Source organism: Okibacterium fritillariae, assembly GCF_052783725.1.
This window is the reverse complement of record NZ_CP199917.1, coordinates 730,897-787,657: the sequence shown is the minus strand read 5'-3', so window position 1 is coordinate 787,657 and position 56,761 is coordinate 730,897. Positions and strand designations below refer to the sequence as shown.

Here is a 56,761-nt window from a genome sequence, read left to right as displayed (position 1 = left end):
CAAGACCTACTCGCAACCCAAACGCACCGTCACGGCGCTGAACGGCGTCGACCTCACCATCCCCGACGGCCAGCTCGTCGCCATCCAAGGCCCGACGGGCGGCGGCAAGTCGACCCTGCTGCAGATGCTCGGGGCGCTCGACCGGCCCACCTCCGGCTCGATCGCGCTGCGGGGCGACGACCTGTCGACGCTCGGCGAGGCCAAACTCGCCACCATCCGCGCATCCGAGATCGGCTTCGTCTTCCAGGGGTTCAACCTCATCCCCACCCTCACGGCGCTTGAGAACGTCGAGATGGCGCTCGTGCCGGCGGGGGTCTCGGCACAGGAGCGTGTGCACCGGGCCACCCAGGCGCTCGAATCGGTGGGCCTCGGCGAGCGCGCCACGCACCTGCCCAACGAGCTCTCGGGCGGCCAGCAGCAGCGCGTGGCGATCGCCCGCGCGCTGGTCAAGAACCCGAAGGTCCTTCTCGCCGACGAGCCGACGGGCAACCTCGACGAGCAGACGCGCGACGAGATCATGGACCTGCTGGAGGGGCTCTGGCGCGACCAGAACCTCACGGTCGTCATCGTCACGCACGACTCGGCGGTGGCCAAACGCGCCGAGCGGCGACTGCGCATCGCGAACGGCACGATCAGCGAGCTGGCCTGAAAACGAGGAAAATACCCGATCGGATGCTGAGAACCCCTACGATGTTGGATGCCCACCGTGGGCGCTCTGCCACCTCCCTGAAAGGGACACCATGACAAACGCTCCCCAGTACCAGCCCGCCCCCGGCCAGCAGGCCACGCCCGCCGACTACCCCGGCAAGACGTTGGGCCTCGTCGGCTTCATCCTCAGCATCGTCGTGCCGGTCGTCGGCCTCATCCTGAGCCTCGTCGCCCGCTCGCAGTCGAAGAGCGCCGGCTTCGAGAACAAGTGGGCCAAGATCGGCATCATCGTCGGCATCATCCTGACGATCCTCGGCATCATCGCCTTCATCATCAACATGGCGGTTCTGCTGCCCATGCTGCAGCAGTACTAAACCGCGACAGCACCACCAGCACGACATAACGAACAGGGCGGTACTCCGGCGACGAGGTGCCGCCCTTCGTCATGCGCCCGGCGGCCGACCCGCGAGCGGTGGGTAGTCCTGCCCCTGGCGGCCCGGTAGCCATCCGTGTTTAGAGTGGGTTGGACGAGCCGACCCCGGCCCCCTTCACCGCCCCAGGAGGCGCCGTGCATTCTCCGCTTCCCGCGCCGCAAACACCGCCGGCGCCCGAGCGCCCATCCGTTGTTCGCGCCACTCCGACACCGTCCATCCCCGCCGCGCCCGCGGCATCCCGTCGCCTGCCCTTTCCCGGCTGGCCGCTGTGGCTCATCTTCGGGCTCGGCATCTTCCCGAGCCTTCTCGCGCTGCTCGTGCTCGGCCTCGCCAAGGACGCGTCCATCGACGTAGCCGCCCGGCAGGCACCCCTCGTCGACCGCACCATCGTCGTCACCGGCACGCTCGACTCGATCGACACCACCTCGGGCATGCCGAACGTGACGGGCTACTACACACTCGAGGTGCCGGCCGAGGCTGAGGGCGGAACGCCCATCGAGCTCACGGCGCGCGGCGGCACGAACTGGGGTTTCCCGCCGTCGAAAGACTTTCCCGAGCAGATGTCGTTCCTGGTCGAGCGGGGCGCCGACCCGACGGTCGTGGACAGCGGCCGCCTCGGCAGCCTCGAGCCAGTCACCGCGGCGAGCGAGCGCGGAGACCGAATGGATGTCGTCATCGCCGTCGCCGCGTGGGTGATCTCCATCATCCTCTTCTGGGTGTGCGCACTCGGCCTGCCCATCCTCGCGGTCGTGCAAACGGTGCGCCGCCGTCGCGCCCGCGCCGAACGAGCCGTCGCCGCGGGCGGGCACCGCTGGACGCAGCCCTACCCCAAGCGCGGCTGACGCCGACGTCCGGGGCCGTTCGGCGGCCGCGCGTACGAGGTTGCCCGCGACCGGCGACCTCGTGGCACCGTCCTCCGCATGGGTACTCCTCCCCGTGGCCCGCCCGACGCCCCTCCGCTAGGTTCGACACATGACGACCAGCACCACGCCCGCCGCCGACTCTCCCACCGCCGCGACCGCCGCTCGCCGACCGCGTCGCCGCCTGCGCATCGAGCTGTCGCCCCTGCGCTGGACCCAGGTCGGATTGGCGGCCCTCGCGGTGCTGTCGGTGCTCGTGGGCGTCGGCTACATCTTGCCGGCCGTGCCGAACAAGGGGCCAACCTACGAACTACCGGAGTCGTTCACGGCCAAGACCGACGACGGCCGAACCATCACGTTCACGGCCGAGGGCGGCATACGCTTCGGCCTCCTGCGCCAGGACACGTCCCAGGGCTACCGCGCCGACATCCTCGACGTGAAGACGCCGCAACCGTCCTCGACCGAGTTCCCGTTCTCGGACGATTCTTTCGGTCGTAATGATCGCAACGCGATCATGCTCTCGTTCACCCGGATTGCCCAGCGCAGCAGCCAGAAGGGCCCGAACCAGACCCTCACGGAGACTTTCGGTGACGTCGATACGATCTATGTCGCCTCCGAGAGCCTCTTCCCCGGCCGCACCGAGCGCGAGATCAGCGAGCTGCCCAACGCCGCGATGACACTGACGAGCGACCTCGACACGATTCAGAACATCCGATATGCCTATGGCCCCGACGGGAACTCCGACGACGCCAGCGAGTGGTGGGTCACGTTCAACTACGACGCCCTGCAGAAGGCGGGAAAGACCAACCTGCTCTACCCGCTCGAGTGGTACACCAACCCGCTCTTCCCCGAGCTGCGCCGCATCGCGCCCTGGGTGGCCGGTTACGCGGTCCTCGCGGCGCTGCTCGCGCCGATCCCCTTCGGCATCGCCCGCCGCCTGCGCGAGCGCCGCGACGACAAGGATGCGCCCGCGCGTTAACAATCGGTGACTCCCGGCCCGCCTCGCGCGAGACGGCCGCGCTTCTGCCTAAGATCGCCGAGGGCAGATCACCGGAGGTACGCGTGTCGGCATACGACATCGACGAATACGACGACGTGCGACACGAGCACATCGACGCCGACGCGATCCGGCGACGGCGCGAACCGGATGGCCGGGGCGGATGGATCACGCTCGGCATCGTGCTCATCGCCCTGTTCGTCACCATCCGCGTGGTCGCACAGGCGGCCAACATCGAGATCGGCGAGCCGCTCCGTGACTTCTTCACGCTGTCGATCAGCGTGGTCGTCGAGTCGCTGCCGTTCGTGTTCCTCGGCATCCTGCTGTCGATCTTCGTGCAGATCTGGTTGCCCGAGAACTTCCTGCTGAAGCGGCTGCCCCGCAACCCGTTCTTCCGGCGCATGGTGTTGTCGCTGCTCGGCGTGCTCTTTCCCGTCTGCGAATGCGGCAACATGCCGCTCGCGCGCGGCCTCATGTTGAAGGGCCTGTCGACGGCCGACGCCATCACGTTCCTGCTCGCGGCGCCCATTCTCAACCCGATCACGATCGTCACGACCTATCAGGCGTTCGGGTGGAACGACGGCATCCTCATCTCGCGCATCATCGGCGGCTTCGTGATCGCCAACCTGGTGGGCATGCTGATCAGCCGGCACCCGAAGCCCGATTCGCTCATCACGCCGGGGTTCCAGGCCGCGTGCGCCAACCAGGGTCACGGGCACGATCAGGGCCGCCGCACCACCCGCAGCGTGCGCGCCTTCGCCGAGGAAAGCTCGGCCATGCTGCCGGCGCTGTTCATCGGTTCGGCCATCGCGGGCGCCATCCAGGTGGGCATTCCTCGAGACCTCCTCGTGGCGCTCGGCTCGAACCCCATGCTCTCGGTCATCGCCCTCGTGCTGCTGGCCTTCGTGATCTCCATCTGCGCCAACGTCGACGCTTTCTTCATCCTGTCGTTCGGCGCCTCCTTCATGCCCGGCGGAATCGTCGCGTTCCTCGTGTTCGGCCCCATGATCGACATCAAGATGCTCACCCTCATGCGCACGACCTATACGACGCGCGCGCTCGTCCTCATCACGGCCCTCGTCGCGGCGGGCGCCATCATCCTCGGCCTGGCGGTGAACCTCCTTGCATGACAACTTCCTCCGACGCTGGGTCGGACCGGTGCTCGCCCTCATCGGAATCGTCGCCATGCTGTGGCTCGGGCTGACGGGCAAACTCGAGCTCTACATCCATCCGCGCTATGTCGTGTTCACCGTCGTCATGGCGGTCATCGGGCTGGTCTTCACACTCGCGTCGTTCGTCATGGCGCCGCAGTGGCGTGACAAGCACACCCACGACGAGGATGCTGCACCCGGCACCCTTGGCCAGAATCCCGCGTCCCCCACACTCACGACGTCGGCCCCGGATGGCTCAGCACACGCGGCGTCGTCGGGAGCGCCCGGCACAGCGTCGAGACGCTCCCGTCGTGCTGACCGCGGAGCTCGAGCCGGCGCCGCCCGAAGCGGACGCGCCCGTCGCGTCGCCAAGGCCACGGCCCTGCAGCTGAGCGCCGCCGCCATCATCGTGGCTGCGATCTTCGCCATGCTGGTGCTGCCCCCGGCCCCCCTCTCCCTCTCGGCCGCCGAGCAGCGCAGCGTCAACAGCTCGGTCGGCAGCGCACCCGTCGCCCCCATCAGCGACGAGCAGCTGGCCAGCATCGACACCTCCACCTTCACGGTGAAAGAGTGGACGACCTATCTCAACATGGGCGTCAGCGCCGAGTTCCTGGCCGAGAACCCCGTCGATGTCACGGGATTCGTGAGCGCCGACACCAACGACCCCGACAACGTGTTCTTCGTGACGCGTTTCTCGATCACCTGCTGCGCCGTGGACGCGAGTCCCTTGGGCCTCGCGGTCTACCACCCGAACTGGCAGAACGAGCTCACCGAGGGTAAATGGGTGCGCGTGCGCGGCGGCATCGTGCCCAACCCGAGCGCGTTCAGCACCGAGACCTATTCGGTCGTGCCGACCGATGTCGAGCCCGCCGACGACGCGACGGAACCGTATGTCTTCTAGGACGCCGGCCGAGCGCTACCGACGCCTCGTCATCGCCACCTTCAGCGTGCTCGCCCTGCTGCTCGGCGGCCTGACCCTCGCCAACTTCGGCCTCGCCCCCGCCCTCGAGCAGGCGCGCTTCGACGCCACGACGCTCACGCAGTCGCGCGGCCAGACGGTCGAGTTCCAGGCCAACCAACCGCTCGCGGAGGCGGGAAAGATCACGGTGAAACCCGAGACCGCCTTCACCACCTCGCTCGACGACCGCACCCTCGTCGTCACCTTCCCCGAGCCGCTCCTCTCCGATACCGACTACACGATCACGGCAACGGATGTCGGGGGCTCGCAGACGTTCGGTCGCGCCCGGTTCGAGACCTCCTTCAGCACGCCGGGCTCCGAGATCCTCACGCTCATCGACGGCGCAAGCGCCCTCGGCGACGGCACTGGCACCGGTACCGGCCGCGACACCATCCGGCGCACGCTCCTGACCGACGCCTCGCACGAGGACATCCTCGAGGCTGACAGCATCGACGAGTTCGTCAGCACGGGGCAACTCGTCATCGCCGCCGTGACGAGCGACTCGGGCATCCGCTCGCTCATCGTGCACCGCCTGCGCGACGGTTACGAGGAGCGCGTGCGCCTGCCGGCCGGGTCGAGCGCCGTGCAGCTTCGGTCCTCGCCCACCACCAACCTGTTCGGTTTCGTGCAACGCACGCCGGGCGCGAGCGACACCCTCACCCTCTACGACACCACCGATCTGACGCAGCCTCAGTATGTCTTGGGCGCGACCGAGGGCATCCCCGAAAGCATGCTCGAGTGGCGTTTCGTGCCCAACACGTCGCAGCTCATCGTGCAATCGGACAAGCAGGCGCTCAGCCTGATCGACCCGGCCGGCGCCCAGCCGCCCCTGCCACTCGGTTTGCACGCCGACATCCGCGCGTTCATCCCCGGCACGCTGTCGTTCGCGGTCTCCGACCCCACGGGCGGCTCGATCGTGAACCTGCAGACGGGTGAGACCACGCCCCTCGAGGCCATCGCCAACCCGGATGCCGCGGGCGAACCCGACCGTCTCGCCGTCGTCTCGGTGCCCGAGGGTGGCGGCCCGGCCAGCCTCGTCGAGTCGCGCGTCGTGCGCGACCCCGCCACCTTCGCCGACCTGCGCTACGCCGTCTACAGCCTCACTCCCGACGGCGCGCGCATGCTCTACGACCGCCCCGCGTCGAGCGGCGAGGTGCGCTCCCTGTGCCTCTCCGACAACGGGCAGTACCTGGCCATCGACGTGCGCCCCAACATCGGGGATGCCGACACCGCCGCCTCCGAGGCCGCCACCGCCCCCGGTGCCCAAACCCTCATCACCGACCTGCGCACACAGAAGGACGTCGGCGTCGTCGAGGGCGCCTCCGCCGACTGGTGCCTCTGAGGTTCTGTATCGTGAAGACGTTGCGCGGGCGACACGACGACGAGCGGATGCGGAGATGAGCATGACGGTGGCGCAAGATCTGACACGCCGACAGGCCATCGCCGAGTATCAGATCCTCGACCAGCCACCCGAGCCCGATCTGCTGGGGCTTGTGCAGCTCGCCGCCACCGTGTGCGGCGTGCCGACCGCCGTCATCAACATCATCGACGATCGCTCGCAGCACCAGATCGCGGCGATCGGCATCCAGGCCTCGACCTGTTCCCGCGAGGACTCGATGTGCGCGGCCGTGTTGCAGAACCCGGGCCTCGTGGTCGTGCCCGACGCGAGAGACGACGATCGTTTCGCGAACAATCCTTTCGTCACGGGCGTCATCGGCAACACGCGCTTCTATGCATCCAGCCCGCTCATCACCCCGCAGGGCGTGCCCATCGGCACCATCTGCATCTTCGATGAGCAGACGGGCGATCTCACCCCCGAGCGCCGCGACTCGCTCAACCTCATCGCGCACCAGGTGATCGACGTGCTCGAGCTGCGCCGCATCGCCACCGAGTTGAACCGGTCGAACGAACAGCTCGAACGGTTCGCCGCTCAGGTGAGCCACGACCTGAAGAACCCGCTCATGGCCGTCTCGGGGTTCATCGAGCTCGCCGCCGACAGCCCCGAGATGGCCGATGCCCCGCAGGCCACCGAGTCTCTCGCGCGCGCCGAATCGGCGGCCACCCGCATGGGCACTATGATCGGCGACCTGCTCGACTACGCCCGCGCGGGCGGCGCTCGCCCCCGCCAGGACGATGTCGACGTGCAGCACATCGTGCGGGCTGTTGTCGACGACCTGTCCCCGGCCATCGCCGCGGCGGGTGCGCGCATCGAGGTGGATGCGGCGATCCGGCTCACGGGCGACGCGACGCTCTTGCGCGCCCTCGTGCAGAACCTCGTGGCCAACGCCATCAAGTTCACCAGCGCCTCGGGGATCCAGCCTCACATCGTGGTCGCTGCCGAAACACTTGTCGGCGGCTGGCGACTGTCGGTCGACGACAATGGCCCGGGTGTCGCCCCGGAGGATCGCGAACGCGTCTTCGGCCTCATGGATCGCGGCGCCTCGGACGACGTGCCCGGCCTCGGCATCGGCCTCTCGACGTGTCAGCGCATCGTGGAGGCACACGGCGGCTCGATCGGCATCGGCGAGTCGGCCCTCGGCGGCGCGAGCGTCTGGGTCGTGCTGCCGCGGCCCGGCATCGCCTCGCGCCCGACCGACGCCATCACCCCCGAAACCACACCGCCACCCTCAGTCTGAGCCGATCCGGCTGTACTACGGTGGCGGGGTGGATGCCGCAGCCAAACTCGTCGACCTCGCCCGCACCCTGGGCGCCTCCGAGCCCGATCCGCGGCGTTTCTTGGCCGAACTCGGCCGCCGCGGAGCCGGCGTCAGGCGCGGCCCGCTCTGGTTCCTCGACGCGGGTCGCGGTGGCCGCAACACCATCTCGGGCACGGGCGTGAAGCCCGAGTTCGACGACGGCACCCGCGGGCAGATCCGGCACTTCACGGGCACGGCGGCCACGGTGGCGCGCATCGGTGCCCGCGCCACACGCTGGGCCACGCTGCACATCTTGCGCGACGGCCCCGACACCGCCGACGGTCGCCTCAGTGAGGCGGCCATCGCGTTCGCCGAGGTACTGCTCTCCGGCGAACTGGCGACGCGCGACGCGGGCGAGTGGATCGCGCGCAACATCGCCGCCTGACCGGCTTTTCGGGCATGGGAATATCCCGGGCACTCGTCTGCTTATGGATAGTTGACCAAAGTCCACTAGATGGTTATAGTTGACCTTTATCAACGACATGGCGCAGCGTCGGGCCAGCAACCACACACGTTTCCTCTGGAGCATCCACTCATGACCACCGCATCAACCGAGGCGCCGCCCGCCCCGAAGATGACGCACCGCCAGGTGCTCGAAGCCCTCTCGGGCCTCCTGCTCGGCATGTTCGTCGCCATCCTCGCCGGCACCGTCGTCTCGACCTCGCTTCCCCGCATCGTCTCCGACCTCAACGGCGACCAGACCGCCTACACCTGGGTCGTCACCGGCACCCTGCTCGCGACCACGGTCTCGACGCCCATCTGGGGCAAGCTCGCCGACCTCTTCAACCGCAAGCTGCTCATCCAGCTCTCGCTCGTCATCTTCGTGATCGGCTCGGCCCTCGCCGGCTTCTCGCAAGACACCAACACGCTCATCATCTTCCGCGTGCTGCAGGGTCTCGGCGCCGGTGGCCTCACCGCCCTCAGCCAGATCATCATGGCCGACATCATCAGCCCGCGTGAACGCGGCCGCTACATGGGTCTCTTCGGCGGCGTCATGGCCGTCGGCACCGTCGGTGGCCCGCTCATCGGTGGTCTGCTGACCGACGGCTTCGGCTGGCGCTGGAACTTCTTCGTGGCCCTGCCCGTCGCGATCGTCGCCATCATCCTTCTGCAGAAGACGCTGCACCTGCCCAAGGTCGTCAAGCGCGTCGTCTCGATCGACTACCTCGGTGCCATCCTCATCGCCGGCGGCGTCTCGCTGCTGCTGATCTGGGTCTCGATGGCCGGAAACCAGTTCGACTGGTGGAGCACCACCACGGCCTGGATGGTCGGAGGCGCCGTCGTCGCCCTCGTGCTCGCCGTCATCGTCGAGCTGCGCGCCAAGGAGCCCATCCTGCCGATGAGCCTCTTCAAGAACCGCACCTTCACCCTCGCCGTCATCGCCTCGATCTCGGTCGGTGTGGCCATGTTCGGCACCTCGGTCTACCTCGCGCAGTACATGCAGCTCGCTCGCGGCGCCTCGCCCACCGAGTCGGGTCTTCTCACGCTACCCATGATCGCCGGCCTGCTGCTCTCGTCGACCATCATCGGAAACATCATCAGCCGCACGGGCGTGTGGAAGCCGTACATGATCGGCGGCTCGATCGCCCTCGCCATCGGCCTAGGCCTCATGGGCACCATCCACTACGACACCAACTACGTGCTCGTCTCGGTGTACATGCTGATCCTCGGCGCCGGCGTCGGTGCCGTCATGCAGAACCTGGTGCTCGTCGTGCAGAACGCCGTGCAGCCCAACGAATTGGGTGCCTCGAGCGCCGGCGTCGCCTTCTTCCGCAGCCTCGGCGGCACGGTCGGCGTCTCGGTGATGGGTGCCATCCTGGCCACCCGCGTCTCCGACTCGCTCGCGGCCAGCACGGCGCAGCTGCAGACCGCCCTGTCGAAGCTCGGTGCCGAGGGCGCCAAGATCGGCGAGGCGCTCGCCTCCGGAACCATCCCCAAGGTGTCGACGCTGCCCGATTCGGTGCGCCCCATCATCGAGTCGGCCTACGGCGACGGCGTGGCTCACGTCTTCCTGCTGGCCGCCCCGCTGGCCCTCGTCACGATCCTCGCGATCGTCTTCCTGCCGAACCTCAGCCTCGGCACGAAGACGGCCCTCGAGCGTCGCGAAGAGACCCGCCTGCAGGAGTCGGAGGAGCGCGTGTTCGAGACGGCCATCGCCTCGATCGACGGCGCACCCACCGGTTCGATCGGCGTGGTCCGCGACGGCGAGAAGCGGGATGCCTCGGCCACCGCATCCGACGACAGCGCGCGTCGCTCGGGCGAATAGCACCATGAACCAGGCACCCGACGCCCCGCACGACCCCGCCGTCGACCAGTCCATCGCCCGGGTGGAGGAGCAGTTCGGATTGCTCATCAACCGGGTGAAGGCGTCGATGCGGGACCGTGCGGAGCGGGTCTACCCCGGCCTGCAGCCGGTCGGGTACAAGGTTCTCTCCACGGTGGTCCGGGCGGGGCGCCTGCAATCGGGCGCCCTCTCCGAGATGCTCATGACCGATAAGAGCATCATCAGCCGCACGGTCAAATACCTCGAACAGGTCGGGCTCATCACGCGTGAGCCCGACCCGCTCGACGGGCGCTCGAGCTACGTCGTGCCCACGGCCATAGCGGTCGAACGCATGGACGCCGTGCGCCTCGACGACCAGGAAATGCTGTACGACCGCCTGCGCGGCTGGGATTCCGGCGACGTCGAGCGGCTCGCCACCCTGCTGCACATGCTCAACGAGTCGGTGCCGCTCGGCGGTTCCGCGGCCTCCCGCGAGCTGGCGCGCGAGGTGGATTCGGCACCGGAGTCGGAAGCGGTCGGCAGCCGGTAGCCGGTAGCCGGTAGCCGCCGACCACTCGTCGACAGCCACTCGTCGACAGTCGCTCGCCGGCAGACGCTCGTCGCCAGCCACTCGTCGACAGCCACTCGTCGGCAGCGCTCGTCGTCAGCCGGTATCGGCTAGCCGCGCTTCAGCGGCAGCGCGGCCTGACGGCTCAGCCAGCGCACGAGCGTCTCGAGCGGGCCCGATCGCCCCAGAAGCGTCAGCACCAGTCCGATCGCGAGCGCCCCGGCCACGTGCATCAGCCACAGCTGCGGGCTCGACACCAGCCAGAGGTACTCCTCGCCGGCCGAGAACCGGTCGCCGGGAATCGACGAGTCCATCACGGTCTTCGCCACAATGTGGGCGCAGTACACGGTGAGCGGAGCGGCCCCCGCGGCGGCCACGGGAGCCAGCAGCTTCGCGCCGGCGCCCCGCACGACGAGCCCGATCATCAGGCACACCGCAATGGCGATGAGCGACGTGCCGGTCGTGAGCGCCAGGTCGAGCGTGGCCCCGGAGTGCACGAGCGACGACGCGAGCCACCACGGGCTGTCGAGCGGAACCAAACCGAAGCCCGACCCCTCCGCCATGCTCTGCGCCTCGATCCGCCCCATGACGCCGGGCGTGTACATGTCACCCCGGGCGATGGCGTCGAGGCCCCCGAGCGGCCCGAGCGCGAGCTGCGAGAGCCCCCACCCGGCCACGGCAAGCACGGCACCCGCGATGAGCGTGCGCAGAGCAACCCTCATGAGCGGTCGGATGTCGCGGGCCACCGCATCACGCGGGCCCGACGCATCCATGGCCCGGGTGATCAATCGGCCGACGCCCATGCCCACGAGCACGTACACGATCCAGGTGAGCACGGGGTAGACGCCCGTGACGAAGAGGTCGCGCACGAGATCGGGGTCGGTAACACTCTGCCACGACGGATTCTCGAAGGTCGACTCGACCCCCCACGCGGTGCGCAGGCCGAACGAGACGACGGGCCAGACCAGGGCCCACACGGCCGCGATGCCGAAGAGCGCCCGCACGGGCAGGCGCAGGAACGGAATGGCGAGCCAGAACGTGACGCCGTAGTAGACGAGGATGATCGCGATGCCGCTGTCGAGCAGGCCGAGTGTGAGCCCGATGAGCGCGATCACGAAGCCGCGCATGAGGAGCGCTCGACTCGCGGCGCCGAAGCCGGTGCCCGCACGCGCCCGCACACTCGCGACGTTGGAGGGGTCGGCGAACAGTGCGCTCGCGCGTCCGCCGGCGGAATCGCGGGTCGGAACCTCACCCGTCAGATAGCGGCGGGTCGACAGGGCGATCCCGATGCCCGCGAGCACGGCGAACAGCGCCGCCGCCCGCCCCTGCACGAAGATGTGGATGAGGGTGGCATCGCCGTCGGGAAACTCGGTGTTCCACACGTGAGCGGCCATCATCCCGGCGAGTGCCAGAAAACGCGCTAGGTCGATACCGATCAACCGTCCGCCGCGCAGCCGCCGGTCGAGCCGCTGCGAGCGCGTCAGGCGCGGCCTGGTGCGAGCGCGGGGTGGAGCCCCCGCATCCACATCGGTCACGCGTCTCGCCAGCTGTGCTGCGGGTCGAAGCCCAGCACACGGCGGGCCTTGTCGATCGAGAGCAGGGTGTCGTTCGCGCCGAGCTCGTCGAGGTCGCGCGCCAGCGGCACGCCGGGGAACACCTCGGCGACGAGCTCGGTATTGGGCCGCGACATCACGGTGTCGGCGGCCGCGATGATGAACCGGTCGAACCCGGTCGTCTGCCACGCCAGGGCCTTTTCGATCGCCTGCGCTCCGTCGCGCGCGTCGATGTAGCCCCACAGGTTCCACTTGCGCAGGGTCGCATCGGTGTCGAACGAGGGGAACTCGGCATAGTCCTCGGGCGCCATCACGTTCGAGAAGCGCAGACCCACGATCTTGAGGTCGCCATGCCAGCGGGTCAGCTCGATGGCCATCTGCTCTTCGAGGTGCTTGACGAGCGAGTAGGTGCTCTCGGGCCGCGCCGCATATTCCTCGTCGACGGGGATGTAGGGCGGCGGGGTGTCGAACGGCAACCCCAACACGGTTTCACTCGACGCATACACGACATTGCGGATGCCGGCACGGATCGCCCCGTGGAACACGTTGTACGTGGACAGCATGTTGTTGTGGAACGTGGCCACATCGCTCGCCAGCCCGGGCGCGGGTATGGCCGCGAGATGCACTACGGCGTCGAAGCCGCCGATTTTGTCATCGATGCCCCCGAGCGCATCCACCACCTGGCCGTAATCGCGCAGGTCGACCCGCGTGAACAGCGGCCCACGCTCCCCCGCCTGGTCGAGGTTGACGACCTCGTTGCCGCTCTCGACGAGGGCCGCGACGACCGCGCGACCCAACTTTCCCGACCCACCGGTCACCGCAATACGCATGGCATCTATTCTGACCCGTGATCGGCCGAGCGCCTAGGTCCACCCGCGAGTCGAGCCAGCCAGGAGATAAGACTCTCGAGGGGCCCTCGACGCTGCAAAGCCCACAGCAAGAGCCCGACGAACAGCGCACCGGCGATGTGCAATAACCATATGGGTAGGCTGGACACCATCCATCGTTCACCCACGTCGGCTACTCCGTCCGCAAAGATCGCGTTCACCGTCAGGCTCTGGACGACGACGTGCAGGCTATAGATCGTCAGAGGGGCGGCACCCGCCGCCAGCACCGGTGCCAGCATGGCGACACCGCGGTGCCGCAGCCTGGTTCCGATGAGCAACCCGATACCGATGACGACCAGCGCCGACCCACCCGTGTGAAACAGATCGAGCGTCGCACCGGAGTGGGCAACCGAGGATGCAAGGAGCCACGGACTCTCGAGCGGCACGACGCCATACGCGGACGCGCTCATGATCACGGCCATCTGCTCCCGGGTCTCACTCGAGGGCAGTTCGCCCTGAGCTGAGATCACGGCGTCGATTCCGCCGAGCGGCCCCATTGCGAGCGCCGAGAGCGCCCAGGCGACGACGGCCATACCGGCCCCGGCGATCGAGAGTCGTCCGGCGAGCGCTCGAATGTCCGGCGAACCGCGCGACGAATCTGCGTCTCTGGTATCGAGCACCAACCGCCCCACGGCCATCCCCGCGACCACGTAGACGAACCACGTCGCCACCGGATACACCCCAGTCAGCAGCACGTCGACTGCCACCATCGGGTCGGTCAAGCCGATCCAGGACGGATTCCCGCCGTAGGGCCCGATGAGCGACCACGTCGAGCGCGCCCAGAACGACAAGAGAGGCGACACGATGGCCCCGAGGACCGCAATGACCGCCAGCGTTACAGAACCGAGGCGCAACAGCGGAATCATCACGCAAAACAACACGCCATAGGACACAAGGATGATTGCGACCTGCGTGGAAAGGAGGCCGAGAGTCAATCCGACAACAGCTACCGCCGCACCCCGAACGAAAAGGGCCCGCGCGGCAGCTGCATGGCCGCGGTGGCCGCATCGCGCGCTTTCGCCACGCCCTCGACCAAGGTATCGCTTCGACGAAAGGACTATTCCTACGCCCGCGAGTACCGCGAAAAGCGCGGCCGCCCGCCCCTGCACGAGTCCCAGAATCAGGGTGCTCGACCCGTCGGCGGGATCGAGCATCCACACGTGTGCGGCCATCATGCCTATGAGCGCGACGAAACGCGCAAGGTCGAGACCGGCGATGCGGTTGGGTGCGCGGGACAGCGTCACCGGGACCGTCGGCGCGGTCTCGACCGGCGATGGGGTGGGGGCATCCGGCTCTGTGCTCATGCATCCATCGTGGGCGAGCCCGGCCAGTGATCCTGCTAATCCGCTGGACCGTAAAGCGGAGTAGAAGCGAAGTTGGTGAGGTTCATGCGGATCCGCTCGCAAGCCAAGGCGGGATCGTGCGGAAGACACCTACCGGCGCGTTCCCGCAGCTCGAACGCCGACAGGCTGAACAGATCGATGAGGATTTGCTTCACACCGCGTGTCGAAGCGCGCCTGTCTCCGGCCAACTCGCCCCGCGATTCGATGGACCGCGCGCGCCCGGTCGTCTCATCGCCCACGACGAGGGACAATAGATAAGTGAATCCCCTGCTCGCTGGCCGCATCGTCGTCGATGGTGACGACCGCATCGCCTGGCTGCGGGCACGCTCGCGCGGAATCACGGCAACGGATGTCGCAAAACTCAGCACCCCGGCATCCATCCAGTCGGCCGCGACGGCCAAGCTCATGGGCACGGGCTTCGGCGGCAACCGCTACACCGACCACGGCAAGGCGCGCGAACCCGAGATCGCCCGGTGGGTGGCCGCCACGCACGGCATCCAGCCCTCGTCGGCGCTCTTCCACAGTGAATACGAGCGCCGCCACCTGGCCACGCCCGATGGTCTGGCGAGCACCGAAGACGGGCGCGTCATCCTCAGCGAGATCAAGACGACGAACAAGTCGTGGCGCAGCATCCCGCGCCACTACCTGCGCCAGGTCTGGTGGCAGCAATACGTGCTGGGCGCCGAACGCACGCTCGTGGTGTGGGAACAACACAACGATTTCGTGCCCCTCGACGACGAGCCGCTCTGCCGCTGGGTCGACCGCGACGAACGCGAGATCAACACGCTCGTCACCATGGCGAACGCGCTCATCGACGAGCTGCACCGCCGCACGACACGCCCCGCCTGACACCCCGCCTGACACCTCTCGGTGGTCTCCGATGCAGTCTTAGCAGCGCGGTGACGCCCCCGAAACATGCGTGACTCATTGCCCCGTGAGACTGACACCAGCACGGCACACGACCCGAACGGTGCCTCGACCATCCGCAACGACAGAGGGGGTACGATGCGCCAGGCAATGCATGAGTCGTGGCTGACTCACACCGCACCACTACCGATCGAAGAGGTTCCCGAGCGCATGACGGCCGCCGTCATCGACGCCGTCGGGGGCACCGAACAGCTGCACCTCGCCGAGGTCGACACACCCCGCCAGGTGAACTCCGAGTTCATCGTGCGCGTCGTCGCCGCGGGCGTCAATCCGCTCGACGTGAAGACGAGGGCCGGCCGCGGCGTGGCGGCGGGCATCGAGTCCTATCCGGCCGTGCTGGGCATGGACTTCTCGGGTGTCGTCGTGCGATCGCCCTACGAGGCGCATCCGCTGCATCCGGGCACCGAGGTCTATGGCATGGTGTCGTTTCCCCGCTACTCGGGCAGTTATGCGCAGTATGTCTCGGTTCCGAGCCTGTCGCTGGCCCGCAAACCCGTGGCGCTCTCGCATGTCGAGGCCGCCGGCATCCCTGTTGCGGCCCTCACGGCCTGGGGCATGGTGGTCGAGGTCGCCAAGGCGCACGAGGGCCAGCGCATCCTCATCCATGCCGGCTCGGGCGGGGTCGGCCACTTCGCGGTGCAGTTCGCCGCCTATTTCGGCGCTCACGTGATCGCCACGGGTTCGGCCCGCAACGAGGGATGGCTGCACGAACTCGGCGCCAAGGAATTCGTCGACTACGAATCCCAGCGTTTCGAAGACGTGCTCACCGAGGTGGATGTCGTGATCGACCTCGTCGGCAATGTGCACGACGACACGGGCTCACGTTCACTGAAGGTCTTGCGGCACGGCGGACTCATCGTCAACGCCCCGACGGGCAGCTGGCCCACGTTCCTCGACGAGGTCGCCGAGGCGGGGGTGCGCGGCACCACCTACAAGGTCGCGCCCGATGGCAACACCCTGTCCACGGTGTCTCGTCTGCTCGAGTCGGGCGACGTGCGCGTGTTCGTCGACCAGGTCTTCGACCTCTCTCAGGCCTCCGAGGCGCACGCCGCGCTCGAGACGGGTCACACACGCGGCAAGATCGTCCTCCACGTCGCCGACAGCTAGGGGCCGGCGCGACAACCGGCGCCCTCAGGCGGTCACGCCGTCATGCGGTCACGCCGCGAGGCCGGCGCTCACTTCGCGGGTCGCCGTCAGGCTGTCCCCGTGTTGAGCAGTCGATCCCCGAGCTCGCTGCGCAGGTACAACACGCTGTGCCCGTAGCGCGTCGAGGTGACGAGCCCTACGGCCCGCAGTGCCCGCAGGTGCTGGTTCACGGCCGACGTGCTCACGCCGAAGCGCAGGCCGAGTTCGGTCGACGACGCCGGCTCGGCCAGGGCGGTGAGCAGCGCGGCCCGCACCCGTCCGAGCACATTGGTCACGGCATCCGCATCGCCCGTCGGCTGGGCCTCCCACATGGCGCCCTGGCCGCGTGCCGGATACATGACCATGGGCGGCTCGTCGTCCTCGACGGGTGACGACCCGCGCCGCGTGAACATGGTGGGCACGAGCGTGATGCCGAGCCCCGCGGTGGGCAACGTGCGATCGCCGGGCGACATCACGTCGATCGAGAGCACCCCGTCGGCGTAGCTCATCGAATCGCCCAGGTTGTTGAGCATGGCGGCTAGACCGTTCTGCGCGATCTGCCGCCCCCGAAACACGATGTCGGCCTCGAGGATGGTGCGCATGCGCCCCCAGTAGGGCTGAAAACAGCTCTGCCAATAGTGTTCGAGGCCGCGCAGCATCCGCTCGATCGCCCGGTGAGGGTCGCCGGCGAACACGCGCGGAACCGTGCCGTGGACGGCTTCGAGTTGCCGCCGGAACACGGCCGGGTCGATCGCCGCGAGACGGGCGAACTCGTCCTCGATGCGCGTGAGTGGCGAGGCGGGCCGCGGGTTCAGAAAGTCGGGCGTCCACTGCCTCTCGTCGATCAACGCGCTCAGCACCTCGGTGTCGACGTGCTGCCGGGCCTCCTGCGTGTTCCGCAGCCACGGCAGCTGCAGCGGGTAACGGGATGGCTCGTTCAAGGCCCTGAGCGACAGCCCGAGTTCGCAGAGCGGCGAGATGCCGAAGCGCAGCCCCGCGAGCTCGACATCGTCCATGGTGTAGCGCAACATGAAGCACAACGCTACATCACTGCCGGAAGCCACCCCGCCCGTGGGAGAACTGATCCGTGAGCAACATTCCGCCTTCCGCCGAAACCGGCAGCATCCCCCGTCTCGATCCCGCACCTCTCGCCGACCCCACACCCGAGGGCCCCGAGTCATCCCGAGGCCTCTCGGGCCTGCGCCGCCGCCTGCCGGCCGCCCTGCAGAACCCCGTGTTGCGCGTGCTCATCGCCTCCACGTTCGTGCACACCCTCGGCCGCGGAGTCTTCCTCACCGTCACGGTGCTCTACTTCAGCCTCATCGTCGGGCTCAACGCGGCCGAGGTCGCGGTCGTCCTCACGGCCGCGAGTGCCGTCGGAGTGGCGACCTCGTTCTTCGGCGGCTTCCTCGCCGACCGCCTGAGCGCCCGCCTCCTGTCGATCATCGCGGCGGCGGGCTCGGGCCTGGCGCTCATGGCCTACGCCCTGGCCGGCTCCTTCGTCACGACCCTCATCATCGCCTGCCTCGTCGACGGCATGATGAGCGCCGAGCACGCCATCCGCGGAGCCATCATCGCCCGCGCCTTTACGGGCACCGAGCGGGTCTCGGCCCGTGCCATCCTGCGCACCGTCACCAACATCGGCATCGCGGTCGGCTCGGGTGCGGGCGGCATCGCCCTGCTGGTCTCCACCCCCGAGGCCTACCGCTGGACCATGCTCGGTGCGGGCGCCATCACGGCCGCCAGCGCGCTCCTCCTCGCCAAACTGCCCACCACCGTCGACGCGCACCGCCCCTCAGCGGGCGAGACCGCCGAGCGCCTCAGCGGCCTCTCCCCCTGGCGCAACCCGCGCTACCTCGCCTTCACGGGCCTGTCGGGCATCTTCGCCATCCAGTTCGCGGTCTTCGAAATCGGTGTGCCCCTCTGGATCATTCAAGACACGGATGCCCCACCCGCCGTCGTCGCCCTCCTCACCTTCATCAACACCGCGTTGGTGATCGCGTTCCAGATCCCTCTGTCTCGGGGCACCCACGACATGCGTTACGCGGGCCGCGTCTCGTTCGTCGCCGGAATCCTCATGGCGGGTGCCTGCGTGCTCTACTTCACGGCCTCGCTCACCGCCGCCGTCGCAACCGTCGTCGTGCTGCTCGTCGCGCTGGTGCTGCACTCGTTCGCCGAGATCCTGTCGTCGGCCAGTTCGTGGGGCCTGTCATTCGAACTCGCCGACCAGCGCCTGGCGGGCAGCTATCAGGGTGTGTACTCGATGGGTTACTCCCTCGGCACCATGGTGGCCCCGCTCATCGTGACCGGCCTCGCTATCACCCACGGCCTCTGGGGATGGCTCGGCCTCGCCGCCCTCTTCGTCGCCTCCGCCTCGGGCATTACAGCCATCGCGTCACGCGCCGCCTCCCGCCCGCGCTAGCGCGTCGCCGCACCCCGGGACCGGCTGGCGCGGCGACGCCGTGTCCTGGCGTGGCGCCACGGTGCCCTGGCGTGGAGCCACCGTGTTCCGACGTGGGGGCGCGCCCTTAACGCAAGAATGGCCCGCCGAAGCGGGCCATTCTTGTGATGATTCGTCGTGCTAGGTGGTGAAACCTAGACGAGGATGTTCACATCGAGGGGGATGCCGGGGCCGAACGTGGTCGACACCGTGCCCTTCTGGATGTAGCGACCCTTGGAGGACGACGGCTTCAAGCGGACGACCTCTTCGAGGGCGGCGTTGATGTTCTCGTCGAGCTGCTCGGGCGTGAAGCTGGCCTTGCCGACGACGAAGTGCACGTTGGAGTGCTTGTCGACGCGGAACTCGATCTTTCCGCCCTTGATCTCGGTAACGGCCTTGGCGACGTCGGGCGTCACGGTGCCGGTCTTCGGGTTGGGCATGAGGCCACGGGGTCCGAGGACCTTACCGAGACGACCGACCTTGCCCATGAGCTCGGGGGTCGAGACGGCGGAGTCGAAGTTGGTGTAACCCTCGGACACCTTCTGGATGAGCTCGTCGCCACCGACCTCGTCGGCACCGGCTGCGAGAGCGGCTTCGGCGGCCGGACCGGTCGCGAAGACGATGACGCGGGCGGTCTTACCCGTGCCGTGGGGCAGGATGACGGTTCCACGAACCATCTGGTCTGCCTTGCGGGGGTCGACACCGAGCTTCAGAGCGACCTCGACGGTGCTGTTGAACTTCGACGAGCCGGTCTCTTTGGCGAGCTCGACGGCTTCGGTGGGCGTGTAGAACTTGTCAGCCTGGATCTTGTCGGCTGCGGCCCGGTAGGCCTTAGACTTCTGTGCCATTTTGTTCTCCCATTCGAGAATGTGGTGTGCCTACGCCGGAACCCGCGGGTTCCTGGTGCAGTCGCGCCTGGCTAGCGCTGCCACGATGTTGAAAAAAGGGTGGACTGCTTAGCCTTCGACGGTGATGCCCATGGAACGGGCGGTGCCGGCGATGATCTTCGAGGCGGCGTCGATGTCGTTGGCGTTCAGGTCGACGAGCTTCGCCTCAGCGATTTCGCGAACCTGGTCCTTGGTGAGCTTGGCAACCTTGACGGTGTGCGGCGTGCCGGAACCCTTGGCGACGCCGGCAGCCTTCTTGATGAGCTCGGCGGCGGGCGGGGTCTTCAGGATGAACGTGAACGAGCGGTCTTCGTAGACCGTGATCTCGACGGGGATGACGTTGCCGCGCTGGGCCTCGGTCGCCGCGTTGTAAGCCTTGCAGAACTCCATGATGTTCACGCCGTGCTGACCCAGGGCCGGGCCGATGGGCGGGGCCGGGTTGGCGGCGCCGGCCTTGATCTGAAGCTTGATCAGACCTGTGACCTTCTTCTTCGGTGCCATGTTTCTTCCTTCTTTCTGAGGTTCGAGCTCCCCGCTAGGGGGCGCTCTCCCACGAGCCGGTTGGTTCGCGGTGGTCTAAAAAATCTGTGGATGCTGCGAGCGGCGTGAGCCGAACCTACAGCTTGGTGACCTGATCGAAGCTGAGCTCGACCGGGGTCTCGCGCTCGAACAGCGACACGAGGACCGTGAGCTTGCCGCTCTCGGGCTTGATCTCGCTGATCGAACCGGGCAGGCCCGCGAACGAACCTTCCTTGATCGTGATGGTCTCGCCGATCTCGAAGTCGACCTCGGCCACGGCGGCGCGCGCCTGGGTCTGGCCGCCCTTCTGGGCGCCTCCCTTGGCGGGTGCCTGCTCCTTGACCTCGACGAGGCTCTTCAACATGTTGAAGGACTCTTCGAAGCGCAGCGGCGTCGGGTTGTGAGCGTTGCCCACGAAGCCCGTGACGCCGGGCGTGTGGCGAACCACGGACCAGCTGTCTTCGTTGAGGTCCATGCGCACGAGCACGTATCCGGGGATGCGCACGCGGGTGACCATCTTGCGCTGGCCGTTCTTGATCTCGACGACATCTTCCATGGGCACTTCGACCTGGTAGATGAAGTCGGCCACGTCGAGCGAGCCCTTGCGCTGCTCGATGTTGGCCTTCACCTTGCGCTCGAAGCCAGCGTAGGAGTGGATGACGAACCACTTGCCGGGCAGCGTGCGCAGCTCGGCGCGGAACGCGTCGTAGGGATCGACGTCGACGTCGGAGGCCTCGGCCTCTTCGCCATCTTCGTCGTCGTCTTCGTCAGCACCGAAGCCGTTGTCTGCGGCGACGTCGGCGACCTGCGCCTCGGCGTCGTCAGCCGACTCGGCGTCGTCGCTCTCGGAAGAGAACAGCTCTTCGCTGAGGCTTTCGGGCGTGAGCGTGATGGGGTCTTCTTCTTCGTCTTCGACGGCCTCGGCGGCAGCCTCTGCCTCGTCGGCGTCGTCGATGTCGAGGGCGTCGTCGACAACGGCGTCGGCCTCGGGGTCGTTGGCCTCGGCCAGCGCGTCGAGAACGGCGTCGAGGTCTACCTCATCGCTTTCGACGTGGATGGCTTCGTGCTCGGCAGCGTCGACGGAGTCTTCGGCGGCGGCGAGGGTCTCGCCCTCCTGCACCTCATCGACTTCGCTCGACTGCTCGGCAGCGGTCGCCCAATCGACGTCGTCGCGATTTCTCTCTGACACTGAATCTCTTCCCTTTACTGTTCCCGGAATTGCGTGGAGGTCATCCGCGGCAACATCTCGGTGTGCATTGCTTGTGTGTTCTGGAACCGCGCCTCTGCGAGGGGCGAGCCGTTCAGAAACGGGGGCCGGATGTCATCATCCGCCCGGCTCCAGACGGTCAGACCCCGGGGGTGCCGAAGGTCAGAAGGACCAGCCAGGAGAACAGCTGGTCGAGCCCGTAAACGATGGCCATCATGATCACGACGAATACCAGCACGACACCGGTGTAGCTCAGCAGCTCTTTACGAGTCGGGGTGACGACCTTCTTCAGCTCGCCGATCACCTGCTTGATGAACAAGATGATGCCCGCGAAGGGTCCACGCTTTTCGGCGCGTTCCCGCTTCGCTGTTGCGACGATTTCCTCGCTGGGTTCGTCGATAACTTTTCGAGCCATCTCGTTTACACCTTTCGTGTGCCGACACTGTCATGCCGACGCGCAGGGCGGACAGGACTTGAACCTGCAACCTGCGGTTTTGGAGACCGCTGCTCTACCAATTGAGCCACCGCCCTATGGAACTCCCGGAGGGAACTCCTTGGCAATCGTAGCGAACCCTGCGCGAATCCGCTCGATCTGAACCCCACCGCCAGCCGCCGACCTCCTGTGAAAAAGGGCAGAGAAAAGCTTGGCAGGATTCAACTGCCGCCCTCCAGTGTAGGGGACGGCTGGCCGTGAGTAAAGCTGGGGCGAGCCCACCGGGCGGGTCGCCGGACCGGTTGCCCGGCCGGGCCTCAGCGGTCGCGCTGTTCGAGCGGCACGACCATGGGGTCGCCCGTCACCGGGTCGGGGATCACGAGGGCACGCAGCCCGAACACGTGGAGCACCAGATCGGCGTCGACGATGTCCGCCGGCGCGCCCTCGGCCACCACACGGCCATCCTTCATGGCGATGAGGTGATCGGCATATCGAAAAGCCAGGTTCAGGTCGTGCAGCACGGCGACGAGTGTGTAGTCGCCCGAGGCATGCAGCGACCGGCACAGGTCGAGCACGTCGAGCTGATGGGCGATGTCGAGGTAGGTGGTGGGCTCGTCGAGCAGCAGTACGGGCGTCTGCTGCGCGAGCACCATGGCGAGCCACACGCGCTGGCGCTGGCCGCCGGACAGTTCGTCGACGCTGCGGCCGGCCAGATGCGTGATGTCGGTGGCGGTCATGGCGCGCTGGACGGCGGCTTCGTCATCCGGAGACCACTGGCGCAACAGGGTCTGGTGGGGAAAACGGCCGCGCGAGACGAGATCGGAGACGCTGATGCCGTCCGGCGCGATCGACGTCTGCGGCAGCAGCCCGAGGCGCCGAGCCACCTCTTTCGAGGAGTATTGGGTGATGGCCTTGCCGTCGAGCACCACGTCGCCCGCCGTCGGCTTGAGCAGACGCGAGAGCGCGCGCAGCAGGGTCGATTTGCCGCACGCATTCGGGCCGATGATGGCCGTGAACGACCGCGGCGGGATGCTGACGCTCAACGCCTGCGAGATGACGCGTCCGTCATAACCCAGCGTCAGGTCGCGCCCGGCCAGCGTTTCGGCATCGATCGCGGAGGCAGCAGTCATGGGGTAAGCCTAGCCTTACCTACTTCGCCGGTCGACATATCGTGGTGCCCGCACGGGCCTCCCCGATAGAGTGTGGCCGTGGCCGAACAACTCAGACTGTCCCAGAAAATCTCGTCGATCGCCGAGTCGGCGACCCTCAAAGTAGACGCGAAGGCGAAGGCCCTGCAGGCCGAAGGTCGCCCCGTCATCAGCTATGCCGCTGGCGAGCCCAATTTCCCCACTCCCGCCTTCATCGTCGAAGCCGCCGAGCGGGCCGTGCGCGATCCGAAGAACCACCGCTACACGCCGGCCGCCGGGCTGCCCGATCTGCGCGAGGCGATCGCGCAGAAGACGGCGCGCGACTCGGGGCTCGAGGCATCCGCCAGCCAGGTCATCGTGACGAACGGCGGCAAGCAGTCGGTCTACCAGGCGTTCCAGGTGCTGCTGAACCCGGGCGACGAGGTCATCGTGCCCACGCCCTATTGGACCACCTACCCTGAGGCCATCGCGCTGGCGGATGGCGTGACGGTCGAGGTCTTCGCGGGTGCCGAGCAGGAGTACCGCGTGACGGTCGAGCAGCTCGAGGCCGCGCGCACCGAGCGCACCAAGGTGCTGCTGTTCGTGTCGCCGTCGAACCCCACGGGCTCGGTGTACAGCGAAGAGGAGACCCGTGCCATCGGCGAGTGGGCCCTCGAGCACGGCATCTGGGTCATCAGCGACGAGATCTACCAGAACCTGACCTACGACGGCGTGCGCGCCGTGTCGATCGTCGAGGCCGTTCCGGGGCTGGCCGATCAGACCATCCTCGTCAACGGCGTGGCCAAGACCTATGCCATGACCGGATGGCGGGTGGGCTGGATGGTGGGGCCCGCCGACGCCATCAAGGCCGCGTCGAACCTGCAGTCGCACCTGTCGAGCAACGTGAACAACATCGCGCAGCGTGCAGCCGTGGCCGCCCTGACGGGCCCGCAGGACGAGGTCGTCGCCATGCGCGACGCCTTCGACGCGCGCCGCCGGGTGATCGTGGCCGAGCTCAACAAGATCGAGGGGTTCCGCACGCCGACCCCGACGGGCGCGTTCTACGTCTACCCCGACGTGACCGAGCTGCTCGGGCGCGAGTGGCATGGCGTGACGCCCCAGACATCCCTCGAATTGGCCGACCTGATGCTCGAACAGGCCGAGGTGGCCGCCGTTCCGGGTGAGGCGTTCGGCCCGAGCGGATATCTGCGCTTCAGCTACGCCCTGGGCGACGACCAGCTGCTCGAGGGCGTCCAGCGCCTGCAGAAGCTCTTCGCGCGGTAGAGCTAGATCTCGACGCCCACCAAGACGGGTTCGGGCTGCAGGATGACCCCGAACTCGGACTGCACGCGCGACTGCACGTAGCGGGCCAGCTCGGCGATCTCGTCGGCGCTCGCGCCGCCACGGTTGGTGAGGGCGAGCGTGTGTTTGCTCGAGATGGCCGCGTGCGATCCGGGCAGCTGGAAGCCGCGGTGCACGCCCGCGTTCTCGATCAACCAGGCGGCGCTGAGCTTCACCTGCGCTTCCCGGGGTGCCGGGCGCTGGATCTGGCCCGTGAATTCGTCGAGCGGGATGACCGTCACCGCATCGTCGTCGGAATCGACGGGCCAGCGCGGGGCTCGCTCGGGCAGCGTGCGGGCGAAGGACTCGGCGACGACGGGGTTGGTGAAGAACGAGCCCGCGCTCCAGGTGTCGGGGTCTGAGGCATCCCACACCATGCCCTTGGAGGTACGCAGGGCCAGCACGGTCTTGCGCACCTGGGCGACCGACAGGCGTTCGCCGAGCTCGACGCCCAGCGAGAAGGCGAGCTGGGCGTAGGCGATGGGCTCACTCTGGCCGCCATTGTCGCGCAGGTCGATCTCGATGCCGAGCACCACGGCGTCGCGCTCGGGTTCGTCGCCCGAGTGCCGCTTGAGCGTGGACGTGCGGTAGCCGAGGCCGAGTTCGGCGGCGGGGACGCGCGTGACCTCGAGGGTGCCGCGGTCGAGCAGGTCGACGGCGACGAGCACCGATTCGAGCTCTTGCCCGTAGGCTCCGATGTTCTGGATGGGCGCGGCCCCACAGGACCCCGGGATGCCGCTCAGCGCTTCGATGCCCGCCCAGCCCTGTTCGACCGCGTGCGCCACGAGGCCGTCCCACGATTCGCCCGCTTCGACGCGCAGCCGCACGATGCCCTCGGGCACGTCGGCGCTGACGCGCTCGATTCCGGATGTCGCGACGCGGATCAGGGTGCCGTCGAAACCGTCGTCCGAGACCAGCGAGTTCGAGCCGCCGCCGATGAGGAGGGGTTCGTCGTGCGCGCGCCACGTGTTGCGCACGGCGTCGACGAGCTGGTCGCGCGTCGTGGCGACGACGGTCGATGCGGCCGGGCCGCCGACGCGGAACGTCGTGTAGGCCGCGATCGGGGTCGGCTTCTGCGAGACGCGGGCGCCGCCCGAAGCTGCGACGGGCGCGGACGCGTGGGACACGGAGGCACCATTGGCACCTGAGGCACCAGAGACACCTGAAACACCAGCCGATGCCGTCGATGGATGGACCGGGCGCGGCGAAGCGGCGTCGACCTGTGTGTCCGGACGCGCGTGGCGGCCTCTCGGACGATCCGTCATCGGGTCACCTCCGCGTTCCGGGTATCAAACGTGCTGGGTATCAAGCGTGCTGAAATCACACGTGCTGGGCGGGCGCGAACGAGACGCGGGCCTGGGCTTTGCCGAGCACCGTCGATCCGTCGACCGACACCGTGAGGTCGATGCGCGCCACGGATGCCTCGGCATCGAGCTGCCCGACCTTCGCCACGACCGTGACCGAGACGCCGACCTCGGGATCGACGACCACGGGACGCGTGAACCGCACCTGGTAGTCGACGACGGCGGCAGGGTCGCCCACCCAGTCGACGACGGGCTGCACTGCGAAGCCCATGGTGAGCATGCCGTGCGCCAAGACGCCAGGCAGACCCACGGAGGCGGCGATGTCGTCGCGGTAGTGGATCGGGTTGAAGTCGCCGGATGCGCCGGCGTAGCGCACGAGCGAATCGCGCGTGAGGCCGAACTCGCGCTCGGCGACGACGTCTCCGACGGTCAGCGTGGCGAAATCGATCGTGGTGCTCATGCGTCTCCCCTGACGACGAGAGTGGAGATGGCCGTGACGACGTGCGCGCCCCCGGCATCGACGATGTCGGATGAAGCCGTGACCATCGAGTTGCCGCCGAGCGACTTGACGCTCGTGACCGTCAGCGTGGCCGTGAGCTCGTCGCCCGCGACGATGGGCCGCGTGTAGCTGAAGCGCTGCTCACCATGCACGACCCGGCTGAAGTCGATGCCCGCCGTCTCGTCGGCGAGGAGCTGGGCCAGAGTGGCCTCCTGCACGACCACCGGGAAGGTAGGCGGGGCCACCACGTCGGCGTGCCCGGCGGCGCGGGCGGCCTCGGGGTCGAGGTTGATGGGGTTGGTGGCGAAGACGGCGCGCGCGAACTCGCGCACCTTCTCGCGGCCCACGAGATAGGGGGCCGTCGGGGGGAACTCTTTCCCCTGGATGTCGGGATTCACAGTCACCCGCCCAGCCTACCGGGCGGCCCGCGACGACCGGATGGCCCGCACGGTCAGCTGAATGCCGACCGCGATCAGGAACACGGCGAACAGGATCGTGCCGAGGGACGGCGGAATGACGGCGGCGATGAGTGCACCCAGCGCCGTGGTCGTGCACGTCGCCAGGCCGACGACGCCGGCCGCGACCAGGTCGATATTGCCGCGGCGCAGGTTGCCGATGCTGCCCGAGATGCCGGTGGGGATCATCATCAGGAGCGACGTGCCCTTGGCCGCCAGGTCGCTCGCGCCGAACAGCACGATGAGCAGGGGAACGACGACGACTCCCCCGCCGATTCCGAGCAGGCCCGAGAGGATGCCGGTCACAAGGCCCAGCACGACGAGGCCGATCGACGACCACACGGTGTAGTCGATCTCGGCATCCCGGGCCGGCACCACGAGGAAGAGTTGCACGATCACGACCACCAGGAACGCGATGAACGCCCACTGCAGCACGAGCTTCGGGATCTTGTGCAAGAGCCACGAGCCGATCTGCGCGCCGACGATCGCACCGAGCGCGAGATAGAGCGCAGCCATCCATTCGACCGAACCGCTGGCCGCATAGGAGATGACGCCCACGATGGACGTGGGCACGATGGCGCCGAGCGAGGTGCCCGCGGCAAGACGCTGGTCGAACTTGAGCAGGAACACGAGCGCGGGGACGATGAGGATGCCGCCACCCACGCCGAAGAGCCCCGACAGCAGGCCGGCGACGAGCCCGGTCACGATGAGCCAGATGTAGGTGCGGGGCGAACGCTTCATGACACTTCTCCTGCCGGAATATGGCGAGCGAATGCAAAACGGCCCCCGAAATCGAGGGCCGTTCAATCGAGCGGTAGCAGGAGCGGGGCTTGAACCCGCGACCTCACGATTATGAGTCGTGCGCTCTGACCAGCTGAGCTACCCTGCCGCGAAACCCACCCCGCCACGTTGCTGCGTGACAGCCGCGCGAACCGAGAAAGTTATCGAGCCCCGAGTCGGGTTTGAACCGACGACCCCTTCCTTACCATGGAAGTGCTCTACCACTGAGCTATCGGGGCGTGACCGCTTTGCTTGCGCAATTTGGCACCAGTAGAGAATAGCATCTCCGAACCCTCGGTTCGAACCACCATTCCCCGCTGTGTCCACTCTATAAGAGGAGCGGCGGACTCGGTGACGCCCGAGGGCGTGAGCTCGTCTCGAATGAGGGCTCTTCGGGCCGGTTTCACCGCCAAGAACTGCAAGCGCTTTCAGGCTCAGCCGCTGCGAGAACATGTCCCGCGTCTGCACTTCGGGTGTCAACTGCCGCGGGCATAAACCAGTGCAGCATTTCTGAGGGCAAGCGTTTCCAGGAACACCACGACTCCCGTAAAGTACCGCCATGACTATTACGAGCGACGCGACTCCCGAACTGCCCGGAGAAGGCTCCGTCACCGACATCGCCCCCGAGCAGGCGCTCACCACCACGGGCGACGAATGGTGGCGCAGCGCCGTCATCTATCAGATCTACCCGCGCTCCTTCGCCGACGCGAACGGTGACGGCATGGGCGACCTGCCCGGCATCACCTCACGCCTCGACTCCCTCACCGACCTGGGCGTCGACGCCATCTGGCTGTCGCCGTTCTTCACATCGCCGCAGAAAGACGCCGGCTACGACGTTGCCGACTACTGCGACGTCGACCCGCTCTTCGGCACGCTGGATGACTTCGACCGCCTCGTGGCCGAAGCGCACGCCCGCAGCATCCGCATCATCGTCGACCTGGTTCCGAACCACTCGTCGTCGGAGCACGAATGGTTCAAGCAGGCCCTCGCCGCGGCACCCGGTTCGCCTGAGCGCGCCCGCTACCTGTTCCGCGACGGCAAGGGTGCCGACGGTTCGGAAGCGCCCAACAACTGGGAGTCCGTGTTCGGCGGCCCCGCCTGGACCCGCGTCACCGAACCCGACGGCACGCCCGGCCAGTGGTACCTGCACCTGTTCGACCAGAGCCAGCCCGACTTCGACTGGACCAACGACGAGGTGCGCGAGCGATTCCGCGGCATCCTGCGCTTCTGGCTCGACCGCGGCGCCGACGGATTCCGCGTCGATGTGGCCCACGGCATGATCAAAGAAGACGGCCTGCCCGACTACACGCCGCCCGCCGAGGGCGGCAGCATGGGCGGCGCCGGCGGCATCGACCCCGAGACGGGCGAGCAGATCGAGCTGCCGAGCGCGCCCTACTGGGGCCAGGAGGGCGTGCACGAGATCTACCGCGACTGGCACAAGGTGCTCGACGAATACGAGGGCGAGCGCGTGCTGTGCGCCGAGGCCTGGGTCGACCCGCTGTCGAAGATGGCCAAGTGGGTGCGCCCCGACGAGATGCAGCAGGCGTTCAACTTCCCCTACCTCGAGACGCCGTGGAACGCCCCGGCCCTGCGCGTCGTCATCGACGAGTCGCTGGCCGCGTTCGGCGCCGTCGGGGCCCCGAGCACGTGGGTGCTGTCGAACCACGACGTCGTGCGCCACGCCTCCCGCCTGGCGCTGACCGTCGAGAATCCGCAGGGCGCGGGCGTCGGCCCGAAAACCCCCGGCAAGCCCGTGCGCGAGGTGGGCCTGCGACGTGCGCGCGCCGCATCCGCCCTCATGTTGGCGTTGCCGGGTGGCGCATACATCTACCAGGGTGAAGAGCTGGGCCTGCCCGAGGTCATCGACCTCCCCGACGAGGCCCGCCAAGACCCCACGTGGTTCCGCACCAACGGCGAGCGCTACGGCCGTGACGGATGCCGCGTGCCCATCCCCTGGCAGGCGGGAGCGCCCGCCTACGGCTTCAACGAGACCGGCGCCTCGTGGCTGCCGCAGCCGGACGACTGGGACGACTACGCGCGCGATCGCCAGGAAGGCACCCCGGGCTCGACGCTCGAGCTCTACCGCCTCGCGCTGCAGCTGCGCCGCGCCCACCAGCTGGGACTCGGCGGCGTGACCTGGATCGACGGTTTCGGCGACGACGTCGTGGCCTTCTCGAACAACGGCGTGACCGTGATCGCGAACGCCGGCGAAACGGCCGTCGAACTGCCCGCCGACCTGCTGGACGCCGAGGTGTTGCTGGCCTCCGGAACGATCGAGGGCGCCATCCTGCCCGCCGACACCACGGTCTGGCTCGCCCGCTAGCCCCTAGCCGCTAGCCGCTGTCGGCCCGGAGCGGGGCAGCATCCGAACCATCGTTCGGCCGGCGCCCGTTCCTCTCCGCCGAATGCCCGGCCACCGTCCTTCGGGGCGGCTGGCCGGGCATTCCGGCATTCAGGGGTGCCCGCACGACCGCCCGCTACACTGGACCGCGTGTCTAGACTCCTCGTAACCGGCGGTGCCGGATTCATCGGTTCCAACTTCGTCCACTATGTGCTCGCCAACACCGACCACACGGTCACGGTGCTCGACAAGATGACCTACGCCGGCAACACGGCGTCGCTCGAGGGGCTGCCCGCAGACCGCTTCGAACTCGTCGTCGGCGACATCCAAGATGCCCCCCTCGTCGACCAGCTCGTCGAGGCCTCCGACGCCGTCGTGCACTACGCGGCCGAGAGCCACAACGACAACTCACTGAACGACCCGCGGCCGTTCCTCGACACCAACATCATCGGCACGTACACGCTGCTCGAGGCGGCGCGCAAGCACGACAAGCGCTTCCACCACATCTCGACCGACGAGGTCTACGGCGACCTCGAGCTCGACGACCCCAACCGCTTCACCGAGAAGACGCCCTACAACCCGTCGAGCCCCTACTCGTCGACCAAGGCCGGCAGCGACCTGCTCGTGCGCGCGTGGGTGCGCTCCTTCGGCGTGAAGGCCACCATCAGCAACTGCTCCAACAACTACGGGCCCTACCAGCACGTCGAGAAGTTCATCCCGCGCCAGATCACCAACGTGCTGCGCGGCGAGCGCCCCAAGCTCTACGGCTCGGGCGAGAACGTGCGCGACTGGATCCACGCCAACGACCACTCCTCGGCCGTGCTCACCATCCTCGACAAGGGCGAGATCGGCGAGACCTACCTCATCGGCGCCGACGGCGAGAAGAACAACAAAGAGGTCGTCGAGCTCATCCTCACCGAGCTGGGCCAGCCCGCCGACGCCTACGACCACGTGATCGACCGCCCGGGCCACGACCTGCGCTACGCCATCGACTCGTCGCGCCTGCGCACCGAGCTCGGCTGGCAGCCGCAGTTCTCCGACTTCGCGTCGGGCCTCGCCGACACCATCGCGTGGTACCGCGACAACGAGGCCTGGTGGGCTCCGCAGAAGGACGCCACCGAGGCGCGTTACAAGGCGCAGGGGCAGTAGTAGCGCCGCTGCACATCTGACGAACCGCGAAACGGCGGGCTGGGCATTCGATGCCGGGCCCGCCGTTTCGGCGTTGAGGCGTCGGGACTAGTCGAGCGTGAGGCCGGCTCTCTTCAGCGCGATCTCGAGTTCTTTGAAGAGTTCGGGCGCCGCCGCGATGGTGAGGTCACGCCCATATCGCGCGCCGTCGAAGCCGGCAACGGTCGCGCCCGCCTCTTCGGCGATGAGGGCGCCCGCGCCCAGATCCCACGGGTTGAGCCCGCGCTCGTAGTAGGCATCAATGCGCCCGGCCGCGACGTTGCACAGGTCGAGCGCCGCCGAGCCGATGCGGCGGATGTCGCGCACCTCGGCGAGCAGGTTCTGCACGACCCCGGCCTGCACCACGCGGCGCTCGGCCGCATAGGAGAACCCCGTGCCGGTCAGCGCCAGGTTGAGTGGCACGTTGCGGTTCACGCTCAGCGAGCGCCCGTTGAGGGTCGCTCCCCCGCCGCGCGTGGCCACGAACGTCTCGTCGGCGGCCGGGTTGGCCACGACGCCCGCGATCGACTCCCAGGTGGCCGGATCGGCGTCACCCTCGACCACGGCGATCGACACGGCGTAGGCCGGGATGCCGTAGAGGTAGTTCACGGTGCCGTCGATCGGGTCGACCACCCACGTGATCCCCGACGCGCTGGATGCCTCACCGGTCTCCTCGCCGAGGAAGCCGTCGTTCGGCCGCGCGTCGGCCAGGCGGCCCTTGATGAGCTGCTCGACCTCGCGATCGGCGGCCGTCACGATGTCCTCGGGCGACGATTTGCTCGCCGCGACGCTGACCCCCTCGTGTCGACGCTTGAAGGCGAGGGCGGATGCCTCGGCGGCGATGTCCTGGGCGAGTGCGACGAATTCGGCGGCAGCTGTCATGCCTCCACGCTATCGCGACACGCCTGCGCGGTGGATGCCGCAGGCCCCACTTTTCGGCGCACACCCCCGTGATCATCGCGGCCTGTTCGGCCTGCCCGCATCCATGCCGTTTCGGCCGCGTGTCGACCTGTTACCGTGGTGCCGTCCCCGCCCCGCGCCACCCGTTGGCGCGTCCGATCGCATGCACGCGAACACGCAGAAGGGGATTCGATGGCTCTCGAACGCAAATACTCCGTCGAGCTGAAGGCTGAGGCGCTCGCCATGGTCGACGAGCTGAGGGAACGCGACCCGGGCGACCGCTCCGTGGTGCGCACCACGGCTCTGGCGCTCGGGGTGGGCGAGCAGTCGCTCCGGGCGTGGCTGAAGACGCGCGAGAAACGCGAGGCCCAGCGGGCGGCGCGGGAGGCCGGGCGTGACGGCGCGGCATCCGGGGCCACGAGTGCTGGAGGGGTTGCCGGCTTCGGTGCCGAGGGCGTCGGCACGGGATATGCGGGCGCGTCAGAAGAACTCGAACGCGAGCTGGCTTATCTGCGCGGCGAGTGCGTGCGGTTGCGTGCCGCCATCAACGCGTTGATCTCGTCGTGACGATGGCCGTCGTGGCGAATGCTCGAAGCTGGACATGGCGACCGTAGGATGCAGGGACCGCTCGGTGCGTGTGGAGATGGTGGCGAGTGAGGGATTCGAACCCCCGAATGCTGAGCAGTCTGATTTACAGTCAGATCCCTTTGGCCGCTTGGGTAACTCGCCAGAGCGCGCTCGACCAAACTTGAACAGCCAACCGAAGGCGCTTGAAAATAGTAGCCTGAGATGGCCGTTCAGAGAAATCGAGGCCGGTCGATAAGCTGTGTTCACATCCAGACGGTTCGAAGGGCGCTCATGGTCGGCATCGACGACGTTGCGAAGCATGCCGGCGTCTCGACCGCCACGGTCTCGCGGGCCCTCAGCGGCCGCGGTTACGTATCCGACGCCACACGTGCAAAGGTCAGCGCCTCGGCCGAACACCTCGACTACGTCGTCTCGTCGAATGCCTCGAGCCTGGCGTCCGGCCGCACCCGCAACGTGGGCATCGTGGTGCCGTTCCTGTCGGAGTGGTACTTCTCCTCGGTCGTCGAGGGCGCCGAGACGGCCCTGCTCCGCCGGGGCTACGACCTCACCCTCTACAACCTCACCGGCGGCGGCGACGATCGCCGCAGCGTCTTCGAGCACTTCCTGCTCCGCCGACGCGTCGACGCGGTCATCGCGGTCAGCCTCGAGTTGAGCGACGACGAGGTGTCGAGCCTGCACTCGCTCGGCAAACCACTCGTGTCGGTCGGCGGCGTGCTGCCCGGCGTGCCCAGCCTCACGGTCGTCGACAGCGCCATGACGAGCCTGTCCACCGAGCACCTCCTGTCGCTCGGGCACACGCGCATCGCGCACATCGGCGCCGACAGCGCGTTCGACCGCGACTTCAAGGTGCCCACCTACCGCCGCAAGGGCTACGAACAGGCGCTGCGGGATGCCGGGATCACCCCCGATCCGGCCCTGTTCCGCGCGGCCGACTTCACCATGAAGGGCGGTTTTCGCGCAGCCAAGCAGCTGCTCGGACAACCGCGGGACCGACCGACCGCGATCGTGGCGGCATCCGACGAGATGGCCATCGGCAGCATCCTGGCCGCGCGCGACCTGGGCCTCAACGTGCCGGGCGACGTGAGCGTCTCGGGCGTGGACGACCACCAGCTGGCCGACTTCTTCGGGCTGACGACCGTGGCGCAGTTTCCGAAGCGCCAGGGCGAGCGGGCCGTCGAGTTGCTCATGGAACATCTCGAGCCCGCGCCGGGCTCAGCTCAGCCGGCCGCGGACCTGTCGAGCGCCGAACGCGTGCCCGTGCCGTTCGAACTGGTCGTGCGCTCGTCGACGGCGGCCCCGAAGCCCTCGACCGCGTAGCCGATCTCGACTGTGGCGCGCCACCATCCCTTCGCTAGGATGGGGGGATGGCAGATTCCTCTTTTGACGTGGTCAGCAAGGTCGACAAGATGGAGGCCGACAACGCCCTCCACCAGGCGCACAAAGAGATCGAGCAGCGCTACGACTTCAAGGGCACGGGCGCATCGATCGCCCCGAGCGGCGAGAAGATCCTCATGAAGGCCAACAGCGAAGAGCGGGTTAAGGCCGTGCTCGACGTCTACCAGTCCAAGCTCATCAAGCGCGGCATCTCGCTCAAGAGCCTCGACGCGGGCGAGCCCTTCGCGAGCGGCAAAGAGTTCCGCATCGAGGCGTCGTTGAAAGACGGCATCACGCAGGAGAACGCCAAGAAGATCAACAAGCTCATCCGTGACGAGGCCCCCAAGGGCGTCAAGTCGCAGATCCAGGGCGACGAGCTGCGCGTGCAGTCGAAGAGCCGCGACGACCTGCAAGACACGATTGCCATGCTGAAGTCGAGCGACCTCGACATCGACCTGCAGTTCGTCAACTTCCGCTAGGCCACATTTCCCGACGACGGTGCCGCGCGTGGTCCTCGGGGCCGATGCGACCGGCACTGTCGGCCGACGACGAGCGGATGCGGCATCCCTAGCGTTGAGATGTGAATAAAGTTCGCTCTCTCGTCTTCGCCCTGCGTCAGCCCGGCCGCCTCGTCAGCCTCACGGTGGTGACGCTCAGCGCCTGCTACGCCGTGCTGCTGCTCACCCTCACGACGGCGGCCGCCAACGGGGTGCTGGCCAGCGTGTTCGGTGACAATCCATCCGTCATCGTCGTGCTCGCCATTCTGGCCTTCGCGTTCCTCGTTATCTCGGTCGTCGTCTCGACGGTCGTCATCTCGAACACCTACAGCATCGTCACCGCGAGCCGCGTGCGGGACATCGCCCTGCGCCGCCTGCTCGGCTCGGCGGCCCGCACCGAACGCCGTCGCATCGCCGCCGACGGCCTCGGCACGGGTGTCGCGGGTGCCGTGCTCGGGGGTCTCGTCGGCGTCGGCATCAGCGTGGCCGCGATCCGTTTCGCGGCCAGCAACCAGGAGCTGCTGCTCGACGCGGATGCCGCGGGCAACTCTCTCACGCCCGCCGTCGCCGTTCCGCTCGCGCTCATCGTCCTGTGCACCTGGTGGGCTGCCTGGCGCGGGTCGCGCGGCGTCATCGACGTGCAACCCATCCAGGCGCTCGGTGTGGCCGCGATCGGTGGCGCGGATGAATCCGAGGCACGCTCGCGCAAACCGCTGGCCGGGCTCGTCACGCTCGGCATCGGCATCGTGCTGCTGCTAGGCACGGCCGCGCTCGGTGTGATCACACCACTCGCCTCGCTCCTCGGCCTTGTGGCGGGCACCGTGACCGTGATCGGGTTCATCGGCTCGGCATCCTGGACCATCCCGCGCGTGCTCCGGCTGGTCGACCTGCTGCTGCCGCGCACGTTCGGTGCCAAGATGGCCGCCGAGAGCCTGCAACGCCACCCGCTGCGCACCTCGCGCGCGGCCCTCGGCGTGACCATCAGCGTGGCCGTCGTGACCATGTTCGTCGTCGCCTCGGCCTCGTTCGAGGCCACCCTCACGCGCGCCTATGCCGGGTCGGAATCCGAGGGCGACGCCTACTCGATCATCGGCATGGTGCTCGTGGTCGTGCTCGCCCTCATCAGCTTCACGGTCGTCATTGCGGCGATCGGCCTGGCCAACGCCGTGAGCCTCAGCACACGACTGCGCTCACGCGAGATCGCGCTCATGCGGGTGCTCGGCCAGACGCGCGCCGGTGTCGCGTGGTCGATCGTCTCCGAGAGCGCGCGGCTGAGCATCGCCGCCACCGTGACCGGGCTCGTCCTGGGCTTCGCCTTCGGATGGATCGGCACGCAGTCGCTCCTCGGGTCGATCAGGGACATCGGCCTCGTCATCCCCACCGTGCCGCCGCTGTTCCTCGTCGGGGCCGTCGTGGCCGGGCTCGCGCTGACCGTGGTGGCCAGCGTCTCGCCCACCCGCGCGGTGTTGAAGGATGCTCCTATCGAGGCGTTCAGCCGGGCATAGGGCAGCCGACAACCGTGCGGACGGCCTCAGCACCGCCCAGCACGACCGAGAACCGACCGGGCGGCGAGACGCCTAAGCGGCGGTCGCGGCATCCACCTCTTCCTCGGTGCCATCCGAGGCCCCTCGGCGCAGGCTCTCGCCGCGGAAGAAGCCCGGGTTGCGCACGGCCTGCACGATCATGATGATGACGCCGAGGCCCAACACGGTCATGCCGAGGATGAAGACCAGGCCGACGCCCGCGATGTTCGAGCCCGAGCCGTACTCGGGGTTCATGCTGTCGATCACGGTCGTGAAGAACAGCACGGTCAGGATGAGCCCGCCGATGAGCGGGAACAGCAGCTGGAAGAACACGTTGTGCGCCGACGTGAACAGCTGCTTGCGGAAGTACCAGACGCTCGCGAAGGCCGTGATGCCGTAGTAGAAGCAGATCATCATGCCGAGGGCCGTGATGGTGTCCCACAGGACATCCTCACTGATGAATCGCATGACCGCGTAGAACGCCGATGCCGCGATCGCCGAGACGATGGTGGCGAAACCGGGCGTGAAGAACCGCGGGCTCACCTGGGCGAAGCGCGCGGGCAGGGCCCCGTAGTGGCCCATGGCGAGCAGCGTGCGGGCGGGCGAGACGAACGTCGACTGCAGGGACGCGGCCGACGACGACAGCACGGCGATCGACACGAGCACGGCGAACGGCCCGAGGATGGGCCCCGCCAGCGCGAAGAACACATTGCCCTGGATCTCTTCGTTGCCGAGCCCGTACTCCCCCGTGCCGACACCCGCGAAACCGATCGACGTGACCGAGACGAACAGGTAGAGGATCACGATGATGACGACCGTGAGGGTCGCGGCGCGGCCGGGCGTGGAACGCGAACCCTTGGTCTCTTCCGACATGGTGAGCGTGACATCCCAGCCCCAGAAGATGAAGATCGACAGGGAGAGACCCGCGGCGAAGGCGCCGAAGGAGGCGACCTCGAACGGGTTGAACCACTCCCAGCTGACGGGAGTCAGGTCGAAGGCGTTGCCCGAGGACATGTGCACGATGGCGGCCACGCCGAAGAGCAGCAGCACGAAGAGCTGGAAGCCCACGAGCACGTATTGCAGCTTCTGGGTGGTCTGCATGTCGCGATAGGAGATGATCGTGGCGCCCGCCATGAACGCCAGGCACGTGACGACGTTGATGATCGGGTTGAGCGTCAGGTCGGCGATCGACGGGTTGCTGAAGATCTGCGACAGCATGAGATAGAAGAAGTCCACGGCGATGCCGGCCAGGTTTGAGAGCACGAGGATGGTGGCGGCGATGAGGCCCCAGCCCGCCATCCAGCCGATCCAGGGGCCGAACGCGCGCGTCGCCCACGTGAACGACGTGCCCGAGTCGGGCATGGCGCGGTTGAGCTCGCGATAGCCGAACGCCACGAGCAGCATGGGGATGAAGCCCACGATGATGATGGCGGGCACCTGCACCCCGACCTCCGACACCGTGGGACCGAGGGCCGCCGTCAGCGTGTAGGCGGGCGCGATGCACGAGATGCCGATGACGATGGCGCCGATGAGGCCCACCGAACCGGCGCTCAGGCCCTTCTTCGAGATGCCGCCCGACGAGGCGGTCGAGGATGCTTCGGCAGACGCCTCGGCGCCCGGCTTCTGTGTGGTCACAATGTCACTCTCCGAGAGTGAGGACGGAGTCGCGGGGAACGACGACCATCGGAACGGGAAGCTCGCGCAGGATTTTCGCTGCGGTCGAGCCGAGGAAGAGGTGTTGCGGGCGCGCGAGCCGGCTCGAGCCGACGAACACGATCTCGGCGGGGTCCCAGTCGATCGACTGGACGGCGTCTTCGATGCGGTCGCCCGTGGCGATGACGGCCTCGGGCACGAGGTCGTCGGGCAGGTGGGTGCGCGCCTGTTCGACCACCGAGGTGGCGTGCTCCTTCGCCCGCTCGACGGCGGCCCGGTCGGCCGATCCGCCCGGCTGGTCGATGGCGACGAGCGAGAGCAGGCGGAGCGGCGAGTCGCCGCGGCGCGCGAAGAGCAGGGCCCCGTCGAGCAGGGCGTCGGCGCCGGCGCGGGTGCCGATGGCGCACGTGATGCGGCTGAGCGGCGCGGTGCCCACACGTCGGGCACCCTCGGGCGCGAGTGCGACGGGCACCTTGGCGCTGTGCAGCAGGTCGCTGGCCACGGTGCCGAGCGCGAAGCGGCCGAGCAGTCCCCCGCGGGCGGCACCGATGACGATCATGGAGGCGAGCAGGTCGCGCGAGGCGCCGAGCAGACCCTCCGAGAAGGAGTCGGCATAGACGATGTGCGAGTCGTGCTCGATATCGTCGGGCAGGGATGCTTCGGCCTCGGCCAGCCATCCCGCGGCCGTGTCCTGTAGAAAACGTTCGTAGCCCGGGTCGGTGGGCGTGAGCGTGGGCTTCGACTCGCTGCCCAGCACGATGACGAGGTGCAGGCTGCCCCCGTAGGACCGGGCGAGGCGGATGCCGAGGGCGAGCGCATCCCTGCCGGTCGGTGTGTCGGTGTAACCAATGACGTAACGCAAACGATCCTCGGCTTTCGGGTGGGCGAGTGGTTCGGATACCGGCGGCGTTGCCGGGCGTCTGATGGTGCGGGTGACGGGTGGGACCAGTGAAGCAGAGTCACGGGATGGGTGACGTTAAATCTGTATTTCGGCTCATTTCCCGCGGGATGCTGCGGGTACGGCCGGGCAGCGTGCGCGCCCGGGTCTGGCGCGCACGCTGTGCGGGGCACTGCCTAGAGGCTGCGCGCCCCGAGGATCTCGGCGGCCGTGTCGCGACCGCGGCGGATGGCGCCGTCCACGTGCTGGTAGCCCTCGGCGGCGATGTCGCTGCACGACCAGTGGATCGGTCCGACGGGTTCGAGCTGGTGGGCGCCGTAGCGGTGCAGGCCGCCCATGTCGTAGCTCGCGGCATACGCGCCGCGCGTCCACTCCTCGACGGCCCAGTCGCTCTCGAAGTAGACGACGGGGTTCAACGTCTCGGGCCCGTAGTAGTGCGACAGAGAAGTGAGGATCTCTTTCTGACGGTCCTCGGGGCTCAGGGTGAAGAGGCGATCGGCCTTCACGTCCGAGACGAAGGCGACGAGGGTTCCTCGCGGGTCGTCGTAGTTCGAGTTGTCGTAGGCCTCGTGGGCGATCTCGTAGGGGCTGAAGGCCGTGCCCGACAGGCCGGCCTCGCGCCAGAACGGGGTCTCGTAGACCGCGTGCACCTTGATGACGAGCCCGAGCGACAGGTGCTGGTGCATCTGCTGCTGCACACGCGGCAGCGGCGGCTGGAAGTCGATGCGCGAGTAGAGGTTCGGGGGAACGGCCACGATGACGTGTTTCGCCGAGACCGTCATGCCGTCGGCCGTGACGGTGGCTCCGGCATCCGTGTAATCGATGCGGCGCACCGGCTGGCCGAGGAACACGTCGTCGCCCAGGCGACGGGCGAGCTCGATGGGCACCCGCTGCAGGCCGCCGACGACGCGCTTGTCGAGGATGAAGTCGGCGTCGACGAGGTTGCTGAAGCTGCCGGCCGACGCCGCCATAAGGAACGCCTGCAGAGCCGAGAAGGCGTAGGACGGTTTGGTGAGCATGGCCTCGGCGATGAAGAGCGCGATGTTGTCGCGCGCCTCGACGTCGTCGGTCTGCTGCTCGAGCCACTCGGCCCAGGTCACCTGGTCCCACTCGGCTGCGCGCGGGTGCTCCCAGGGGCGGTGCGGGCCCACCTCGGCGACGATGCCGTCGATGAGCGTGATGAGGCGCTCCATCTCGGCCTCGGTCTCGGCCGACACGGGGAACATCTCGCCCGTGAAGTGCGTCAATTCACCGCTCGGGCCGATGTAGACGCTGTCGCCCTCGCGGTAGCGCGAGTAGGTCTCGAGGCCGAGCTCCTCGACCGTCTCGATGAGCGCGTGCTGGTCGGGTGAGACCCACTGGCCGCCGATCTCGAGCAGGGCGCCGTCGATCTCGCGGGTCCAGAGCCGGCCGCCGACGCGGTCGCGCGCCTCGAGCACGGCCACGCTGAGCCCGGCTTCGCGCAGCTTATTGGCGGCGGTCAGACCGGATGCTCCGGCTCCGACGATCACGACATCGCGTTCGATGTGGGTCATAGCTTGTCTCGTTTCTGGGGGCGGCGGGGCCGCGGTTCGGGTTCGGGTGGGTGTTCAGGGGCGGAGAAAGCGATCGAGCGGATGCCTCACACGTCGTCGATGGCCGACATGACGTGCTTGATCCGCGTGTAATCCTCGAGTCCGTAGGACGACAGGTCCTTGCCATAGCCCGACATCTTGAAGCCGCCGTGCGGCATCTCGGGCGTCAGCAGGATGTGCGTGTTGATCCATACGGCGCCGAAGTCGAGGTCGCGCGACACCCGCATCGCGGTGCCGTGGTCCTTCGTCCAGACGCTCGAGGCGAGCGCGTAGCGCACGTCGTTGGCCTTCTCGACGGCCTCGGCCTCGTCGGCGAACGGCTGCACCGTGAGCACGGGCCCGAAGGTCTCCTCCTGCACGCACTCGTCGTGCTGATTCACGCCCGTGATCACGGTCGGCGCGAAGAAGTAGCCGCGGTCGCCCACGCGCTTACCGCCCGTGGCGATGGTCGCGTGCGCGGGCAGTCCGTCGATCACGCTCGTGACCTTGTCGAAGTGCGTCTTGTTGTTGAGCGGGCCGTAGAGGGCGTCGGGGTCTTCGGCATCCCCCGTCTTGCTCGCTTCGGCGGCGGCAACGAGGGCTTCGACGAAGGCATCGTGGATGCTCTCGTGCACGAGCACGCGCGTCACGGCCGTGCAGTCTTGGCCGGCGTTGAAGTACGCGGCACCGGCGATCGCATCGGCGGTGGCTGCGACATCCACGTCACCGAAGACCACCGCGGGCGCCTTGCCGCCGAGTTCGAGGTGCACGCGGTGCAGCTGTGGGGCGGCCGAGGCGGCCACGGCCATACCGGCGCGCACCGAACCCGTGATGGCGACGAGCTGGGGCGTGGGGTGCTCGGTCATGGCCTGACCGGTCGAGGCATCTCCGAGCACGAAGTTGAGCACGCCGTCGGGCAGGATGCCGTGGCTCAGGCGGGCGAGCACGAGCGTCGATTCGGGCGTCGTGTCGGACGGCTTCAGCACGACCGTGTTGCCGGCGGCGAGCGCGGGCGCGATCTTCCAGATGAGCATCATGAACGGGTAGTTCCAGGGCGTGACCTGGGCCACGACGCCGAGGGGTTCGCGGCGCACGAACGACGTGTGGCCGGCCAGGTATTCGCCCGCGGACTTGCCCTCGAGGGTGCGTCCGGCCCCCGCGAAGAAGCGCAGGTGGTCGGCGCCCGTGATGACCTCTTCGACCTTGATGGCCTCGCGCGGCTGACCCGTATTGCGGAACTGCGCCTCGACGATCTCGTCGGCGTTCTGCTCGATGGCGTCGGCGAGCGCGAGCAGCGCGCTCTGGCGCTCCCCGGGCGTCGTGCGACGCCACGTGCGGAAGGCGGCGTGGGCGGTCTGGAACGCGGCATCCACATCGGCGGCGGTCGAGACGGGGTAGCGCGCCACGACCTCCTCGGTCGCGGGGTTGACGACGTCGATGATCTTTCCACCGGTGGGGTCGACGAAGCGGCCGCCGATGTAGTTCTGCAGCATGTCCCGGGTGGTGGTCGTGTCGGCCATCGGGTTCCTTCCGTGCGGTCGTGGTGCTCGGTGTGCTCGGTGCGTGTGTGCGCGGTGCGTGTATGCGGTGCGCCGTTACGGGTTCGGCGTCATCGTGTACTTGGTGCTCAGGTATTCGTGGATGCCCTCGAGCCCGCCCTCTCGGCCGATGCCCGACTGCTTGACGCCGCCGAACGGTGCCGAGGCGTTCGAGACAACGCCCACGTTGAGTCCCATCATGCCCGTGTCGAGCCGCTCGATCATGCGCTGTCCGCGCGCGAGGTTCTCGGTGAAGACGTAGGCGACCAGGCCGTATTCGGTGTCGTTCGCGAGGCGCACGGCATCCTCTTCGTCGTCGAACGGGATGATGGCGAGCACGGGGCCGAAGATCTCTTCGCGCAGGATGTCGCTTCCCGTCGGCACCTCGGTGATGACCGTCGGGGCGAAGAAGGTGCCGTCGCCGTCGATGGCCGAACCGCCCGTGAGCACCTGGGCGCCGCGCGTGACGGCGTCGTCGGTGAGCGTGCGGGCCTTCTCGACCGCGGACTCGTTGATGAGGGGTCCGATGGTGACGCCCTCGTCGGTGCCGCGGCCGACGCGCAGCTGCTCGACGCGTTCGGTGACGCGGCGTGCGAACTCGTCGGCGATGCCGCGTTGCACGATGAAGCGGTTGGCCGCGGTGCAGGCCTGGCCGATGTTGCGGAACTTGGCGAGCATGGCGCCGTCCACGGCCTTGTCGAGGTCGGCGTCGTCGAAGATGACGAAGGGTGCGTTGCCGCCCAGCTCCATCGAGGTGCGCAGCACGTTCTCGGCGGCCTGCGCGATGAGCTTCTTGCCCACGGCCGTCGATCCCGTGAAGCTCAGCTTGCGCAGGCGGGGGTCGCTGATGATGGGCTCCGAGACGGCGCCCGAGTGCGTGGTGGTGACCACGTTGAGCACACCGGCGGGCAGGCCGGCATCCGTCAGCAGCTGCGCGAAGAACAGCGTGGTGAGCGGCGTGAGCTCGGCCGGTTTGACGACCACGGTGCAACCGGCGGCGAGCGCGGGCGCGATCTTGCGGGTCGCCATGGCGAGCGGGAAGTTCCACGGCGTGATGAGGTAGCAGGGGCCGACCGGATGCTGCGACACGATCGTGCGGCCGGTGCCCTCGGGGTTGACGCCGTAACGCCCCGTGATGCGCACGGCCTCCTCCGAGAACCAGCGCAGGAATTCGCCGCCGTAGGCCACCTCGCCGAGCGATTCGGCGAACGGTTTGCCCATCTCGAGCGTCATGAGCGTGGCGATCTCGAGCTTGCGTTCCTGCAGCAGGTCGAAGGCGCGGCGCAGAATCTCGGCGCGCACGCGCGGTGCCGTTGCGGCCCATTCGGCGGCGGCGTCCACCGCGGCGTCGAGGGCCGTGATGCCGTCGTCGGGTGAGGCATCCGCGATCGTGGCGATGGTGCGACCGGTCGCGGGGTCGGCGACGTCGAACGTGGCGCCGCCTGACGCGTCTCGCCATTCGCCGCCGACGAAGAGACCGGAGGGCAGGGAGGCGAGCAGCGTCGCCTCGTCGACGGGGCGCGGGGTGGATGATGCGTTCTGGGCGGCGGTCATGCGCGGGCCTCCTGCGTGTTCTCGGTCGATGCCTGGGCGTCGAGCGCCGCTAGGACGACGTCGATGCCCTCGTTCAGAAGCGTGTCATCGATCGTGAGCGGGGGCAAGAAGCGGATGACGTTGCCGAACGTTCCACACGTCAGCACGATGACGCCCTCGGCGTGGGCGGCCTTCGCGACGGCCTGGGTGAGCGCCGTATCCGGCTCGGTGGTGCCGGGTTTCACGAACTCGACGGCGATCATGGCACCGCGGCCCCGGACATCCCCGATGCGGGCGTCGTGCGCCTGACGCTCGCGGAACCGGCCGGTGATGAGCTCGCCGATGGACGCGGCGCGCTCGACGAGGTTGTCTTCCTCATAGGTTTCGATGGCCGCGAGTGCGGCGGCGCAGGCGAGCGGGTTGCCGCCGTAGGTTCCGCCGAGGCCGCCCGCATGGGTCGATTCCATGATCTCGGCGCGGCCCGTGACGGCCGACAGGGGTAGACCGCCCGCGATGCCCTTGGCCGTGACGACCAGGTCGGGCACGATGCCCTCGTGCTCGCTCGCGAACATGGCGCCCGTGCGCGCGAAACCGGTCTGCACCTCGTCGGCGATGAAGACGACGTCGTTGGCGCGGGCCCATTCGACGAGCGCGGGCAGGAATCCGTCGGCGGGCACGATGAAACCGCCCTCGCCCTGGATGGGTTCGATGATGATGGCCGCCAGGTTGTCGGCACCGATCTGCTTCTCGATGAGCTGGATGGCGCGGGCCGCAGCATCCGCACCACTCAGGCCGCCGTCGCGGAAGGGGTAGGAGAGCGGCGCCCGGTAGATCTCCGAGGCGAAGGGACCGAAACCGCTCTTGTAGGGCATCGATTTGGCGGTGAGCGCCATGGTCAGGTTGGTGCGGCCGTGGTAGGCGTGGTCGAAGGCGACAACGGCCTGCTTCTTGGTGTGACTGCGGGCCACCTTGATGGCGTTCTCGACGGCCTCGGCGCCCGAGTTGAAGAGGGCCGTGCGCTTCTCGTGGTCGCCGGGGGTCAGGCGGTTGAGCGCCTCGGCCACCTCGACGTAGCTGTCGTAGGGAGTGATCATGAAGCAGGTGTGGGTGAAGGCGGCCACCTGCGCCTGCACGGCCTCGACCACGCGGCGAGCCGAGTTGCCGACACCCGTTACGGCGATACCCGAACCGAGGTCGATGAACGAGTTTCCGTCGACATCGACGACCACTCCGCCGCCGGCCGCCTGCGCGAAGACGGGCATGGTGGTTCCGACGGCCGTCGGCACGGCCTGTTTCTTGCGCTCCATGAGCTCGATCGAGCGCGGGCCGGGGATGCTCGTGACGATGCGTCGTTCCTGCGCGAGGGTTTCTCCACCGATGGCGGGGGCGGTCAGGGTCATAAGATCCTCCTTCGCAGGGCGTTCAGAACGCGGCTGTCGGCGATGCTGCCGTTCACGCCATGTTAGGGACACCGCGCGGATGCCTCGACTGCCGTTCTGTCGAAACATCCGCTCGCTTTTCGACACAGTGGCACCTCGCGGCTAGGGTGGCAGCATGCGACCGGCCCTGCGCAACGTGCTCGACGCCCCCGACCTGCACCTCACCCTCGTTGAGGCGGGCGCGCCGGGCGCCCTCGACCGCGGCATCGACTGGGTGCACGGTTCCGATCTGCTCGACCCCACGCCGTTCCTCGCCGAGGGGCAGGTCGTGCTCACGACGGGCACCCAATTCGCGGATGCCGCGGGGCCCGACTACTCGGACTACGTGCAACGCCTCGCACGCCGAGGTGTGCGCGGCGTCGGTTTCGGCACCGAGGTCATCCGGGCCGGAACCCCCGCGGAGCTCGTCGCCGCCTGCCGCGCCTCGGCCCTCCCGCTCTTCGAGGTGCCCTATCGCACGCCGTTCATCGCGGTGGTGCGCGCGGTGGCCGATCTGCTCGATCGCGATGCCCACGAGCGCGACGATTGGGCACGGCAGGCGCAGCGGGCGCTGTCGCTCGCGGCCCTGCGTCCCCACCCGATCGAGGCAGTGTTGAGCGAGCTGCACCGCCAGCTCGGGCATCCGGTTCTCCTGATCGGCGCGGACGCCTCGGTGCGCGAGTCGCAGGCAGCCCCGGCCGCAGCTCCGACTGCCGCGGCCCCAGAGCCGGCCGCCGGCGCGAGAGACGCCGTCGGCGCAGAGGCCGCCCGGCTACTCGACCGCGGTCAGCGCGCCAGCTCCTCCCTCTCCCTCGGTGAGCTGGGCGCGGCAGCCGGCGAACACGCCACCCTGCAGACCATCGGCCGCGCGGGTGAGCTCCTCGGAGTCCTCGCCGTCACCTCCCCCACGAGCGCCTCCCTCGACCGCGCCGCCCAATCCGTCATCACCGGCGTCGTGGCCCTCCTCGGCCTCGCGCTCGAACACGACCGCAGCCGCGCCCGGGACGGCATCGCCCTCAGAGCCGCACTCCTGGACGAGGCTTTGCGCGGATCCCCCGAAACCGCGGCCCGTCTCGCCCGCGACACGGGCAACCCATTCCCCGACGAACCCCTCGTCGTCGCGCGCCTGCGCCAGGCCGCCTCCGAGACCGAGGTGTTGCTGCGTGACACCACCTCGGCGAGCACCGACGGTCTGGTCTTCGCGTCCCGCACCACCGACGGCGTCATCCTCTGTGGTTCGCCCACCCGCATCGCGGCCCTCGCCGAACGTGCACGCTCACGCGCGGCCGCCGTCGGCCTGTCGAACCCCGTCGCCCTCCCCGCACTGGCCGAGGCCGCCGAGCACGCGCAGCTCGCCTGCGCCCGCGCGGGGGCCGGCCAGCTCGTGCGCTTCGACGACCTCGTTCAGAACGGCATGCGTTCGGCCCTCGACGCCGACCGCCTGCGCGCCGTCGCCGAGGCGCTCATCGGCCCGGTGCGCGAGCACGATGCCCGGTTCCAGACCGGCTTGGTCGAGGCATCCCGCGTCTGGCTCGAGTGCAACGGGCAGTGGGAGAAGGCCGCGGCAGAACTCGGGATGCATCGCCACACGCTCAAGGCGCGCATCCGCCAGGTCGAGCAGCTCACATCGACGTCGCTCGACTCGTTCGCCGCTCGCGCCGAACTCTGGCTGGCGCTCACCTCCGCCGAGGCGTCCTAGAGCGCGAGGCCCCGCACGAATCGTGTCAGCCGCGCATAGGCGTCGCGCCGCACATCCGCCCGCGACAGCAGGATGTCGTGCAGCGCCCCCTCGAGGCGTGCAATGGTGACGGTGGGCGACAGCTTGATGGCGCGCATGGCGATATCGTCCACGTTCAACACGATGTCGCTCGAGCGCATCGCCTCCGACCACACGGGTGCGATGGTGGACCGCGCCGACACCATCGTGAAGACCGCCGCGTCGATCGACAACCCCATGGCCACGCGCGCGTGCCCGGCGAGCACGGCGTTCAGCCACGCCGGCCGCACGGGAAAGCCGCGCTCCGGCCGCCACTCGAGGTTGTAGTCCCAATCGCCGCCCTTCGACTTCAACACGCTGCGGGTGTAATAGCCGAGGTCCACATTGGGCAGCACACGCAGCGGGTCGACGCGCGCGCCGATGCCGATGAGCGGCGTGAACACCTCCCGGCCGAAACCGCGCGCCTGAAACTCGAGCCAGGGCGAGTTCAACACGACCGCCGCAGCGCGCCCCGGATGCCGGTCGGCCCAGAGGCTCAGCGTGAGCCCGCCCGTCGAATGCCCCATCAGAATGAGCGACCGCGACGGATGGTCGGCCTGGCCGTGTCCGATGACCGAGAGCGCGGCTTCGAGGTCTTCGTCGTAGGTCGTGAGGTTGTCGACGAAACCGGGGGTTTGGCCGGCGCGTAGGCTGCGGCCGTACTTGCGCAGGTCGACGGCATAGAAGTCAGCGCCCATGCGGTGCCAGTAGCGCGCCAGTTCGGTCTGGAAGAAGTAGTCCGACCATCCGTGCACATAGAGCACGTCGGTGCGCCGGGCCGGCCGGTCGTGCAGGCCGAAGTCGGGCCCGGGCGTGTATCGCACGAGGGTGGCCACGACCTCGCCCTCGTTGTCCGACCCGAGCGGCAACGTCAGCTGCTCGAAACCGGGCCCGAGGATGTCGGGGCGCCACGCTGCACCGGCCATGACGTCAGCTCACCCCATCCGCGGCGTTGTCGCTCCCCCGCACACAAACAGACATGCCCCCACCTTAGGGGCGGGGGCATGTCTGGCGCTGGGGCTGAGTTGCGGATCAGGCTTTTCTGCGGATCTGGTCTAGCTGCGGATCAGGCGCATGTGCCGATCAGTCTCGTCTGCCGATCAGTCGAGGTCGGAGAGCGACACCGGCTGGCTGGCCGTGGGCTTCGCGGGCTCGGAACCACCCTCGAAAGCCGAGTCGCCGGCACCCGCATCGGCCTGCGGTGCCGCATGCCGCGGACCCTGGTCGTTGCCGTTGTCGCCCTTCGGCGACGCGTCGGCCGGCGTGGCGGAGGCGTGCTTCGGCGCGGGACCGTTGATATCGCTGTCGGTCAGGGGCTCGTCCTCGCCGCGCGAGACGTTGACCATCTCGCCGCGGGCCACGACCTTCACGCGCACCCGACCCTCGGGCTCGCCCAGCGCCATCTCGTGCTGGTCGAGGTTGTGCCAGCCGTCGAGGTCGGTGAAGCGCACGCCGCGTTCGGTCAGCAGTGCGGGAATGCTCTCCTCGGACGGGTCCTCGGGGCTCCACCAGCTGGCCTGGTCGTTGATCACGTGCGAGACCGTCTCCATGGCGTCGGACTTGGTGTGGCCAATGAGGCCGACGGGTCCGCGCTTGATCCACCCGGTGGCGTAGACGCCGTGCAGCAGGTCGTTGTCGTCGCCCGACAGCACCTTGCCCTCGTGATTCGGGATGACCCCGTGCTTGTCGTCGAAGGGAACGCCGTCGATGGGCGAACCGAAGTAGCCGACGGCGCGGTAGATCGCCTGGATCGGAACCTCGCGGATCTCGCCCGTGCCCTCGACGCCGCCCTGGCCGTCGGGCCGCGTGCGCTCGTAACGGAAGGCCTGCACCCTGCCGTTCTCGTCGCCGACGACCTCGAGCGGTTTGGCGAAGAAGTGCAGGTGCAAGCGGCGGGATGCCTGGCCGGTCTCGCGTTCGCGCCACTTCTGCAGCACGCGGTCGATCACCATGACCTGCTTATTGCTGGCGACGGCGGTCTTGGATGCCTCGTCGTAGTCGAAGTCCTCGTCGTAGACGATCATGTCGACGTCGCGCAGCTCACCGAGCTCGCGCAATTCGAGCGGCGTGAACTTGACCTGCGCGGGCCCGCGACGCCCGAAGACGTGCACATCGGTGACAGGAGACTTCTTGAGCCCCTCGTAGACGTTCGCGGGGATCTCGGTGCTGAGCAGGTCTTCGGCGTGCTTCGCCAGGATGCGCGACACGTCGAGTGCCACGTTGCCGTTGCCGATGACGGCCACGCTCTCGGCCTCGAGCGGCCAGGTGCGGGGCACGTCGGGGTGTCCGTCGAACCAGCTGACGAAGTCGGCCGCGCCGTAGGAACCGTCGAGGTCGATGCCCGGGATGTCGAGGTCGGCGTCGCGCACGGCGCCCGTCGAGAAGATGACGGCGTTGTAGTGCTTCTTCAGGTCGTCGAGCGTGATGTCGGTGCCGAAGTGCACGTTGCCGAAGATGCGGATGTCGCCGCGGTCGAGCACGTCGCGCAGGGCCGTGATGATGCCCTTGATGCGCGGGTGGTCGGGGGCGACGCCGTAGCGCACGAGCCCGTAGGGCGCCGGCAGCTGCTCGAACAGGTCGATCGAGACGTCGAATTTGCGTTCGGATTTGAGCAGGATGTCGGCGGCGTAGATTCCGGCCGGTCCGGCACCGACGATGGCCAGCCTGAGCTTGGTCATGTTGTTTCCTTAGTTCGTGTGGTGGGGAGTCGTTAGTGGCTGCGGTCGACGATGGTGCCCGCGAAGCGCACGAGCGCCTCTTTCACGGGGCCCTTCGGCAGCACGTCGAGTGCGGCGACTGCTTCGTCGGCCCAGCGGTGGGCTTCGGCGAGCGTGCGCTTCGTGACGTCGTGTTGGCGCAGCTCGGCGATGGCCGCGTGGAAGTCGTCGGAGGCCTCGGCATCGCCGTCGCCCGCTTCGACGCCGGTCACATCCGCTTCGATCCTGCTGAGCAGCGCGGCGGCCTGCGGGTCGGTCTCGGCCTGGCGGCGCAGGTAGATGAGCGGCAGCGTGACGACGCCGGCGCGCAGATCGGTGCCGGGCACCTTGCCGGTCTCTTCGGGCTGCGGCGACAGGTCGATGACGTCGTCGACGAGCTGGAAGGCGATGCCCACCTTCTCGCCGTATTCGACCATGGCCGGCTCGTATTCTTCGGGAGCGTGCGAGAACGAGACACCGGCACGCGCGGCCGTCGCGATGAGCGAACCGGTCTTGTCGGCCAACACCTGGATGTAGTGGGCCTCGGGGTCGTCGCCCGGCTGCACACCGACGGTCTCGTGCAGCTGACCGAGCACGAGGCGCTCGAAGGTGTCGGCCTGCAGCAGGATGGCGCGCTCGCCGAGCGAGGCCATGAGCTGGCTGGCGCGGGCGAAGAGCAGGTCTCCCGTGAGGATGGCGACCGAGTTGCCGAAGACGGCGTGCGCGCTCGGAACCCCGCGGCGCTTGTCGGCGTCGTCCATGACGTCGTCGTGGTAGAGCGAGGCGATGTGCGTGATCTCGATGGCCTCGGCGGCCGTGATGACCTCGTCGGTGACGCCGTCGCCCAACTGCGCCGTGAGCAGCGTGAGCATGGGGCGCACGCGCTTGCCGCCCGCCTCGAGCAGGTAGCGCGTCGTGGCATCGGCGACGCTGTCGGCGAAGCCGAGCTCGCGCATGAGCCCCTCTTCGATGCGGTCGAGCCCGTCATCGATCGACGCGATCAGGTGTTTCGTGCCCGGGGACGCGAAAATGCGTTCGGTCAGGCCCAGCTGACTGGTCAGACGGCTGCCTCGACGGGTGGCGCTCGGATTCACAGCTCTAGCCTATCCATTGCGGGTGGGATGGTGGGTGCCGGTCGTTGGCCGCACCCGCGGGTTACTCGGCGGCAGGAAAAGGCTTGGTCGCGCGGTGCAGTGCCACGATGCCGCCCGTGAGGTTGCGGTAGCGCACATCGGTCCAGCCCGCCTCGCGGAGCCACGACGCCAGCGTGCGCTGGTTGGGCCAGGCGTGGATGGAGTCGTTCAGGTATTCGTAGGACGCCGGGTTGGAGGAGACGACCTTCGTGAGCACCGGCATGACCTTGTTGAGATAGAGGTCGTAGGCCGTGCGCATGGCCGGGTTGGCGGGCGTCGAGAACTCGCAGATGACGATGCGGCCGCCGGGACGCGTGACGCGCAGCATTTCTTCGAGGGCCGCGCGCGGGCGCACCACGTTGCGCAACCCGAAGGAGATGGTGGTCGAGTCGAACTCGTCGTCGGCGAACGGCAGCTCGGTGGCGTCGGCCTCGACGAACGAGACGCGGTTGAGGTGGCCGTACTTCTTCTGGCCCACGGCGATCATGCCGGGCGAGAAGTCGGCGGCGACGACCGTCGCGCCCTCGCGAGCGATGGCGGCACTGGATGTGCCGGTGCCGGCCGCGAGGTCGAGCACCTTGTCGCCCGGGTGCGGCTCGAGAGCGTTGACCGTGGCCACACGCCAGAGCAGCGCATTGCCCGCCGAGAGGATGTTGTTGGTGCGATCGTATTTCGCAGCGACCTCGTCGAACATCGCGGAGACTTGCGCGGGCTTTTTCGAGAGGTCTGCCTTGTTCATCCCCCCATCCTAGGCCGGGTTTCCGGGGCGTAGGCTGTGGGTGTGACCGATACCGAGACCCGGGTTCTGAGCGTCGAGACCATCGAGATCTCCGACCTGAAACAAATCATCCCCCTCACCGATCCCGAGCGACCGCTGTTGTGGATGCGCAAGGGGCAGGGGCTTGTCGGCATCGGTGAAGCGGTGCGGCTCGAGTTCGAGGGCCCCACGCGCATGCAAGACGCCGCGGCCGCCTGGCGCGAGCTGGTCGACGCGGCCACGGTGACCAACCCCGTCGAGCTGCCCGGCACCGGTCTCGTCGCCTTCGGTGCCTTCGCCTTCTCGGCGTCGTCGGCCGAGAAGAGCGTGCTCATCGTGCCGCGCATCATTCTCGGCAAGCGCGATGGGCGCTTCTGGGTCACCAAGATCACCGTGGCGGGCGACGACCGTCCGCTCCCCCGGCTCGAACCGCGCGCGTTCGGCGACGAATACCGCATCTCCCTGTTGCCGGGCGACGAAGATCCGGGGGCGTTCCGCGCCGATGTCGAGACCGCCATCCAGCGCATCGTGCGGGGAGACGTCGGCAAAGTGGTGCTGGCGCGCAACCTCGTCGGGCACCTGCCCGAGGGCTCAGACATCCGCCGCGTGCTCGTCGATCTGGCCATGGGCTACCCCGATTGCTGGACCTATTCGGTCGACGGCCTCATCGGTTCGAGCCCCGAGACGCTCGTCGGCGTCTCCAACCGCACGGTCTCGGCGCGTGTGCTGGCCGGCACCATGTCGCGCGGGCGGGATGCGGACAGCGATGCCGAGGCCGCGACATCCCTCGTCACCAGCGTGAAAGACAATGACGAGCACGCCTTCGCGGTGCAGAGCGTGGTGGCGGCCCTGCGCCCGCATTCGCCGCACCTCACGTGGAGCGAGCTGCCCTTCGCCCTCAAGCTGCCGAACCTCTGGCACCTGGCCACGGATGTCGCGGGCCCCCTCACCGATCGTGCGACCTCGCTCGACCTCATCGCCGCCCTGCACCCCACCGCCGCCGTCGCGGGCTTCCCCACCGACGCCGCCCTCGCCCTCATCGACGAGCTCGAACCCTTCGACCGCGGCCGTTACGCGGGCCCGGTCGGCTGGGTCGACGCGGCGGGCGACGGGGAATGGGCCATCGCGCTGCGCTGCGCCCAGATCAGTCCCACGGGCGACATCACGGCGTACGCGGGCTGCGGAATCGTGGCCGAGAGCGACCCGATGAAAGAACTCACCGAGACCAAGATGAAGTTCCGCCCCATCGTCGAAGCCTTCGGATAGACGACCTCGTCAGCCGAAAATCTGTTTACCTGGGCGAAACACGCCCAGGCCACGGGCGGAAACAAAGCTCCAGCAGGATGTGACCACGCGGTAAGCAGCGCGTGCGAGCGAATGGGGTTTTCTCAATGGATCAAGGTAATACGGCGTTCTTGTTGATCGCCGCCGCCCTCGTGCTTCTCATGACGCCGGGGTTGGCATTCTTCTACGGTGGTCTCGTCAAGGCGAAGAGCGTCATCAGCATGATGATGCTGAGCTTCGGCTCGATGGGCCTCATCGGCGTGCTGTGGGTTCTCTACGGTTACGCCATCGCCTTCCCGGGTGCCGAGGGAACGCTGTTCCCCTGGTCCATCGACGGATCGGCTCTCGGCCTGAACAGCCTCCTCGAAACGCCTGAGGGTGCGGCCTACCCGCCGCTCGCCTTCGTGGCCTTCCAGGCGACGTTCGCCATCATCACGGTCGCCCTCGTCTCGGGCGCCATCGCCGACCGCGCCAAGTTCGGCAGCTGGATGGTGTTCGCCGGTGTCTGGGCGACCGTCGTCTACTTCCCGGTCGCCAGCTGGGTCTTCAACTTCGGCCTGGCCGAGGACGGCAGCTTCGCCTACGGCGGCTGGATCACGCACGGCCTGCAGGATGTCTTCGGGGTCGGTGCCATCGACTTCGCCGGTGGAACCGCGGTTCACATCAACGCCGGTGCCGCCGCTCTGGCCCTCGCCCTCGTCCTCGGACGTCGCGTCGGATTCCAGAAGGGCGCGAACGTTCCTCACAACCCGCCGTTCGTCCTCCTCGGTGCCGGTCTGCTCTGGTTCGGATGGTTCGGCTTCAACGCCGGTTCGGAACTCGCCGCCGACGGCACCGCCGCCCTGGCCTTCGTCAACACGATCGCCGCTCCGTCGGCCGCTCTCCTCGCCTGGTTGGTCGTCGAGAAGGTCAAGGACGGCAAGCCCACCTCGGTCGGTGCCGCCTCCGGTGCCGTCGCGGGTCTCGTCGCGATCACTCCGGCCTGCGCCTCGCTCCACCCCGTCTGGGCCATCGTGCTCGGTCTCGTCGCCGGTGCCGTCTGCGCCCTGGCCGTCGAGCTGAAGTTCAAGCTCGGCTTCGACGACTCCCTCGACGTGGTGGGCATCCACCTCGTCGGTGGTCTCATCGGAACGCTGTACCTCGGCTTCTTCGCCAACAACACCGGCCTCTTCATGGGCGGCAACGGCGCCCAGCTGCTCGTGCAGGCCATCGCGGCCTTCGCGGTCATGATCTACTCCTTCGTCCTCGCCTACCTCATCGGCTTCGTCATCCAGAAGACCATAGGCTTCCGGGTGAAGAACGAGGACGAGATCGCGGGCATCGACACGTCGGTCCACGGCGAAGAGGGATACGTGCTCACCGACGCACGCTAACCCTTCGTCCCTCGACGAAAACCCCCAATCGCGGGTCTGGCTTCGGCCGGGCCCGCGATTGTCGTTTGTCGGCGTGCGGCTGCGGGACACCGGTGTCGATTCGGGAGCGGGACACCGATATCGATTCGGGAGCGGGACACCGATATCGATTCGGCGCCCGAGCGATTGCCGACCATCGGCCGTCTCAGACCGTCAGCGGTCGAGCGGAACTTCGATGACGACGGGTCGCTCCACGGGCGCGGTCAGCGCCTGGTCGAGTTCGGCTCGCGTCTTGGCGCGCACGTAACCCCAGCCGAAACCCTCGGCGAGCTTCTGGATGTCGACCCGCTGCGGCGTGTAGAGGACGCGTTGCATGGCCTCGGGCGCAGCGCTGGCCGCCACCTCGAGCCCGTCGAAGATGGTGCCGCCACCGTCGTTGCCGACGATGACCTGCAGGCGCGGCATCCGCTCGTCGTAGCCCGGCAGAAGCGCGCCGATGTCGTGCAAGAACGTGAGGTCGCCGACGAGAACGCGCGTGACGCCGGGCGACCCGTCGGCCTGGCTGGCGAGCGCGATGCCCGTTGCCGTGGCTGTAGTGCCGTCGATGCCGGCGAGCCCGCGATTGGCGTGCACGCGCACCTTCTTGCCGCCGAGCACCTGGTCGGCCTCGCGGATGAGTCGGGATGCCCCGAAGACGAGTCGATCGTGCGGCCACGTGGCGCGCCACACCGCTTCGACGAGGAGGCGCCGGTCGAGTGGGCGACGAATCGCGGCGAACTCGGCCTGTGCGAAGGCGAGCCTCTGGGCGGGGTCGTGCGAGTGCCCGGCCTCGAGATCGGGCGCGACATCGTCGTCCTGCGCCGCGAGAACGGCTCGGGATGCGACCACCCAGGCTCCGAGCCACGCCCGGTCGACGGGGCCCGATGTCACCGACACCTGCCCGACCACGCGAGCATTGCGGCCGGGGTCGTAGGCCTCGGCACCGTGCGGCGCGACGACGATGGTCTCGACATCCGCTCGTTTCAGCAGCGCCGGCACCTGACGGGAGAGAGTGGGATGCCCGAAGACGATGGCGCGTTCGATGCGGCCGCCGAGCTCGGGGTCGTCGAGCAGCGGGCGGTAGCCGGCGACCAGGTTGCGGCCGAAACGGGAACCGCTCGTGACCTCGGCGATGAGGGGCCAGCCCCCCGCGTGGGCGACGTCTTCGGCGGCCGGGCCGGCCGCGTTGCCCGCGATGACCACGGTGCGCGGCCCGCGTTCGACGAGCAGCGTGGAACGGCGGCGGCGGTCACCGAGAGTGACGTCGACGCTCGGGGTTGAAGGGGCGTCGAGGTGGGCGCGCACGCGCTCCAGTTCGAGCTCGTCGTCGGCATCGGAGATGGAGGACAACGGTTCGCGGAACGCGAGGTTCAGGTGCACGGGCCCCGGGCCCGCGACGCCCTTCGTCGTTCCGACGGCATGGGCCCAGGATTCGCTCGCGATCGACGACGGGTCGAGGGATTCGTCACCGGGCTGGGTGCGGAACCCCGATGCCGGGCCGGGTGCGGGAACATCCGTCGTGTAGCGAGCGGCGCGACCGAAGATGCCCGGCTGGTGCGTGGTCTGGTTCGAGCGGATGCCGCGCAGCTCGGTCGGCCGGTCGGCCGTGAGCAGCAGCAGGGGCACGCCGCTGTGGTGCGCTTCAAGAACGGCAGGGTGCAGGTTGGCGACGGCGGTGCCGCTCGTCACGACGACGGCGGCGGGCACACCGGATTCGGCGGCCAGGCCGAGCGCGAGGAAGCCCGCGACGCGTTCATCGAGTCGCACGTGCAGGTGCAGCAGGCCGGCGCGCTCGTATTCGTCGGCCGCGAGGGCCAGGGCCTGTGAGCGCGATCCGGGGCAGAGCACCAGGTCGCGCAGACCGAGGCGCACGAATTCGCCCAGGAGGCGGACGGCGAAGCGGGTGCTGGGCGAGGACTCAGACATCCGCTCGGCCTGCGCCGGGCTCGTCGTCGGACTTGCCGCGCTTGGCAGTGCCGTCGTCGGTGCCCGTCGGCTCGTCGCCGGAATCGGGGGTGTCGGCATCGGACGATGACGAGCCGGAAGAGGAGGATGGCCCCGTCGAACCCGCCCGCGCAGGACCCGTGGTCGCCGGACCCGTCGTTCCCGAACCGGAGCCGGAGCCAGATGTCGGCGTGCCGGGACGCGTGGTCGTCGGGCCGGACGGCGCTCCGTCGGCGGGGCCTTCGGAATCGAGTGCCGCGAGCTCTTCTTCGAGACGGCGGATGCGCTCGTCTTGATCGGGATCGGCCGCGGAGGACGAGGACCGGCCGAAGAACTCGGGGTTGTCGTCGGGCGGAAGCTGGCGCGTGCGCGCCTGGGCTTGGCGGCCGCGACCGATGAGGAACCACAGCACGACACCCACGACGGGCAGCACCAGGATGATGACGAGCCAGGCGGGTTTGGGCAGACCTCGCACTCGATCATGAGCGAGCATGGCGCAGTCGATGACCGCGTAGATCGTTGCGACCACGACGACGACGACGAGTCCGAGCAGCAGGCGTGCCATCCCCCCATGTTAGTCGGCGCGTCTGAGCCTTTTCTCCACGGCGGCGGCTCCCAGCGGCCCGACTTACACTGGTGGAGTGAAACGCATCTCCCCGGTCCTCGTCTATACGGTCTTTCGGCTTCTCACGTTCGCCGTGCCCCTGACGGCCCTGCTGCTGATGCAGATCAACCCGCTCATCGCCACGCTGCTCGCGGCGCTCATCGGCGTGAGCCTGTCGTACATCTTCCTGCGGCCGCAGCGCGAGCAGGTCTCGCGCGAGCTCTATGCGCGCCGCCACGAGGGCAAGACGTCGCCCCACGCCCACGACGACGAAGACGCCGAAGACGCGATCAACATCGACACGAAACCGGCCGCGAACGAGCGCTGAGCCAAGCTCAACAACCCGCCGCGACCGGCGTTGTGATGCGTTCTTGCTGCGAACCTGTTACTGGCCGCCGCTGTACAACCAGAAGGCCACGAACAGCGCGATCGCGTAGAACAGCTGCGCCACCCCGGTGAGCTTCAGCACGAGGATGAGTTCGCGCGGCGTGCGCGCGGTCGCCGTGATGATGCACGCGGGCAGAGCTGCAAGCAGCACGAACATGGCGAACCATGCGGCCGGGTAGAAGAGCGCGAGAACGCCCGCGATCACGAACGGCACGAGCATCAGCACGATGTAGAGAACCCGCGTGGCCGTGGCGCCGATGAGCACCGAAAGCGTGCGCTTGCCCGACATCCGGTCTTGTTCGATGTCGCGCAAGTTGTTGACCACGAGGGCGGCCGTGGCCATGAAGCCGACCGCAATGGCGCCGAACCACGCCTCCTGATTGAGCTGGTAGACCTGCACGAACGTGGTGCCAAGCGTGGCGAC

At 68.2% G+C, this 56,761-nt stretch carries 52 protein-coding genes, 4 tRNA genes and 1 pseudogene (2 of these 57 running past the window's edge); 25 read left to right on the top strand and 32 right to left on the bottom strand.

Annotated elements, in window-relative coordinates; translation table 11 throughout:
• From ACUWEX_RS03855 to ACUWEX_RS03805, 11 genes are all read left to right on the top strand, one after another.
• Window positions 1–649, top strand: partial view of an ABC transporter ATP-binding protein gene (locus ACUWEX_RS03855; RefSeq protein ID WP_079726931.1) — the 3' portion only. 23 nt of this gene lie to the left of the window's left edge; only the last 649 of its 672 coding nucleotides appear in the window; its start codon lies beyond the left edge, outside the window; its stop codon occupies window positions 647–649.
• Between the two features lie 91 nt (window positions 650–740).
• Entirely contained in the window at window positions 741–1,022 is a 282-nt protein-coding gene (locus ACUWEX_RS03850; protein ID WP_079726930.1) for a hypothetical protein, read from the top strand.
• A 194-nt stretch (window positions 1,023–1,216) separates the two neighbouring features.
• Complete coding sequence (locus ACUWEX_RS03845) at window positions 1,217–1,924, top strand: hypothetical protein (RefSeq protein ID WP_445997169.1); 708 nt, start codon at window positions 1,217–1,219, stop codon at window positions 1,922–1,924.
• Between the two features lie 130 nt (window positions 1,925–2,054).
• Window positions 2,055–2,921, top strand: coding sequence for a hypothetical protein (locus ACUWEX_RS03840; protein ID WP_445997168.1), 867 nt, complete (start codon window positions 2,055–2,057; stop codon window positions 2,919–2,921).
• A gap of 83 nt (window positions 2,922–3,004) precedes the next feature.
• Window positions 3,005–4,069, top strand: coding sequence for a permease (locus ACUWEX_RS03835; RefSeq protein ID WP_445997167.1), 1,065 nt, complete (start codon window positions 3,005–3,007; stop codon window positions 4,067–4,069).
• The gene (locus ACUWEX_RS03830; protein WP_445997166.1) at window positions 4,062–4,991 is read left to right on the top strand and encodes a TIGR03943 family putative permease subunit; all 930 of its coding nucleotides are present in this window, start codon (window positions 4,062–4,064) and stop codon (window positions 4,989–4,991) included. The genes ACUWEX_RS03835 and ACUWEX_RS03830 overlap by 8 nt, the downstream gene beginning before the upstream one ends.
• Window positions 4,981–6,390: a hypothetical protein gene (locus tag ACUWEX_RS03825; RefSeq protein WP_445997165.1), complete on the top strand. Its 1,410-nt coding sequence runs from the start codon at window positions 4,981–4,983 to the stop codon at window positions 6,388–6,390. The genes ACUWEX_RS03830 and ACUWEX_RS03825 overlap by 11 nt, the downstream gene beginning before the upstream one ends.
• Before the next feature lie 55 nt (window positions 6,391–6,445).
• A complete protein-coding gene (locus ACUWEX_RS03820) occupies window positions 6,446–7,684 on the top strand; it encodes a sensor histidine kinase (RefSeq protein ID WP_445997164.1) in 1,239 nt (412 codons plus the stop codon).
• A 28-nt stretch (window positions 7,685–7,712) separates the two neighbouring features.
• Window positions 7,713–8,129 (top strand): hypothetical protein, encoded by a 417-nt coding sequence (locus ACUWEX_RS03815; RefSeq protein WP_445997163.1) that lies wholly within the window; start codon window positions 7,713–7,715, stop codon window positions 8,127–8,129.
• Window positions 8,130–8,279: 150 nt separating this feature from the next.
• On the top strand, window positions 8,280–10,010 hold the full coding sequence (locus ACUWEX_RS03810) for an MDR family MFS transporter (protein ID WP_407668725.1): 1,731 nt from the start codon (window positions 8,280–8,282) through the stop codon (window positions 10,008–10,010).
• A gap of 4 nt (window positions 10,011–10,014) precedes the next feature.
• Entirely contained in the window at window positions 10,015–10,557 is a 543-nt protein-coding gene (locus tag ACUWEX_RS03805; RefSeq protein ID WP_143785312.1) for a MarR family winged helix-turn-helix transcriptional regulator, read from the top strand.
• Window positions 10,558–10,685: 128 nt separating this feature from the next.
• On the opposite strand, the gene ACUWEX_RS03800 is transcribed toward ACUWEX_RS03805, so the two are convergent.
• Genes ACUWEX_RS03800 through ACUWEX_RS03785 form a run of 4 tightly spaced genes read right to left on the bottom strand, consistent with a single transcriptional unit; the run spans window position 10,686 to window position 14,597 of the window.
• Window positions 10,686–12,110, bottom strand: a complete 1,425-nt coding sequence (locus ACUWEX_RS03800; RefSeq protein WP_445997162.1) for a heparan-alpha-glucosaminide N-acetyltransferase domain-containing protein — start codon at window positions 12,108–12,110, stop codon at window positions 10,686–10,688.
• On the bottom strand, window positions 12,107–12,958 hold the full coding sequence (locus ACUWEX_RS03795; RefSeq protein ID WP_445997161.1) for an NAD-dependent epimerase/dehydratase family protein: 852 nt from the start codon (window positions 12,956–12,958) through the stop codon (window positions 12,107–12,109). The genes ACUWEX_RS03800 and ACUWEX_RS03795 overlap by 4 nt, the downstream gene beginning before the upstream one ends.
• Window positions 12,959–12,963: 5 nt before the next feature.
• Window positions 12,964–14,319: a heparan-alpha-glucosaminide N-acetyltransferase domain-containing protein gene (locus ACUWEX_RS03790; protein WP_445997160.1), complete on the bottom strand. Its 1,356-nt coding sequence runs from the start codon at window positions 14,317–14,319 to the stop codon at window positions 12,964–12,966.
• A 35-nt stretch (window positions 14,320–14,354) separates the two neighbouring features.
• Window positions 14,355–14,597 carry a hypothetical protein gene (locus ACUWEX_RS03785; RefSeq protein WP_445997159.1) on the bottom strand — a complete coding sequence of 81 codons (243 nt, stop codon included), beginning with the start codon at window positions 14,595–14,597 and terminating at the stop codon, window positions 14,355–14,357.
• Between the two features lie 19 nt (window positions 14,598–14,616).
• Between ACUWEX_RS03785 and ACUWEX_RS03780 the strand changes: the two genes are divergently transcribed.
• Both ACUWEX_RS03780 and ACUWEX_RS03775 read left to right on the top strand, forming a co-directional pair.
• Window positions 14,617–15,207, top strand: a complete 591-nt coding sequence (locus ACUWEX_RS03780; RefSeq protein WP_077053858.1) for a YqaJ viral recombinase family protein — start codon at window positions 14,617–14,619, stop codon at window positions 15,205–15,207.
• Between the two features lie 156 nt (window positions 15,208–15,363).
• Window positions 15,364–16,392, top strand: coding sequence for an NADP-dependent oxidoreductase (locus ACUWEX_RS03775; protein WP_445997158.1), 1,029 nt, complete (start codon window positions 15,364–15,366; stop codon window positions 16,390–16,392).
• 86 nt (window positions 16,393–16,478) lie between these two features.
• Here ACUWEX_RS03775 and ACUWEX_RS03770 read toward each other — a convergent pair whose 3' ends face one another.
• On the bottom strand, window positions 16,479–17,441 hold the full coding sequence (locus tag ACUWEX_RS03770; RefSeq protein ID WP_445997157.1) for a DUF5937 family protein: 963 nt from the start codon (window positions 17,439–17,441) through the stop codon (window positions 16,479–16,481).
• Window positions 17,442–17,497: 56 nt separating this feature from the next.
• On the opposite strand from ACUWEX_RS03770, the gene ACUWEX_RS03765 reads away from it, so the two are divergent.
• Window positions 17,498–18,832, top strand: coding sequence for an MFS transporter (locus tag ACUWEX_RS03765; RefSeq protein ID WP_445997156.1), 1,335 nt, complete (start codon window positions 17,498–17,500; stop codon window positions 18,830–18,832).
• Between the two features lie 173 nt (window positions 18,833–19,005).
• Here the strand turns inward: ACUWEX_RS03765 and rplA are convergent, their stop codons facing one another.
• The 6 genes from rplA to ACUWEX_RS03735 form a co-directional block, all read right to left on the bottom strand.
• A complete protein-coding gene (gene rplA, locus ACUWEX_RS03760; RefSeq protein WP_079726917.1) occupies window positions 19,006–19,698 on the bottom strand; it encodes a 50S ribosomal protein L1 in 693 nt (230 codons plus the stop codon).
• Between the two features lie 108 nt (window positions 19,699–19,806).
• Entirely contained in the window at window positions 19,807–20,238 is a 432-nt protein-coding gene (gene rplK, locus ACUWEX_RS03755; protein ID WP_077053862.1) for a 50S ribosomal protein L11, read from the bottom strand.
• Between the two features lie 115 nt (window positions 20,239–20,353).
• On the bottom strand, window positions 20,354–21,445 hold the full coding sequence (nusG, locus tag ACUWEX_RS03750) for a transcription termination/antitermination protein NusG (protein ID WP_079726916.1): 1,092 nt from the start codon (window positions 21,443–21,445) through the stop codon (window positions 20,354–20,356).
• Between the two features lie 157 nt (window positions 21,446–21,602).
• Window positions 21,603–21,878: a preprotein translocase subunit SecE gene (secE, locus tag ACUWEX_RS03745; protein ID WP_077053864.1), complete on the bottom strand. Its 276-nt coding sequence runs from the start codon at window positions 21,876–21,878 to the stop codon at window positions 21,603–21,605.
• A 43-nt stretch (window positions 21,879–21,921) separates the two neighbouring features.
• A tRNA-Trp gene (locus ACUWEX_RS03740) sits at window positions 21,922–21,994 on the bottom strand.
• Window positions 21,995–22,213: 219 nt separating this feature from the next.
• Window positions 22,214–23,026 carry an ABC transporter ATP-binding protein gene (locus tag ACUWEX_RS03735; protein ID WP_445997155.1) on the bottom strand — a complete coding sequence of 271 codons (813 nt, stop codon included), beginning with the start codon at window positions 23,024–23,026 and terminating at the stop codon, window positions 22,214–22,216.
• 78 nt (window positions 23,027–23,104) lie between these two features.
• On the opposite strand from ACUWEX_RS03735, the gene ACUWEX_RS03730 reads away from it, so the two are divergent.
• Window positions 23,105–24,307 carry a pyridoxal phosphate-dependent aminotransferase gene (locus ACUWEX_RS03730; protein WP_079727899.1) on the top strand — a complete coding sequence of 401 codons (1,203 nt, stop codon included), beginning with the start codon at window positions 23,105–23,107 and terminating at the stop codon, window positions 24,305–24,307.
• Between the two features lie 2 nt (window positions 24,308–24,309).
• Here ACUWEX_RS03730 and ACUWEX_RS03725 read toward each other — a convergent pair whose 3' ends face one another.
• The 6 genes from ACUWEX_RS03725 to ACUWEX_RS03700 all read right to left on the bottom strand — a co-directional run bounded on the left by ACUWEX_RS03725 (window position 24,310) and on the right by ACUWEX_RS03700 (window position 27,641).
• Window positions 24,310–25,491: a UDP-N-acetylmuramate dehydrogenase gene (locus ACUWEX_RS03725; protein WP_445997154.1), complete on the bottom strand. Its 1,182-nt coding sequence runs from the start codon at window positions 25,489–25,491 to the stop codon at window positions 24,310–24,312.
• A 193-nt stretch (window positions 25,492–25,684) separates the two neighbouring features.
• Entirely contained in the window at window positions 25,685–26,128 is a 444-nt protein-coding gene (locus tag ACUWEX_RS03720) for a MaoC family dehydratase (RefSeq protein ID WP_445997153.1), read from the bottom strand.
• Window positions 26,125–26,571 carry an FAS1-like dehydratase domain-containing protein gene (locus tag ACUWEX_RS03715; protein ID WP_445997152.1) on the bottom strand — a complete coding sequence of 149 codons (447 nt, stop codon included), beginning with the start codon at window positions 26,569–26,571 and terminating at the stop codon, window positions 26,125–26,127. The genes ACUWEX_RS03720 and ACUWEX_RS03715 overlap by 4 nt, the downstream gene beginning before the upstream one ends.
• A 9-nt stretch (window positions 26,572–26,580) precedes the next feature.
• Window positions 26,581–27,363, bottom strand: a complete 783-nt coding sequence (locus tag ACUWEX_RS03710; RefSeq protein WP_445997151.1) for a sulfite exporter TauE/SafE family protein — start codon at window positions 27,361–27,363, stop codon at window positions 26,581–26,583.
• Between the two features lie 74 nt (window positions 27,364–27,437).
• Window positions 27,438–27,511: transfer RNA gene (locus ACUWEX_RS03705), tRNA-Met, on the bottom strand.
• 58 nt (window positions 27,512–27,569) lie between these two features.
• Window positions 27,570–27,641: transfer RNA gene (locus tag ACUWEX_RS03700), tRNA-Thr, on the bottom strand.
• A gap of 320 nt (window positions 27,642–27,961) precedes the next feature.
• On the opposite strand from ACUWEX_RS03700, the gene ACUWEX_RS03695 reads away from it, so the two are divergent.
• Together ACUWEX_RS03695 and rfbB are read left to right on the top strand one after the other, a co-directional pair.
• On the top strand, window positions 27,962–29,725 hold the full coding sequence (locus ACUWEX_RS03695; RefSeq protein WP_445997150.1) for a glycoside hydrolase family 13 protein: 1,764 nt from the start codon (window positions 27,962–27,964) through the stop codon (window positions 29,723–29,725).
• Window positions 29,726–29,893: 168 nt separating this feature from the next.
• The gene (gene rfbB / locus ACUWEX_RS03690; protein ID WP_445997149.1) at window positions 29,894–30,892 is read left to right on the top strand and encodes a dTDP-glucose 4,6-dehydratase; all 999 of its coding nucleotides are present in this window, start codon (window positions 29,894–29,896) and stop codon (window positions 30,890–30,892) included.
• Between the two features lie 87 nt (window positions 30,893–30,979).
• Here rfbB and ACUWEX_RS03685 read toward each other — a convergent pair whose 3' ends face one another.
• Window positions 30,980–31,792, bottom strand: a complete 813-nt coding sequence (locus tag ACUWEX_RS03685; RefSeq protein WP_079726908.1) for an inositol monophosphatase family protein — start codon at window positions 31,790–31,792, stop codon at window positions 30,980–30,982.
• A 210-nt stretch (window positions 31,793–32,002) separates the two neighbouring features.
• Between ACUWEX_RS03685 and ACUWEX_RS03680 the strand changes: the two genes are divergently transcribed.
• A complete protein-coding gene (locus ACUWEX_RS03680) occupies window positions 32,003–32,377 on the top strand; it encodes a hypothetical protein (protein WP_445997148.1) in 375 nt (124 codons plus the stop codon).
• A gap of 77 nt (window positions 32,378–32,454) precedes the next feature.
• Here the strand turns inward: ACUWEX_RS03680 and ACUWEX_RS03675 are convergent.
• Window positions 32,455–32,539: transfer RNA gene (locus tag ACUWEX_RS03675), tRNA-Tyr, on the bottom strand.
• 129 nt (window positions 32,540–32,668) lie between these two features.
• On the opposite strand from ACUWEX_RS03675, the gene ACUWEX_RS03670 reads away from it, so the two are divergent.
• The 3 genes from ACUWEX_RS03670 (at window position 32,669) to ACUWEX_RS03660 (ending at window position 35,774) form a co-directional block, all read left to right on the top strand.
• Window positions 32,669–33,715, top strand: coding sequence for a LacI family DNA-binding transcriptional regulator (locus ACUWEX_RS03670; protein WP_079726906.1), 1,047 nt, complete (start codon window positions 32,669–32,671; stop codon window positions 33,713–33,715).
• A gap of 47 nt (window positions 33,716–33,762) precedes the next feature.
• Window positions 33,763–34,251 (top strand): YajQ family cyclic di-GMP-binding protein, encoded by a 489-nt coding sequence (locus tag ACUWEX_RS03665; protein WP_079726905.1) that lies wholly within the window; start codon window positions 33,763–33,765, stop codon window positions 34,249–34,251.
• Between the two features lie 101 nt (window positions 34,252–34,352).
• The gene (locus ACUWEX_RS03660; RefSeq protein WP_445997147.1) at window positions 34,353–35,774 is read left to right on the top strand and encodes an FtsX-like permease family protein; all 1,422 of its coding nucleotides are present in this window, start codon (window positions 34,353–34,355) and stop codon (window positions 35,772–35,774) included.
• Between the two features lie 72 nt (window positions 35,775–35,846).
• Here ACUWEX_RS03660 and ACUWEX_RS03655 read toward each other — a convergent pair whose 3' ends face one another.
• From ACUWEX_RS03655 to gabT, 6 genes are all read right to left on the bottom strand, one after another.
• Entirely contained in the window at window positions 35,847–37,427 is a 1,581-nt protein-coding gene (locus ACUWEX_RS03655; RefSeq protein ID WP_445997146.1) for an APC family permease, read from the bottom strand.
• Between the two features lie 4 nt (window positions 37,428–37,431).
• Entirely contained in the window at window positions 37,432–38,307 is an 876-nt protein-coding gene (locus tag ACUWEX_RS03650; RefSeq protein WP_445997145.1) for a universal stress protein, read from the bottom strand.
• Window positions 38,308–38,519: 212 nt separating this feature from the next.
• A complete protein-coding gene (locus ACUWEX_RS03645) occupies window positions 38,520–39,878 on the bottom strand; it encodes a flavin monoamine oxidase family protein (protein WP_445997144.1) in 1,359 nt (452 codons plus the stop codon).
• Window positions 39,879–39,964: 86 nt separating this feature from the next.
• The gene (locus tag ACUWEX_RS03640; protein WP_445997143.1) at window positions 39,965–41,416 is read right to left on the bottom strand and encodes a gamma-aminobutyraldehyde dehydrogenase; all 1,452 of its coding nucleotides are present in this window, start codon (window positions 41,414–41,416) and stop codon (window positions 39,965–39,967) included.
• Between the two features lie 75 nt (window positions 41,417–41,491).
• Window positions 41,492–42,988: an NAD-dependent succinate-semialdehyde dehydrogenase gene (locus ACUWEX_RS03635; protein WP_445997142.1), complete on the bottom strand. Its 1,497-nt coding sequence runs from the start codon at window positions 42,986–42,988 to the stop codon at window positions 41,492–41,494.
• Window positions 42,985–44,367 carry a 4-aminobutyrate--2-oxoglutarate transaminase gene (gene gabT, locus ACUWEX_RS03630; RefSeq protein ID WP_079726898.1) on the bottom strand — a complete coding sequence of 461 codons (1,383 nt, stop codon included), beginning with the start codon at window positions 44,365–44,367 and terminating at the stop codon, window positions 42,985–42,987. Before gabT ends, ACUWEX_RS03635 begins: the two co-directional genes overlap by 4 nt.
• 154 nt (window positions 44,368–44,521) lie before the next feature.
• On the opposite strand from gabT, the gene ACUWEX_RS03625 reads away from it, so the two are divergent.
• The gene (locus tag ACUWEX_RS03625) at window positions 44,522–46,084 is read left to right on the top strand and encodes a PucR family transcriptional regulator (protein WP_445997141.1); all 1,563 of its coding nucleotides are present in this window, start codon (window positions 44,522–44,524) and stop codon (window positions 46,082–46,084) included.
• Here ACUWEX_RS03625 and ACUWEX_RS03620 read toward each other — a convergent pair.
• From ACUWEX_RS03620 to ACUWEX_RS03605, 4 genes and pseudogenes are all read right to left on the bottom strand, one after another.
• Entirely contained in the window at window positions 46,081–47,067 is a 987-nt protein-coding gene (locus tag ACUWEX_RS03620) for an alpha/beta hydrolase (protein WP_445997140.1), read from the bottom strand. The two genes, ACUWEX_RS03625 and ACUWEX_RS03620, sit on opposite strands and share 4 nt — an antisense overlap.
• A gap of 396 nt (window positions 47,068–47,463) precedes the next feature.
• Window positions 47,464–48,819 (bottom strand): annotated as a pseudogene (locus ACUWEX_RS03615) (FAD-dependent oxidoreductase); the annotation flags it as partial.
• Window positions 48,820–48,851: 32 nt separating this feature from the next.
• Window positions 48,852–49,931, bottom strand: coding sequence for a polyprenyl synthetase family protein (locus ACUWEX_RS03610; protein ID WP_079726895.1), 1,080 nt, complete (start codon window positions 49,929–49,931; stop codon window positions 48,852–48,854).
• 61 nt (window positions 49,932–49,992) lie between these two features.
• Window positions 49,993–50,709, bottom strand: coding sequence for a demethylmenaquinone methyltransferase (locus ACUWEX_RS03605; protein ID WP_079726894.1), 717 nt, complete (start codon window positions 50,707–50,709; stop codon window positions 49,993–49,995).
• Window positions 50,710–50,751: 42 nt separating this feature from the next.
• On the opposite strand from ACUWEX_RS03605, the gene ACUWEX_RS03600 reads away from it, so the two are divergent.
• Window positions 50,752–51,993 (top strand): isochorismate synthase, encoded by a 1,242-nt coding sequence (locus ACUWEX_RS03600; RefSeq protein WP_079726893.1) that lies wholly within the window; start codon window positions 50,752–50,754, stop codon window positions 51,991–51,993.
• A gap of 125 nt (window positions 51,994–52,118) precedes the next feature.
• On the top strand, window positions 52,119–53,384 hold the full coding sequence (locus ACUWEX_RS03595; protein ID WP_445997139.1) for an ammonium transporter: 1,266 nt from the start codon (window positions 52,119–52,121) through the stop codon (window positions 53,382–53,384).
• 192 nt (window positions 53,385–53,576) lie between these two features.
• On the opposite strand, the gene menD is transcribed toward ACUWEX_RS03595, so the two are convergent.
• Together menD and ACUWEX_RS03585 are read right to left on the bottom strand one after the other, a co-directional pair.
• On the bottom strand, window positions 53,577–55,328 hold the full coding sequence (gene menD / locus ACUWEX_RS03590) for a 2-succinyl-5-enolpyruvyl-6-hydroxy-3-cyclohexene-1-carboxylic-acid synthase (protein WP_445997138.1): 1,752 nt from the start codon (window positions 55,326–55,328) through the stop codon (window positions 53,577–53,579).
• A complete protein-coding gene (locus ACUWEX_RS03585; protein ID WP_079726890.1) occupies window positions 55,321–55,911 on the bottom strand; it encodes a PLDc N-terminal domain-containing protein in 591 nt (196 codons plus the stop codon). The genes menD and ACUWEX_RS03585 overlap by 8 nt, the downstream gene beginning before the upstream one ends.
• A 76-nt stretch (window positions 55,912–55,987) precedes the next feature.
• Here ACUWEX_RS03585 and ACUWEX_RS03580 point away from each other — a divergent pair, with 76 nt between their 5' ends.
• Window positions 55,988–56,278 carry a DUF4229 domain-containing protein gene (locus ACUWEX_RS03580; protein ID WP_159449482.1) on the top strand — a complete coding sequence of 97 codons (291 nt, stop codon included), beginning with the start codon at window positions 55,988–55,990 and terminating at the stop codon, window positions 56,276–56,278.
• A gap of 57 nt (window positions 56,279–56,335) precedes the next feature.
• On the opposite strand, the gene ACUWEX_RS03575 is transcribed toward ACUWEX_RS03580, so the two are convergent.
• On the bottom strand, window positions 56,336–56,761 hold the 3' end of the coding sequence (locus ACUWEX_RS03575; protein ID WP_407668749.1) for a 1,4-dihydroxy-2-naphthoate polyprenyltransferase. 537 nt of this gene lie beyond the right edge of the window; only the last 426 of its 963 coding nucleotides appear in the window; its start codon lies beyond the right edge, outside the window; it ends in the stop codon at window positions 56,336–56,338.

What these genes read in the sequence shown, in the direction of transcription:
- ACUWEX_RS03810 (WP_407668725.1), top strand. Translation starts at nt 8,280, where the DNA reads ATGACCACCGCATCAACCGAGGCGCCGCCCGCCCCGAAGATGACGCAC.
- ACUWEX_RS03605 (WP_079726894.1), bottom strand. Translation starts at nt 50,709, where the DNA reads ATGAACAAGGCAGACCTCTCGAAAAAGCCCGCGCAAGTCTCCGCGATG.
- ACUWEX_RS03805 (WP_143785312.1), top strand. Translation starts at nt 10,015, where the DNA reads ATGAACCAGGCACCCGACGCCCCGCACGACCCCGCCGTCGACCAGTCC.
- ACUWEX_RS03775 (WP_445997158.1), top strand. Translation starts at nt 15,364, where the DNA reads ATGCGCCAGGCAATGCATGAGTCGTGGCTGACTCACACCGCACCACTA.
- ACUWEX_RS03585 (WP_079726890.1), bottom strand. Translation starts at nt 55,911, where the DNA reads ATGGCACGCCTGCTGCTCGGACTCGTCGTCGTCGTCGTGGTCGCAACG.
- ACUWEX_RS03850 (WP_079726930.1), top strand. Translation starts at nt 741, where the DNA reads ATGACAAACGCTCCCCAGTACCAGCCCGCCCCCGGCCAGCAGGCCACG.
- ACUWEX_RS03770 (WP_445997157.1), bottom strand. Translation starts at nt 17,441, where the DNA reads ATGTTGCGCTACACCATGGACGATGTCGAGCTCGCGGGGCTGCGCTTC.
- ACUWEX_RS03825 (WP_445997165.1), top strand. Translation starts at nt 4,981, where the DNA reads ATGTCTTCTAGGACGCCGGCCGAGCGCTACCGACGCCTCGTCATCGCC.
- ACUWEX_RS03625 (WP_445997141.1), top strand. Translation starts at nt 44,522, where the DNA reads ATGCGACCGGCCCTGCGCAACGTGCTCGACGCCCCCGACCTGCACCTC.
- ACUWEX_RS03735 (WP_445997155.1), bottom strand. Translation starts at nt 23,026, where the DNA reads ATGACTGCTGCCTCCGCGATCGATGCCGAAACGCTGGCCGGGCGCGAC.
- ACUWEX_RS03595 (WP_445997139.1), top strand. Translation starts at nt 52,119, where the DNA reads ATGGATCAAGGTAATACGGCGTTCTTGTTGATCGCCGCCGCCCTCGTG.
- ACUWEX_RS03670 (WP_079726906.1), top strand. Translation starts at nt 32,669, where the DNA reads ATGGTCGGCATCGACGACGTTGCGAAGCATGCCGGCGTCTCGACCGCC.
- ACUWEX_RS03635 (WP_445997142.1), bottom strand. Translation starts at nt 42,988, where the DNA reads ATGACCGCCGCCCAGAACGCATCATCCACCCCGCGCCCCGTCGACGAG.
- ACUWEX_RS03790 (WP_445997160.1), bottom strand. Translation starts at nt 14,319, where the DNA reads ATGAGCACAGAGCCGGATGCCCCCACCCCATCGCCGGTCGAGACCGCG.
- ACUWEX_RS03620 (WP_445997140.1), bottom strand. Translation starts at nt 47,067, where the DNA reads ATGGCCGGTGCAGCGTGGCGCCCCGACATCCTCGGGCCCGGTTTCGAG.
- gabT (WP_079726898.1), bottom strand. Translation starts at nt 44,367, where the DNA reads ATGACCCTGACCGCCCCCGCCATCGGTGGAGAAACCCTCGCGCAGGAA.
- ACUWEX_RS03720 (WP_445997153.1), bottom strand. Translation starts at nt 26,128, where the DNA reads ATGAGCACCACGATCGATTTCGCCACGCTGACCGTCGGAGACGTCGTC.
- ACUWEX_RS03840 (WP_445997168.1), top strand. Translation starts at nt 2,055, where the DNA reads ATGACGACCAGCACCACGCCCGCCGCCGACTCTCCCACCGCCGCGACC.
- ACUWEX_RS03710 (WP_445997151.1), bottom strand. Translation starts at nt 27,363, where the DNA reads ATGAAGCGTTCGCCCCGCACCTACATCTGGCTCATCGTGACCGGGCTC.
- ACUWEX_RS03685 (WP_079726908.1), bottom strand. Translation starts at nt 31,792, where the DNA reads ATGACAGCTGCCGCCGAATTCGTCGCACTCGCCCAGGACATCGCCGCC.
- secE (WP_077053864.1), bottom strand. Translation starts at nt 21,878, where the DNA reads ATGGCTCGAAAAGTTATCGACGAACCCAGCGAGGAAATCGTCGCAACA.
- rplA (WP_079726917.1), bottom strand. Translation starts at nt 19,698, where the DNA reads ATGGCACAGAAGTCTAAGGCCTACCGGGCCGCAGCCGACAAGATCCAG.
- ACUWEX_RS03665 (WP_079726905.1), top strand. Translation starts at nt 33,763, where the DNA reads ATGGCAGATTCCTCTTTTGACGTGGTCAGCAAGGTCGACAAGATGGAG.
- ACUWEX_RS03795 (WP_445997161.1), bottom strand. Translation starts at nt 12,958, where the DNA reads ATGCGTATTGCGGTGACCGGTGGGTCGGGAAAGTTGGGTCGCGCGGTC.
- ACUWEX_RS03680 (WP_445997148.1), top strand. Translation starts at nt 32,003, where the DNA reads ATGGCTCTCGAACGCAAATACTCCGTCGAGCTGAAGGCTGAGGCGCTC.
- menD (WP_445997138.1), bottom strand. Translation starts at nt 55,328, where the DNA reads ATGTCTGAGTCCTCGCCCAGCACCCGCTTCGCCGTCCGCCTCCTGGGC.
- ACUWEX_RS03820 (WP_445997164.1), top strand. Translation starts at nt 6,446, where the DNA reads ATGAGCATGACGGTGGCGCAAGATCTGACACGCCGACAGGCCATCGCC.
- ACUWEX_RS03645 (WP_445997144.1), bottom strand. Translation starts at nt 39,878, where the DNA reads ATGACCCACATCGAACGCGATGTCGTGATCGTCGGAGCCGGAGCATCC.
- ACUWEX_RS03695 (WP_445997150.1), top strand. Translation starts at nt 27,962, where the DNA reads ATGACTATTACGAGCGACGCGACTCCCGAACTGCCCGGAGAAGGCTCC.
- rplK (WP_077053862.1), bottom strand. Translation starts at nt 20,238, where the DNA reads ATGGCACCGAAGAAGAAGGTCACAGGTCTGATCAAGCTTCAGATCAAG.
- ACUWEX_RS03640 (WP_445997143.1), bottom strand. Translation starts at nt 41,416, where the DNA reads ATGGCCGACACGACCACCACCCGGGACATGCTGCAGAACTACATCGGC.